The following is a 41,184-nucleotide window of genomic DNA, read 5'->3' on the forward strand; positions in this document are numbered from 1 at the left end:
TCGGGTGCAGCCGGTGACCCAACCAGGTCCCCGACAGCGCGTTCTTCACCGGATCGGACTCCGTCAGCTTGGTGGCGAGGTCGGCGACGGCGGCCGCAGCGGGCTCCAGCTGCTCCGACGTCGTGATCTGCTCGGTCAGCTCGTGGGGGAGTGGGTGCGCCATGCCGCGATCATCGCCCGTTCCGGCGTCGGGTCAACCGCTGGTCCGCGCAGCGACCGCCTGCTCCCGCCCCCTCGACCCGGTCGGGATCGCGAAGAGCCAGGCGAACACGGCCATCAGCGCGGCGTACACGAGGTAGGCGATCACGCTTCGCACCAGCCCCAGCTCGGCCGCTTGGGCGGCGGTCACCGCCACGAGCAGGCCGACCCCGCCGACCGCTCCGAGCGCCGACGCGATCCGCACCCACCGTGCCAGGTCCGACGGCCCCACGCGAGCCCGCCAAGCACCCAGACGGGGACTGTGATCGCGCCCGGTCCCGCCGCGATGAGCAGGAACGCGGCCGCGCCGACGATCCGCACGACGCCGCGCACGCCTCGCCGCCGGGCGCGTCGGCGGACGGCGTCGACGATCGACACCACCAGCGCGACCACGGTGACCAGGCCCACGATCGCGAGCGTCCCCGCCCAGGAGAACGACGGCTCGGTCGACACCAGGCGCATGAAGCCGCGGAAGGCCGCGCCCAGCGCGACCCCGCCGCTCAGCCCGCGGGCCACGATGCCGACCACGCCGGGACCGGAACCGCCGGAGGGGGAGAGGTGGGCGTCGCCGTCGACCGCCACGGGGGCGGTGGGACGAGCGGGGGGGCGGGAGCGGAAGCGGGGGTGGCGGGCAACGGGTCCTCCAGGGCGATGTCGGTGATGTGCCAGCGCTGTCGCGCACCGTCGTCGCCGCGGTTCCCGGAGCACGCGGAATGGACGTGTCGGCTACATTTCTCCGGTCCGGGGAACCGGGGAGCACCTCCCGTGCGACAGCGCGGGCATGCGGACAGGAACGCTCGTGCGGGACGACCAGGAGCTGGTCGCGAGGGTGGCGGAGGGGGCCCGCGGCGACGCGTTCGCCGACGCGATCACCGGCGGCGCCTACGCCGCGGAGGCCGGCGTGCCGATCCTGCTCACCCCCCGTCCGAGCTGAACGAGACGACCCGACGGTTCATCGTCGACCACGGCATCGGCGAGGTCATCGTCCTCGGCGGCACCGCCGCGGTCGACCCGCCGACCGTCGACGCGATCCCCACCCTCACCCGCCGGATCGCCGGTGGCGAGCGCACCGGCACCGCCGCAGCCGTCGCGACCGAGCTGTGGGCCGCCGAGGGCCTGGCCGGCGGCGGTGTCGTGCTGGTCGACGTCCGCGCCGACGACGGCTGGCAGACCGCCCTGTCCGCGGCGGTGGTGTCGGCTCTGGCCAACGCGCCGCAGCTCGGGGTCGAGCCCCCTCCCGCCGGCGCCTCGTCGGCGACGCTGCAGACCGCGGCGCAGCTGGGCGCGCCGGTCATGGGCTTCGGCTCGACCGCCCAGGTGAGCGACGACCAGATCGCGGAGGTGACGACCGCAGCGGGCTGACCCGGGGGGGGCCGGACCGACCACCCCCCGGGCACGGCTGCCTCCCGGGCCGCTGCTGCGCCGCCGTGCCATCCTCGGGCACCAGCCCCGACCCGAGGACCGTGCCCATGCCCCGCGCCCTGACCCGCTTCGCCGCCACCGCCACCACGACCGCGTTGGGGGTGGCGGCCTGGCGGGGGCTCGCGGACCGGCGTCGGCGGATCGCCGACGTCGTCCCCGAGCTGCGGGCCTGGTTCCTGCACCTCCCCCTCCACCTCACCAGCCGGACGGTCCTGCGCGCGGTCCGCGCCCTCCCCGAGACCCCCGCACCGGTCCTCGACGGCGTGGCGGTGACCACCCGCACGGTCGTCCGCGACGGCGAGCCCCCCGTGGAGGTCGTCTGCTACGAGCCGCCCACCCGCCCCTCCCCCAGCGGCGCCCTGCTGTGGATCCACGGCGGCGGGTTCGTCATGGGGACCGTCGGCCAGGGGCACGCCACGTGCAGCCGGGTGGCGGCCGAGCTCGGCGTCCTGGTCGTCAGCGTCGACTACCGCCTGGCGCCCGAGCACCCGTTCCCCGCCGGCCTGGGTGACTGCCACGACGCGCTGCGCTGGCTGCACGACCACGCCGACGAGCTGGACGTCGACCCGGCCCGGATCGCGGTCGGCGGGGACAGCGCGGGGGGAGGGATGGCGGCGACCCTCTGCCAGCGCGCACGTGACCTCGGCGGTCCGCCGATCGCCTTCCAGGCCCTCGTCTACCCGATGCTGGACGACCGCACGGCCCTGCGCGACGACGTCGACGGCGTCGGGGACTTCGTGTGGACACCGGCGTCGAACGCCTTCGCGTGGGAGGCCTACCTGGGTCATCCCGCAGGGGCCCCCGAGGACCGCCCCCATGCGGTCGCCGCTCGCGCCGACGACCTGGCCGGCCTGCCGCCCGCGTGGATCGGAGTGGGGACCCTCGACCTGTTCCTCGACGAGGACGTCGCCTACGCCCGCCGGCTGGAGGAGGCAGGTGTCGCCGTCGACCTGGACGTCGTCGAGGGGCTGTACCACGGCGGTGACGGCCTGCGCCCGGACGCGCCGATCTCGACCGCGTTCTCCCAGCGGATGCGCGACGCCCTGCGCGGGGCGATCACCTGATCACGACCCCTGATCAGGTGGGGGCGCCGACCAGCCGGCTGAGCAGCTCGGCCATGACCGCCAGCTCCGCCGGCTCGTAGGCGGCCAGCAGCGCGCGCTCGGCATCCGACACGAGGGGCAGCGCCCGCTCGAGCGCCGCCCACCCCGCCTCGGTGAGCGCGAGCACCGCCACGCGCGCGTCGGCGGCCGACCGCTGCTTGGTGACCAGCCCCGCGTCCGCCATCCGACCCGACAGCCACGACATGTTGGGAGGGGTGGTGACCAGCCGGTCGTTCAGCTCGTACAGCGCCAGGGCCCCGTCCGGCGTGACGGCGAGCTCCATCAGCACGTTGAACTGCGGCAGGGTGAGCCCCGCCTCGGCGAGCGCCCGGTCGAGCGCGCGGGAGACGGTCGCGTTGGCCCGCAGGACCGCCACCGCGGCGCGGCTCCGCTCCCGATCGCGACCGGCGCCGCGGGCCAGGGCGGTGAACCGGGCGGGTTCGGGGGACGGGCTCATCGACGGCTGCTCCAGAGAAAAAGATTCCAACTGGAAATATACACGCACCGGTCCGGGTTCACCTCCTCACACACCCCGACCCGTCCCACCAGGAGGACCCCCATGCAGATCGCCATCATCGGCGCCGGCGCCGTCGGCAGCGCCGTCACCCGCGCCGTCACGTCGGTCGGCCACGACGCCGTCGTCGCCGCCCGGACCGACGAGAAGCTCACGCCGCTGGCCGAGGAGCTCGGTGTCCGCACCACCACCTCGAACGCCGAGGCCGTCACCGGCGCGGACGCCGTCGTCCTGGCCGTCCCCTTCGACGACGCCGTCGAGGTCGTGTCCCAGCTGGGCGACGCGCTCCGCGACACGATCGTCGTCGACGCGACCAACCCGCTCGCCGCCGACCTGTCCGGGTTGTCGGTCACCGACACCTCCGGTGCCGAGGAGATCCAGCGCGCCAACCCCGGTGCCCGGGTCGTGAAGGCGTTCAACACCGTCTTCGCGTCCAACCAGGCCGACCCGCAGGTCGACGGCGCCCCCCTCGACGGGTTCGTCGCCGGCGACGACGCCGAGGCGAAGCAGACCGTCAGCGACCTGCTCGCGGCCGTCGGCTACCGGCCGATCGACGTCGGAGGACTGCCCGCCGCCCGCCACCTCGAGGGCATGGCCTTCCTGAACATCGCCCTCAACGCCACCGGTGGCTGGGCGTGGCAGAGCGGCTGGAAGCTCGTCGGCCCGACCGGCTGATCCCGTCCCGTCCCGCATCCGCACCCGACCCCGAACGCCCAACCCGACGAGGAGCCCGACATGCCCATCTCACCCGTCCGCCTGAACCACGCCGTGCTGTTCGTCAGCCAGCTCGACCGCGCCGAGCGCTTCTACACCGAGGTCTTCGGCATGGAGGTCGTGGCCCGCGAGCCCCGTGCGAACGCCGCCTTCCTGCGCCTGCCCCGATCGGGCAACCACCACGACCTCGGCCTCTTCGGCGTCGGCGGCCAGAAGCCCCCACGCGGCTCGGTCGGGCTGTACCACCTGGCCTGGCAGGTCGACACGATCGACGAGCTGGCCGAGGCCCGCAGGGCACTGCTCGAGGCCGGGGCGCTGGGCGGCGAGTCCAGCCACGGTGCGACGCTGAGCCTGTACGGCGCCGACCCCGACGGGAACGAGTTCGAGGTCATGTGGATGCTGCCCCGCGCCGAGTGGGGCGCCTACGAGAACGCCGCCCCCGTCGACCGTCTGGACCTCGCCGCCGAGGTGGCGCGCTGGTCCGGCGTGCAGACCGCTGCCGAGCTCACCCCGCGGCTGGGCACCACATCCTGAGGGGCCGACCGGCCGGCCCTCACCGGGGGACGCGGCGGACCAGCACCACGGCGGTGAGGGCGAGGAATGCCACGGCGATCCCACCGAGCACCGCCCACTGGGTCCAGCCGACCACGTCGAACTGCTCGGCGTACGTCGCGAGCAGCGTCGGGGCGGCCCGCTCGGACGACACCTCCCACACGCCGACCAGGTCGACGGTGCCGGCCGCCGCCTGGAAGGCGTAGCGCAGCGGCATCGCCACGCTGATCGCCTCGCCCACCCCGATCATCGACGCGATCGGGAACAGCCCGCCGGCGAACAGCACCTGCGGCATCACCCAGGCCAGGACCAGGTCGTTGGCGGCCTGCGGGTTCGGCGCGAACGACGAGGTGAACAGGGCGAGCGCGAGGCCGACCAGCACGCTCAGGACCATCGTGACCAGCACGGCGCCGAGCTGGCCGGCCGACAGGTCCGGCAGCCGGTCGGTCACCCGCAGCACCACCAGCATCAGCACCGACCCGACCGTCAGCGCGGGCGCGAGGAGGGTCAGCTTCGACAGGACGTAGGGGACGACGCGGAGGTCGACGAGCCGCTCGCGGCGGACGATCGCGAACTCGGTGACGATCTCCTGCACGCCGAGGATCAGCCCGAACAGGAACACGCTGAAGGGGAGGAGGAAGACCAGCAGGACGGTCGACCCGAGGTTCGCCGAGTCGGGCTCGATCAGGCCGGGCTCGAACAGCGCCACCATCAGCAGCGCGAAGGCGACCGGTTGGATGAACAGCGGCGCCAGCCGGTCGCGGTTGCGGACGAACACCGCGGCGTTGCGCCGTGACAGGGTCGCGAACTGCCGGACCGACCGGCGCACGCCGCCGCGCCGGGTGGCGGAGACCTCGGGGGAGGAGGGTGAGGGGCCGGGTCCCGGTCCGATCGGCGTCGCCGCGGGATCCGTCGGGGCGCGCACGGCCGCGAAGCGGCTCGCCCACCCCTCCGGCGTGCCCTCCTCCTCCAACCGGGTGTAGATCTCGTCGAACTCGGCGACCTCGAAGTGGGCGAGGGCGTCGTCGGGGGGACCGGCGAAGGCGAGGTGCCCGCCCCGCGCCAGCACGACCACCTCGTCGCACAGCCGCACGTTCTTCGTGGCGTGGGTCGTCAGCACGACCGTCGACCCGCGGCGACTGAGCTCCCGCAGCTGGCGCATCAGCGCCGTGTCGGTGGCCGGGTCGAGCCCCGACGTCGGCTCGTCGAGGAAGAAGACCCGCGGCTCGGTGAGCAGCTCGACCCCGATCGACGCCCGCTTGCGCTGCCCGCCGGACAGCGCCGAGACGACGGTGTCCGCGTGCGGGGTCAGGCTGAGCGCCTCCATCGCCTCGGACACCGCGGCGTCGCGGGCGGCGGCGTCGGTGTCGTCGGGGAGCCGCAGCCGCGCGGCGTAGCCGAGGGTCGCCCGGACCGTCAGGTCGGTGTGGATGATGTCGTCCTGCGGCACGTAGCCGAGCACCGCGCGGAACCGGTCGCGCTGGGCCCGGGCGTCCTGGCCGTTGAACAGCACCGTCCCCGACGTGGGCGGGCGGACCCCCGACAGGGCGTCCATCAACGTCGACTTGCCGGCGCCGGACCCGCCGACGATCGCGACCATCGTCCCGGCGCCGATCGACAGCGACACGTCCTGGATCAGGTTCACGCCGTCGGCGACGTCCTTGCGGAGCCCGACCGCGTCGATCCGGATCGCGTGCGGCTCGACGACGGTGGCCATCGCGTCGCCGGCCAGCACCAGGTGGGTGTCAGCCAGGAAGACGTGATCCCCCTCCTTCAGCAGCTGCCGGGTCACCGGCGCCCCGTTGACGTACGACGCCCCGTCGGTGGAGGTGTCCTCGAGCACCAGACCCTCGGCGGTCCGGGAGATCCGTGCGTGGTGGCGGCTGACCATCCGCGAGCCGAGCACCACGTCGTTGCCCGGGTCCCGGCCGATCCGGACCGACTGGCCGGGCTGCAGGCCCACGACCCCCCGGAGGGTCTCGGTGTCGACGCCGTAGTCGGCCTGCGCGCGGTGGCGGGCGCGCAGGGCGGCGGCGCGGGTCACCTGGTCGCGCAGCTGCGGGTGGGCGGCCCCGAGCCGGTGGAGCACCTCGACGTCCAGGGCCCACAACCGCGCCGGCGTCCGGGCGCGGACCGTGGCGGTGCGGTACCCGCCGCCGGTCAGCGCCCCCTCCCCGAACCACTCGCCGGCACCGAGCCGGGCCAGCACCTGGCCGCCGGGGAGCTCGACCTGCACCTCCCCGTCCTCCACCAGGTAGAGGGCGCCGGCGCGGTCGCCGGCGGCCACCACCACCTCCCCCGGGCTCGCCGCGACGGACTCGAGGGCCTGGGCGACGGCACGCAGGTCGAGCGGGCTGATCCCCTCGAACAGCGAGGTGCGCTCGACCGCCCGGAGACGCCGGGCCGCCTCGTCGGCGTCCGTCGGCGGTGCGGCCATCCGGCCTCCTCTGCTGGTCGGCTGCGGGCAGCCTGCCACCGCGACCGGGTCCGGGGAAGTGGTGTCCGCACGTCGTCACATCCGGCGCCGTCACATCTGCGGCTCCCGGTCGTTCTCACGGGTGTCGGCCCCACGCCCAAGGACATCCACCGTGCAGACAGCCCGCCTCGCCCGCCTCGCCACCGCACTCCTCTCCGCCGTCGCGCTGACCCTCGCGCTGCTCGCGAGCCCGCCGCCCGCCGCGGAGGCGCAGGGTCTGCTCGACGGGGGTCTGCTCGACGGGGGTCTGCTCGACGTCGACACGGTCGCCGAGCTCCCCGACGCGATCCTCGACCAGCTGCCGGTCGACGCCGCCGCCGCGGGTCTGGCGTACGCCCCGCGACTGGTGGAGGTGGAGGTGCCGACGCGCGCCGACCGGTCCGCTCTGGTCGCCTCGGGCCTGGACGTGACCGAGCACGCCGGCGACGACCACGTCGAGGTGGTCCTCACCGATCCGGCCCACGAGCAGGTCCTCGACGACCTCGGGCTCGCCTACGAGGTGACGACCCCCGACCTGATCGCCCAGGAGCGCGAGCGGATCCTCGCCGACGCCGCCTACTTCCGGCAGGTGCAGGAGAGCCCCCTCCCCAGCGGCCGCACGACCTACCGGGTGCTCGACGACTTCCTCACCGAGATGGACCAGCTGGCGGCGGACAACCCCGACCTGGTCAAGCGGATCTCGCTCGGGGAGTCCGTCGAGGGCCGCGACCTCGCCGGCGTCGAGATCGGCGTCGACGTCAACGCGCCGGAGGACGGCCGGCCGGTCATGCTGATGTTCGGCGCCCACCACGCCCGCGAGTGGCCGTCGGCCGAGGCGCCGATGGAGTTCGCCCACGACCTGGTGAGCACCTACAACGCCGGCGACGCCCGCACCGTCGACCTGCTGGAGCGGACCCGGGTCATCATCGTCCCGGTGTCGAACCCCGACGGGTTCGACGCCTCCCGCACCTCCGGCGACCTGATCGACCTCAACGAGATCGAGGGCGGCGGGACCGTCTCGATCCTGGCCACGCCCGGCAACGCCTACAAGCGGAAGAACTGCCGGATCGTCGACGGCCAGACCCAGCCGGCCGGCGCGTGCGTGGCGATCTCCTCGCCGGGTGGCTACGGCGTCGGCATCGACCTGAACCGCAACTACGGCGCGCTGTGGGGCGGTCCGGGTGCGGACTCCCAGACCCCCGGCGAGAACGGCGGGACCGGACCCCTCAGCCCGATCTACCGCGGCCCGGCGCCGTTCTCCGAGCCCGAGACCCAGGCGATCCGGACGCTGATCTCCACCCGGCAGGTCACGACCCTGATCTCGAACCACACCTTCTCCAACCTGCTGCTCCGCCCCGTCGGCGTCGAGCCGTCCACCATCGGTCCCGACGGGCTGCCGGTCGGCTTCGCACCCGACGAGTGCTTCGAGACCGCCGAGGGGGTGGACGACGGCATGCAGGCCCTGGGCCTGCGGATGGCCGCGCAGACCGGCTACTCCAACCAGTTCGGCTGGGAGCTGTACGACACCACCGGCACGACCGAGGACTACAGCTACAACGCCACCGGCGGGTACGGCTACACCTTCGAGATCGGCCCGGAGCAGTTCCACCCGCCGTTCGAGGAGTTCGTCGCCGAGTACGACGGCACCAGCGAGTCCGCGGAGGCCGTGACGCCGGAGAACGCCGAGTCGCTGACGACCAGCGCCGGTCGTGACTGCGGCGACGCGATCGAGCCGGAGTCCGTCGGCGGCGGCCTGCGCGAGGCCTACTTCCTGGCGCTCGAGAACGCGGCCAACACCGCCACCCACTCGACCCTGACGGGCACCGCGCCGGAGGGGGCGGAGATCGGCGTCACCCGCACCGGCACGTTCCCGTTGTGGGACGGCACGCCGGTGGAGGACACCGTCACCACCTCGATGGTCGCCGAGGGCGGGGCGTTCACCTACCACGTCAACCCCTCCACCCGGCCGTTCGTCGACTCGCGGCCCTACACCGAGGAGGGCGACCTGCCCGAACCCGAGGTGGAGGTGACGTCAGAGGAGCAGCAGACCGGCAACACCCAGCCGGTCGGGGCGACGGAGGACATCTCGATCGAGGTGCCCGAGGGCGTCGACTCCCTGGTCGTCGAGCTGTCCGCGATCCCGCCGAACGACTACGACCTCGAGCTGCTCAGCCCCGACCTGGTGGTCATCGACTCCTCGGCCAACGGCAACACCGATGAGCGGGTCTCCCACAGCCGCGCCGACGGGATCGCCGCCGGCGAGTACGTCGCGCGCGTCACGAACTTCGCCGCCGTCACCGGTTGGACGATGGACATCACGATGGGGACGCTGCCGGAGGGGGAGGGGGCGGACGAGCCGGAGCTGCTGTTCAGCCCGCGGACGCCGGAGGCCTGGACCGTCACCTGCACGATCGACGGCGAGGTCGTCACCTCCCGTGACGTCATGGTCGACCGCGGCGAGTCCCGCGATCTGGGCGAGGTGTGCGACCCCGCCGCCGTCGTCGGTGGCGTGACCCGGCTGGACGGTCCCGGCCGTGTCGAGACGGCCATCGCCGTGTCGGCCGACCGCTTCCCCGAACCCGACTCCGCCGGCGCGGTCGTCCTGGCCCGCGGGGACGACCCGAACGGGTTCGCCGACGCCCTGGCCGGCGGCCCGCTGGCCGTGGAGCGTGACGCCCCGCTGCTGATCACCGACCCCGACCGGCTGCGCGACGACGTGGCGGCCGAGATCGACCGGGTCCTGCCGGAGGGCGCGACGGTGATCCTGCTCGGCGGCGAGGCCGCGCTGGCCCCGGCCGTGGAGGAGGCCCTGGACGACGCCGGCTACGAGACGGTCCGCGTCGCCGGCGCCGACCGCGTGGAGACCGCCGTGGCGATCGCCGACGAGCTCGGCAACCCCGACACGGTGCTGGTCGCGACCGGGGCCACGTTCCCCGACGCGCTTGCGGCCAGCGCCGCCGCCGGCGCGAACGGCGGGGCGGTGCTGCTGACCGCATCCGACGACCCCCACCCCTCCACCACCGCGTACCTCGACGAGCACGGCCCCGAACGGGTCATCGCCGTCGGCGGGCCGGCGGTCCGGGCGTACCCGGAGGCGACCGCGGTGAGCGGCGCGGACCGGTACGAGACCGCGGTCCTGCTGGCCGAGGAGATGTTCGACGCGCCGGCCGTGGCCGGCATCGCCCGCGGGGACGCCTTCCCCGACGCGCTGTCCGGTGGCGCCCACGTCGGCGCGCTTGGCGGCCCGATGTTGCTGACGCCGACCGCGTCGCTCGATGACCGGGTCGGCGGGTACCTGTGCGACGCCGGCGTCGGCGACGTGGTCGTCTACGGCGGGACGGCCGCGGTCAGCGACGACGTTGTGGGTGCGCTCGAGGACCTGCTCGGGTCTGAGTCGTGCGGCGGGGGTGAGCCGCCCGCCGGGTGATCGGCGGCGCTCAGCCGCCCTCGGCGCGCAGCTCGTCGAGGCGCCGGTCGACGCCGTCGAAGCGCAGGTCCATGGCGTCGAGGCGCTGGTCGAGGCCGTCGAGGCGCTGGTCGATGGCGTCGAAGCGCTGGTCGACGTCCTGGAAGCGGTGGTCGACATCCACGAAGCGGCGGTCGACCTCCCCGAAGCGCCGGTCCATCTCGCGGACCAGGTCCCGGATGGCGTTGAGGATCGCCGTCTCGCTCGTCGCCAGCCGGGTCCGGATCTCGTCGGCCAGCTCGTCGATGCGCCGGTTGGTGGTCGAGAGCTCCTCGGACACGCTGCTGCGGAACTCGAGCACCATCGTGCGGAGATCATCGATCCGGTCGGTCATGGCCAGATCGTAGTCCTCCGCCTCCGGTGGTCCGATTGGCTGTCCACAGGGCGGCGGCTGCTGTCAGACCTCAACCTCCGCGTCGCGGCAGCCGATCACCCCGGGTGTGGCGAGCGGCGGCGGGTTCTGGCCGGCGGCGCCGGAGCGGCGCTGGTGGCACCACGTCGCGGCGGCGCCGCTCCTCGTCGTGCTGCTCTGGTGGCCCTTCGTGCTCGGTCGCCGGGTGCCGCTGCTCGGCTGGGTGGACCTGGCGGTGCACGAGTTCGGGCACGTCGCCACCGTCTGGCTGCCGGAGGTCGTGACGTTCGCCATGGGCGGCGGGGCGCAGGTCGCCCTGCCCCTGACGATCGCCGCCGGCCTGTGGTGGCGGTCGGACGACCGGCTGGGGGCGGGCATCGCCCTCGCGTGGGCGGGCAGCGCCGCGCAGGACGTGTCGGTCTACATCGCCGATGCGCCGTACCAACGGCTCCCGCTGATCGGCGGGCTGCACGACTGGGCGACGCTGCTCGGCCCCCGGCACCTCGATGCGCTGGGCGCGGCCGCTCTCCTGGCCCGCGGGGTGTGGCTGGCCGGCCTGCTGCTCGGCCTGGCCGGGGTGGCCGTCGTCGCGATGGACGGCTGGACGCGGTGGCGCGAGCGGGACGTGCCCGCGGTCGCCGGCACACCGGCCGGTTGGTCGCTGGACCCGTCAGCCCCGTCGGGAGGGGCAGCGGGCGGACGCGACCGACGCTGATGGGGTGGTGGGCATGGCCTACGCGGCCTTCGAGGCCCTCGCTGGCGTCGCCTGTGCGTCGGCGAGGACCCGCCAGTCCCGGGCCATGGCGTCCAGCAGCACGTCGAGGTCGGGGAACCTGGCCGCGTCGGCGGTCACTGCCAGCGCGACCTCGCCGGCGTAGGAGAAGGTGCACAGGACCAGGCCGATGTTGCCCTGCAGGTCCATGATCGGGAGCAGCTCCTCGACCCCCGCGCCGAGCAGGTGCAGGTGCACCGGCGGCCCCACCACGTTGGTCGCGATGACGTTCGTGCCGCGTTGCCGGGCGATGTACCAGCGCCCGAGCGGCGTCGCCGCCAGCCGGACGAGCGGGCCGACGACCGGCGGGCTGCTGGCTGGCCTTCGTGTCCCGGGTCGTGCGGATCGTGGCGTCGAGCCGGCGGCCCGGATCGGCCTCGGTCAGCGACAGCGGCATGACGATCGTGCCGACCTGGTTGTCGACGGTCTCGGCCCGGGTGGTCGAGGGGCGGAGGGACACCGCCAGCCCGCACCGCAGCGCCACCCCGTCGACCGGCTCGCCCCGTTGGGCGACCAGGGCCGGGAGGCCCCCGGTCCACAGGCTCAGCGCGACGTCGTTCACGGTGCCGCCGTGGGCGTGGGCCACCGCCTTGACGTCGGCCAGGTCCATCCGCACGGCGCCGATGCGGTGGCGCGGACCGGTGGGGGCGTTCAGGGACGTCTGCGGTCCAGCAGCGGCACGCACAGGTCCGCGGCGGTCGCCAGCAGCGCGGCATCGTCGCCGGGGTCGGGCACCGCCACCTCCCCGACGTGGTGGGCGATGTCGAAAGCGGGGTCGTCCACCCACAGCGGCCGGCCTCGACCCGGACCGGGCAGCTCGAGGCGCTGTCGCAGGGCGGGGGCGCGCACCAGGCGCCGCGCTAGCCGGGCTCGCACGTGCGACAGGCGGAGCCGGCCGGCGTCGTCGAGCAGCGGTGCGCCGTCGACGAGGGCCAGCCCGCCGTAGTGGCAGGGCCACTCGGGGGTCTCGAGGCGCAGGAACATCTGCTCGAACGCGCTGAGCCGCGGGATCGCCATCGCGTGCGTGCCTCCTGCGTGGTGCCACCGGTCGTCGGGGGTCCCGGTCTGGGGCGACCGTGCCTGGGCGGGCGGCGCGCTGCCAGGGCCGGACGTCACTCGCCGGAGAGCCGATCGTCCTCCCGGGCCAGCCGGCGCCTAGGCTCGGGGTGATGGGCGATCGCAACGTGTTGGGCGGTGACCTGGAGGGTTGCAGCGTCGACCCGGTCACAGGCTGGTTCCGCGACGGGACCTGCCGGACCGCGCCGGGCGATGTGGGCAGCCACACCGTCTGCGCGGTGATGACGGCGGAGTTCCTCGCCCACCAGCAGTCGATCGGAAACGACCTGTCGACCCCGCGCCCGCAGTACCGCTTCCCCGGGCTGGTCCCGGGCGACCGGTGGTGCGTCACCGCGCCGAACTGGCTGCGAGCCCACGCCGACGGGGTCGCCGCCCCGGTCGTGCTGGCCGCCACCAGCGAGCACGCCCTGGCCATCGTGCCGCTCGAGGTGCTGCGACAGCACGCCGTCGACATCCCCGACGACCTGCGCGACCTGGAGGCCTGAGGCCAGCACGTCTAGAGCGCCGCGAGCTGCTCGACCGGTCGGGGCGGGTCCGGTCGGGGTGGATCTGGTCGGGGTGGATCGCGGCTGATCTCGTGACCCACGTCGGTGACCCAGCGGCGCCGTCCGGGTGGCCCGTCGAGGTGATGGGTGCCGGCGGACTTGCGGGCGTGGTGGTCGCGGCACAGCCAGGCGAGCTCGTCGAGCACGGTCCGTCCGCTGAACGCCCAATCGCGGACGTGGTCGATCTCCAGGAGGTGGGTGGAGCGGCAGTGCGGCACCTCGCACTCATAGCCCCTGGCCAGCATCGCGGTGCGTTGGTGGGCGGTGGCTTGGCGGCCGAGATGGACGACGGACCGGATGTCGACGCCGTCGCGGATGACGTAGGCGAGGTGGGCGTCGGGGATGAGGGCCCTTGCCGCGGCCAGCGACACCTCGCCGACGCCCTCGATGCGGCAGGTCTCGTCGGGATCGACCGTGCCTCGGGTGAGCGCGCTGAGCGAGACGTTGACGACCACCTGGGTCTGACGTCCCGCTCGCCGGGGTGTCGTGGCTACCGGCCCACCGTCGGACGTCGCGGATCCGTGGGTCTCCCCGGTCCCTGTGCGGTCCACATCACCCGCGGGTCGGGTGGCGGCGCCACGTTCGAGCACGTCGATGAGCGCGTCGAAGTGGTAGGCGGCGTCTGGCTCGCGACGACCACCGGCGTGTGCGTCCTTGAAGATCCGGTCGTGGTCAGCCCGCAGCGCGGCATCGAAGCGAGCGCCCATGTCGGCCGGACCGGACAGGACGGCCCGCCACTCGCCATCGGTCTCGGTCCAGGTCCGACAGGACCGACGGGCGTGGTGGCGCCGGCGACGACTGTCCCGGTCCGGGTCTGCGGCCGCGTGACGGTCACGGCAGGTGCGGCGCAGGTCGTCCAACGACTCGACGCCGGCGCGTTCGATCAGATCGTCCTGGGCAGAGGGATCGACCGCGGCGACCTCCGCGATGGCGGCAGCCTGATCATCCGACAGTCGGCCGGTCCGGACCGCCGCGGTGGTCCCGGTCTGTGACGCGAGCTTGGTGGAGGTGGCGAGCTGCTTGCGGGCTGCCGACGTCGACGTGCCGGTCGTGCGGGCCAGGTAGGCGGCAGCGGCCTTGGTGCCCTTCGGTCCCTCGCCGGACACGTCGGCGGCCCGACGGGCCATGATCGTCACCGCCCCGTCGACCCGTCGCTTGATCGCCGCCAAGCTCTCGATGACCGCACGCACCTCACCATCGGGGATGGCATCGGGGTCCAACCGGTCCGTGACGCTGGCGACCGAGGCGGCCAGGTCGGCCACCTGCTCGAGTGTCACGTCTCCCGCGTTCACACGAACAAGTGTACGAATCGACGCTCCCTTGTCAAGGTGTTTTCGCAGGTCAGGGCGCGTTTGGAGGGTGTGGCGACTGGTGTGGTTCGTGTCGATCCGAAGGGGTGCCAGAGGTCGTGTCCCCGTCGAGGGCGATCCGCCTGGCAGGCTCAGCGGGCCATGGACGTGTTCCGCTCCCTCGCCCTGTTCGCCGTCGCCGCGGTCGCCGAGATCGGCGGCGCCTACCTGGTGTGGCAGGGTGTCCGCGACGACCGTGGGTGGCCCTGGGTGGTGCTGGGCGGCCTCGCCCTCACCGCCTACGGCCTGATCGCCACCTTCCAGCCGGAGGCGAGCTTCGGCCGGATCTTCGCCGCCTACGGCGGCATCTTCATCGTCGGCTCGTTGCTGTGGGGGATGGCGTTCGAGGGGTTCCGGCCCGACCGCTGGGACGTCGTCGGCGGGGCGATCTGCCTGGTCGGCATGGCCGTGATCATGTACGCCCCGCGGACCTGACGGATCACGATCGACGGCGCCTACGCGGCCGGCGTCCCCGCCAGCAGCGCATCCATCTGGCCCATGCTCTGCTGCATGCCCTCCTCCATGCCCATGGCGACGAGGTCCTGCATGGCCTCGGTGGAGGCGAAGGTGGACACGACGGTCATCACCGTGCCCCCGCCCTCGCGGTCGGCCAGGTCCAGGACCATCGTGGTCGTGGGCATGTCGGGGTTCGGTGTGCCGTCGGGGTCGGCGAAGGAGTCCTCGAGCTCGAGGTGTCGCGGCGCGTCGACGGCGATGACGTCCCAGATGCCCCCGTGGACGTCGCCCTCGGGCCCGGTCATCGTGTAGTGGACCCGGCCGCCCGGCGTCAGGTCGTGGGCGTGGACGGTCGCGGGGTAGGTGGGCGGCCCCCACCAGCGCTCGAGCTGGCGCGGGTCGGCGTAGAGCTGCCACACGCGGTCGACGGGTGCGTCGAACTCCGCGGTGACGGTCATGGTGGCGGCGTCGGTGTCCTTCTGGACGTCGGTGACGGGCATGGCGGCTGTCCTCTCGGATCAGGTGGGGTCGTCGTCGGCGAGGAGCGCGTCGACGGCGTCGATGCGCGCCCGCCACAGGGCTTCGAGGTGGTCGAGGACCCGGGTGGCCTCGCGGACGGCGTGGATGTCGGTGCGGACGCGCTGCTCACGGCCGTGCGGGTGCTTGGTCACCAGCCCGGCCCGCTCGAGCACGGCCACGTGCTTCTGGACGGCCGCGAAGCTCATCGCGTAGTGCCGCGCCAGCGCGGACACCGACAGCTCGCCGTCCATCGATCGCCGCAGGATGTCGCGACGGGTGGTGTCGGCCAGCGCGTGGAGCAACCGGTCGGCCCGTTCGTCGTCGATCAGATCTACAACCATCTGGTTGTAGGTTGTACCTCGATCTCGCCGATGGTGTCAACGACGCGTGGGCTCAGGGTGCGAGGCTGGCCGCGAACACCATCGCCGCCACGACGATGGTCAGGATCGACACCACCTGGATGAGGGTCTGCCGGCCGACGTAGGTCAGGAGGTCCTGGCGCCACTCCGCCCGCAGCGCCTCGCCCTGGACGAGCGCCGCGGTGACATCGCGTCGGAGGTCGACGACCTCTTTGGCGAGGGCCCGGACATCCGACCGCAGCTCGGAGAACTCCTCCTTGGTGGCGAACGCCTTCAGGTCGTCCTTGGTGGCGAACGCCTTGAGATCGTCCTTGGTGGCGAACGCCTTGAAGTCGTCCTTGGTGGCGAACGCCTTGAGCTGGTCCTCGGTGGCGAACCCGCGCAGCTCCTCCCGCAGATCGTCTCGCGTCACCGTCTGGTCGAGCCGGGCCACGAGTCGCGCTTCGAGCTCGCGGAGGTCGTCTTTGATCGCGACGCGGTCGCCACCGCCCTCGGGTAGGTGCGCCATCACCGTCCGCGTCGCCTCCTCTCCGAGGACCTGTCGCAGCTGGCCCTCCTAGTGTGCGCGATCGTCGGCGGTCACGTCCATGGGTTCACCTCCGTCAGGCTGCGCGCGACCGGGGGTCAGTCCGGTCCGGCCGGGCGCACCACAGGCGGACCCCGATGATGTCGGAGGGGTCGGGCAGGGCGTCGACGGCGACGTCCTCCTCGACGGTGAGCGCACCCGGTGCCATCCACCAGCCCGAGCCCGTCGGCAGCACCCGGGCGAGGACCAGCGCGCCGGTGGGATCGAACCCGCCCTCGGCACCGGGCCCCGGCCACGGCCAGGACGCCCGGACCTCCGTGCCGTCGTCCAGGGCCCGGAGGCACGCCCCGTCGGTGTCGGCGTCCAGCCGCCACCACCACCGGCGCCGGGTCGCCGCCCACCGCCGCAGGAGCGCCAGCTCGTCGTCGGCCAGTAGCGGTCCGACCTCACGGATCACCCGGGCCAACCCGGCGCGGTGGTGCAGGAGATCGTCGACCAGCATCTCCTCGGGCAGGTGACCGAGCTGCAACCCGCGCCGTTCGACGTCGTGGCGCTGGTGGGCGTCGAGGTCGCCGCAGCCAGCCATCACCAGGTAGGCGTTGGCCCGGGCGTGCAGGCACCTCGCCCGATCGAGGGCGGTGGCGCCCGCCGGGGCCAGCAGGGCATCGCAGATCCGGTGCAGCGGATGGCTGTCGGGCAGGTGGCCGAGCAGCGCAGCCGTCCTGCTCCGATCGCCCACGATCGTGTGCACCTGCGCGGCGACGGCCACCACCTCCGGGACGTCCGGAGCGGTCCGCAGGGCGGCGTCGATGTCGCTGAGGGCGTGGGCGAGCGACCCCGTCCGCAGGTGGTGGGCGGCGCGCAGGTGGTGCAGAGGGGCGCGGAGGGCGCGGGGCGCACCCGGCAGCAGGGTGTCGACCAGTGCGCGGGTTCCCACCTCCGCACCTGCCGTGACCGCCAGGTGGTCAACGGTGCGCCAGTCACGCAGCGGGGCGAGGACCCGTTCGCCGGTCCGCCCCTCCAACGGGTCGTCCACACCGAGGCCGAACCGGCCGATGAGGCGGCCCAGCTCGAGCAGCTCGGTGAGCTGCTCGTCCGGCAGCTCGCTGGGCAGGAGCTCGTTGGCCGTGTTCCCCCGTGCGTGTGGCGGTAGGGCCAGCGACGTCGTGCCGGGCCGGCCGACGTAGCCGAGGTCGTGGGGCAGCGACGCGGCCTCGAGCACCTCGGCCAGCGGCGCGACCGCGGTCTCGTGGAACAGCGTCGGGTCCGCGGCCATCTCGCCGAGGACCAGCGCCTCGAGCGGCAGGACGGCCGGCCCGCCGCGGTCGGCGACACGCTCGATCGCCGTCGCCGCCGTTGCCGACAGACGTGCGGCCACGTCGGTCGTACCGCCCTCGGTCCTGCACCCCCGGACCAGCAGGGTCGCGTCGAGGAGCTGCACCGCGATCAGATCGCCGGCGCGGAACTGCCGCAACCAGCCGGGAGGGCCGTGCAGCAGACGACGCCCGGACCGGGTCACCCGGCGGGCCGTCGGCGGGGTCAGGTGCGCACTGGTCCCCAGCCTGAGGACCTCGCCGGTCGTGGCGAGGATCCCCCGCTCGGCGGGGACGCCGTAGACGCCGAGGTCGGGGTCGAGCTCCAGGTGGTCCCCGGCGACCTCCGCCGCGGAGAGCCGGTGGCGGAGGATCGCGCCGTCGAGGAGGAGGGGCAGCAGGTACGGCTCGCCGTTGGGCGCGACGTCGACGATGCCCAGGGCGCGGAGGAGGCCGAGGTGGGTGCGTCGGAGCCGGTCCAGCTGGTCGGGATCGTCGAGCATCCGGCAGACGTCGGCCCAGCTCGGCAGCTGACCGGTGGCGCTGCGCAGGTCGGGAGCGGGCAGATCGGGCGGAAGGTCGGTTGGCGCCATCGGCTACTCCTGGTCCACGGGCAGGCTGACGCCAGCCCCGTCGCGCACCCCAGCCGGCGGCTCCGGCTGCGGTCTGGAGCAGACGGTACGGCGTGGCCTCCGGCCGCGCGAGCGCGGGGTGTGGACAACTCCCCGGCGCCCGGTCAGCCGGCTGCGCGGCGCTCCACCTCCACCGCGGTGGCCGGGGACAGGACATCGGGACCGCCGACGACCCACGCCCGTCGGACCCGGTCGATCTCGAGGAGGTTCCACACCGCCGCGTTGGCACGCGGCTCCATGCCGTCGGCCAGGAGCAGCAGCGCCCCCGTCTGCGCTGCAGCGGGTCCGGCGGCGAGGGTGTCGGGCCAGTTCCGCCCGGTGGCGAGCCAGACGCGCTGGGTGTCGACCCCGCGGGACCGGGCCAGGTCGGCCAGCGCGACGAGGTCTCGTACCGGTTCGCGCCGGCGACCCGCGACACGGTGAGACCGAGGCCGAGGAGCTCACCCTCGACCGCCTCGGACACCGCCTCCGCCGCGGCGAGCCCCGCCACCGCGACCGCGTCGGGCCACCCGCGTGCCGGATCGGCCGAGGCGCCCTGGACGACGTAGGCGCGGTCGCCCGGCAGCTGCTCGGCCACCCGCGCGGCGGTGTCGAACCGGGTCGCCCCGCCGATCCGCTCGACGGCGTCGAGGTCCCCTCCCTCCACCATCTGGGCCAGCCGCGCCTCCACCGCCGGACCGAGCGCGGTCGCGTCGCCCAGCAGCACGACGCGGCGGGCGCGGAGGCGGCGGATCTCCTCCTCCCCCGCGGTCGGGAGGGGGTCGGTCGGTGACAGCAGCAGCGGGCCGTCGAGGGCCCCGGCGAGGGGGGCGCCGGCCAGCGCGTCGGCGTAGCCGTCGGCGCGGGCCAGCACGACGGCGTCGGCCCGGTCGAACGCCTCGCGGGACACCGCGACCGCGGTCTCGATGCGGTCGGGGCCGGCGATGCGGACCCCCACGCCGGGGGACACCGCCAGGTCCAGGGGGCCGACCAGCCCGGTCGGAGGGGCGTCGTCGATGACCACGGGCACGCCGGTCGTGCCCTCGACCGCCACGAGGTCGGCGAGGTCGCAGTGGCAGCCGGAGTCCTGGGTGTAGGACTCCCACACCAGGCTGCCGGCGTCGGCGGTCCAGGCGAGGTCGCGGTGAAGCCCCTCGTGGCGGGGGAGGGGTGACTGCGCGCCGGTGGCGAGGTCGTGCAGCCACAGCTCGGTCCCCCCGCGGACGTAGGCGACGTGGCGACCGTCGGGGGACACGGCGGGGTCGCTCACGTCACCGGCGTCCCCATCGACGAGCAGGTCCACGCCCGAGCCGAGGTCGCGGGCAACCCGGAACAGCTCGTGCCGGCCGGTGCGCAGCGGCGGCCGGCCCGGCCCCACCGAGGACGAGCAGGACCGACAGCGCCACCGCCGCGACGCGCATGCGCCTTGGACGCCGGGGAGCGGACCGGCGATGCGCAGATGATCGTCGACGACCCGTTGCACGCGATGAGCGCCCTCTGACCGCAGCACTATGCCCGGACGCCGTCGCGCCCGTCGAGGTCCGAGATCAGCAGATCGACGACGGCCTCCTCCTCCACGGCGACGCCCCGGTAGCCCATCACCTCCGCCAACGCAGGGTCCCAAGGGGTTGAGCTCGTCGCAGGCCCGAGCGACAGCAGATCCCCGGCCCGCCGCTCGACCGCATCGGTGTAGTCGGTCGCACCCAGCCGCCATGGCGACCCGGACGCGCCGAGGCGGTCGAGCACCCTCCCCGCGATCTGCACGCCCGGCCAGTCGAAGTCGCCGTGGTAGGCGACGTGGACCCCGTCCGCGACCGCCAGGTCGAGCAGGCGCATGACCGCGACGACCGGGTTGCCCGCCACGCACACGAGCGGGGCACAGCGGCGGCCGAGCTCGTCGGCCGCCTCGGCCATGACCGAGAGGTTCTCACAGGCGAACCACCGGCCGGTCGCGAACCGGGGAGGGTCGGCGACCAGCATCCGCAGGGTCAGCCACACCGGTTGCCCGGGAGTCGCGCCCAGGAGCCGGTCGACCGGCCCGTCACCCACCGCCGGGAGGTTCAGGACGCACACCCGGCTGGTCAGGTCGTCGAGGAGCACGCCCATGGCGGCCCACGACTCCCGCACACCCTCCGCCCCCGGCAGCTGCGGCGCACCGACCGCGGTGCGGATCGCCTCGAGCACCAGCCCGGCCAGTGGCGTACCGGCATCCAGGGCGTGGGCGGCGCCCAGGGCCTCGTTCGCCAACCGCGCTCGTCGCGTCCCACCCCTGACGGGCAGGCGCACCAGCACCGCCTCGAGCTGCTCGAGCAGCGACCGGGCCACCGCCGGATCCGAGGCCGACGCGCGCCGCAACCTGCCGGACGTCGCCGTCGCCTCGGCCCACCCGTCCAGCCAGGCCACCCGGTCGTCCACCGCCCGGGCCGCATCGACCACCGCTCCCCAGGCGCTGTCGTGCGCAGCCCGCTGACCGGCCCGGTCGGGGATCGGGCCGTCGAGGACCTCGAGGGCCTCGGCGACGGAGTCGGCCAGACCGCCGCCCTGCAACCCCTCTGCGATCCGGTCGAGGGGGATCCGCAGGCGACGGGCCCGGGACGGCGTGGTGCCCAGCAGCGCCGCGACCGCCCGTCGCTCCTCGTCCGAGGGGTCACCGAGCGTCACCGTCCCGTCGGGCGCGCCCCCCGCCGACAGGTGGTCGCGCATCCGGGTGCGCAGGCGGTGCAGCGCCGGCCCTCCGAGGACCTGTCGCAGGCGGTCGGTACGCTCCTCGCGCATCGCCCCCATCGAACCACCTGCTCGCGAACCGGCAGGCGACGCCCGGCGATGCGAGGGGCACGACCGCAGGAACAGAGGGAGGGTCAGAGGCCAGGGTGGGACCGCAGAGCTCGGCGAGCAGCCGCCCGCACACCAGCCACCGCCACGCGGGACGCACGCACGCGCAGGACCCGGACCGGCGGCTGATCGAGGCGATCGCCGGCGGGGACCAGGCGGCCCTCGCGATCCTCATGGCCCGCCACGCCGCGGACCTCGGGCGTGCCGTCCGTGGGTGGGTCGGCGCCGACCACGCCGCCGACGACGTCATGGCCGAGGTGCGGCTGGCGGTCTGGACCCACGCCGCCCGCTACCAGCCCCTCGCGACCGTCCGGGCTTGGATGTTCGGCATCGCGCGGAACAAGGCGCGCCAGCTCCTGCGGAGCCGGTCGCGGCGTCTCGCCCACGAGCGTGCCGAGGACCTCCGGCAGGCCCCCGACCTCGTCGCACGTGAACCGACAGCCGGCCACGCCGACCCGGCCGCGGTGCTCCTCGGCTACCCGCGGTCCTCGGGGCTCGGCGCGGCGTTCGACGCGCTGCCGGCGCGGCTGCAGGACCCCCTCCGGCTGCTGTTCGACCAGCAGATGACCTACGCCGAGATCGCCGCGGTGCTGGACCTGCCCGTCGGGACGGTCAAGCGCCGGGTGTTCGAGGCCCGCGAGCGCCTCCGCGACGTCCTGTAGCGGCGTCGGCGGAGGAATCACCGAACCACCACCCCGTGGGCGGCGATGCAGGGGTGAGACCCATGGACGCCCACCCCACCGAGCTGCTCCCCCTCGCCGCCGCCGGCCTGCTGGCCGAGGACCGGGACCGCGACGTCACCGCGCACGTCCGCGCCTGCCCGCCCTGCGCGGACGAGCTGCGCGGCTGGACCGACATCGCCACCGCTGCCCGGACCGGGCAGACCGAGCACGCCCGGCAGCCCATGCCGTCGCACGACCAGCCGGCGGACGCGCGCCACGACGTGGCGCATCGCACCCGGGCCGCAGACCCGCGTCCCCTCCCCGACGGGGCCGACGATGACGTGGCCGACCCCCTGGCGACGACCGGTCGGTTCGCCCCGCTCGCCCACCTCGCCGCGGACAAGGTCGAGCGGTACCGGGCGGTGCTCGAGGTCTTCGCCGCCGAGCGCGACCGCTACCTGATCCACCTCCGAACCGACGACGTGGCCCGCCACCTCGCCGAGAGCCCCTCGCCGACCCTCGACGCCGAGCTCGGCCAGCTGGTCGCCTGGGGCAACCTCCGCGACCTGCCCGACACCGACCGGGTCACGACGGTCGAGGACTTCCACAGCCGTCGCCGGCTGTACGCCCTCACCCCCGCCGGCGAGGCCGCCGAGCGGGCCGTCGGGACCTACACCACGGCCCTGGGCCGCCGGGCCGAGCTGCAGACCGTCGCCCTCGAGGACATCGGACGGGGCCTCGACGCGCTGGGGGCGCTGGTGCTCGACCAGCAGGTCGGCGACCTCGACGTGGGTCGCGCCGCCGCCGTGCTGCGCGACCTGACCGGGGTGTTCGAAGCCCTCAGCGAGAACGCCGCGGCGTTCATGGCCTCGTTGACCCGGACCATCGACGCGGCCGGCGACCAGGCCACCTTCCTCGCCCACAAGGATCGGCTGCTCGCCTACCTCCAGCGGTTCCTCACCGACCTCGTCAGCCGCTCGGCCCGCATCGCCGCCCAGCTCGAGGCGGTCGGCGACCTGACCCCGCTCGCCACCGCCGTGGCCCGCCGAGAGGCGGTCGACGCCGCCCCCGGCGTGGACCCCACCGCCGCCGCCGGCATGGACCGCACCGTCGCCGACCACCCCAGCACGGCCGACGACGTGGAGGACCCGCTGGCCGCCGAGACCGCCCGCCGCACCGCGGCGTGGCTGCGCCGGTGGGAGGGGCTGGGCGTCTGGTTCCTCGGCGCCGACGACCGACCTGCCCAGTCAGACCTGCTGCGCCGCCGGGCCCTCACCGCGATCCGCGAGCTGCTCGCCGCCGCCGCCGCGCTGAACGAGCGCCGGACGGGACGGAGTGACCGGGCCGCGGACTACCGGGCCCTGGCCCACTGGTTCGCCGAGGCCGCCGACGACGACTCCTGCCACCGGCTGTGGCGCGCCGCGTTCGGGCTGTCGAGCGCCCGGCACCTCACCGTCGACGGCGACACGCTGGAACGCCGTCGAGAGGCGCCCACCCCTCCCTCGACGTCGTGGCGCGATGCCGAGCCGGTGCGGATCAGCCCGCGGCTGCGCGCCACCGGTCACCACGAGCGCCGCGGCCGGATGAAGGCCGTGGCCGACCATCGCGACGCCCAGGCGCAGCTCGCACGACTGGTGGCCCACGAGCGCGCCGACCTGCGGGCGCTGGACGCCCTGCCGCGCCACACGCCGCTGCGGCTGTCCGAGCTCGACCTCGACCGCGAGGCCTTCGACGTGCTGCTGGGCCTGCTCAGCGACGCCCTGGCCGCCACCACACCCGAGGGCGGCACGGTGCGGACCGAGAGCCTCGACGGGTCCCTCGCCCTCACCTTCGAGCCGGTCCCCGACGGCGGGTGGGCGACCATCCGCACCCCCGGCGGCACCCTCCGCGGCCCCGACCACGTCCTGACGCTGATCCCCCAGGGAGGGGTCTGACCCCATGCCCGCCGCCGACGTCGACGTCGACCAGGTCCGTGAGCGCCAGGCCGCCGTCCGGGCGCTGCTCCGCCAGCCCGTCCTGACCCCCGCCGACGCCCGGTTCCCGCTGGTCCGACGGCACCGCGACTGGCTGCGGGAGTGGTTCACCGCCGAGACGGGCTGGGTCCTGACCGTCGACGCCGAGGTGGCGCGCCTGCACAAGCACCCGCCCGCCACCGTCGACGCCAGCCGTCCCGCCACCGATCGGCACGGCACCCCGTTCATCCGCCGCCGGTACGTGCTGACCTGCCTCGCCCTGGCCGTCATCGAGCGGGCGGAGACCCAGCTCACCCTCGGCTGGCTGGCCGACCAGTTGCTGGCCGAGGCCGCCGACGGCGACCTCGGCGTGGACTTCGACCTGCGCCACCGCGACCAGCGCAGCGACCTGGTCGCCGTCGTCCGGCTGCTGCTCGACACCCACGTCATCGCCAAGGTCGCCGGGGACGAGCAGGCCTACATCGACGCCGCCGGCGACGCGCTGTACGACGTGAACCGGCGGGTGCTCGGTCGGCTGCTCGCCGCCCACCGCGGGCCCTCCACGATCACCGCGTCCGGCGACGCCGACCGCGTCGCCGCCCTGGTCGACCGTCCCGTCGTCGACGCGCCCGAGGCCCGTGCCCGTGCCGCGCGCACCGAGCTGGGACGACGGCTGCTCGACGACCCCGTCGTCTACCTCGACGACCTCGACGACCGCGAGGTCGACTACCTCCGCACCCAACGGGCGGCGACGGTCCGCCGCCTGGCCGAGGGCAGCGGGCTCGTGGCGGAGGTCCGCGCCGAGGGCATCGCGATGCTCGACCCGACCGGCGACGCCACCGACGTCGGCTTGCCCGAGGACGGCACCGACGGGCACGTCACCCTCCTCGTCGCCGAGCACCTGGCCGGCCGTGACAGCGACGACGCAGACGCCGCACCCGTCCCCGTCACCGACGTCGAGGACCACGTCCGCGGCCTGATCGCGACCCATGGCGACCGGTGGCGCAAGTCCGCCAGGGAAGAGGGGGCCGAGCGGGGGCTGACCGCCACCGCGCTCACCCGCCTGTCCGAGCTCGGGTTGGTCGCCCTCGAGACCGCCCCGGACGGCCCCTTGGTGCTCGTCCGACCCGCCGTCCACCGCTTCGCCGCCGACGACCCGACCGTCGCCGGCCGTCCCCGCCGCCCGGTCCAGGAGCCCCTCGCATGACGGACCTCCACGCCGCCCCTCCCCCTCCCTCCCCCTCCACCGCCGACCCCGCGCTGCCCCGACCCACCGCGCGGCGGTGGACGCCGCTGCGGCTCGGGCTCGTCGACCTGTTCCACTACGGCACCGAGGAGTTCGCCTTCCACGACGGCCGGCTGCTGCTGCGCGGCAACAACGGCACCGGCAAGTCCAAGGTGTTGGCCCTGACGCTGCCGTACCTGCTCGACGGCGACGCCAGCGCCCAACGCGTCGAGCCCGACCGCGACCCCGGCAAGCGGATGGAGTGGAACCTGCTCCTCGGCGGCCGCCACACCGACCGCCTCGGCTACGCCTGGATCGAGTTCGGGCGGGTCGACGAGGACGGCCAGGCGCACACCACGACCCTGTGCTGCGGCATGAAGGCCGTGCAGGGCCGCGGGATCGCGAAGAAGTGGTTCGCGATCACCTCCCTGCGGATGGGGGAGGGGCTGCACCTGGTGGACGCCACCGGCCTGGCCCTGTCCCAACCCCGCCTCCGGGACCTCCTCGGCGCCGACGGCCGCATCGTGGAGGGGGTCGAGCAGTGGCGCCGCACCGTCGACGAGGCCCTCTTCGGGCTGGGGTCCGCGCGGTACGACGCGATGATCTCGCTGCTCATCCAGCTGCGCCAACCCCAGCTGTCCCGCCGCCCCGACGAGGCGGCTCTGGACGCGGCGCTCACCGAGGCGCTGCCACCCCTCGACCAGGCGGTGATCGCGGCGGTCGCCGACGCGATGCGCAACCTCGAGGACGACCGCCAGGCGCTGACCGACCTGGCCGAGACCCGCCAGACCCTGGAGCGGTTCGCCGACGTCTACCGCCGGTACGCCCGCACCGCCCTCCACCGTCGCGAGGCAGCGGTCCGCAGCCAGCAGTCGACGTGGGAGCGGGCCAGCGTCGCCCTCCGCGACGCCCGCACGGCGCTCGAGGAGGCCGAGGCCACCCGGGCGCAGATCGCCGCGGACCGCCAGGACGCCGAGCGCCAGCGCCGCGAGCTCGAGGTGGCGCAGGCGACCATCGAGCGCAGCGCGGCGATGCAGGACGCCGTCCGCCTCGACGACGCCCGGACCGCCGCCGACCGGGCTGCAGCAGCCGTGGAGCTGGCCGCCCGGAACCTCGACGCCGCCGCGGACCGGCTGGCGACCAGGCGCCGCGCACGCGACGAGCAGGCCGCGACCCTGGCTGATGCGGCCGGGCGCGCGGTGACCGCTGGTGACCGCGCCGCGCTGCTGGCCGACCCGGTCGGCCTGGGAGAGCCGGTCGCGACGCACGTCGGTCCGGTCGTCGCGCGGCTGACCGCGCTGGCGGAGGGGGAGGGGGAGGGACGGCGCCTCGCGGACTCCTTTGACCGGTCGGGTCGGGGTTCGCATGGGTCCGATGGGTCGGTCGGGGTGATCGACGTCGACGGCGCGGCTGCCGAGGTGGACGCCGCGGTCCGACGGCGACGTGATGTGGTGGCCGAGGTCCGCCGCCTGGCCCAGGAGGTCGTCACCGCGAAGGAACACGCCGATCGGCGGGAGGAGGACCGCGACCGGGCCGGTCGGGAGCGCTCGGCGGCCGCCGAGGCGCTGAACGACGCCCGCGACGTGCTCGCCGAACGCGGTGAGGCTCTGGTCGCCGCGACCGAGGAGTGGGTGGCCGGGCTGACCGAGGTGGCCCTGGATGACCCGGTCGGGCTGCTCGACGCGCTGTCGGCCTGGGTCGAGGAGCCGACGGGCGCGGACCCCTTCGCGGGACCGGTCGACACGGCCGGGCGGTCCGCCGCCGCGACCCTCGCCGAGCGCGGCCTGGAGATCCGTCAGGCACGCGCCGACGTCGAGGCGCAGCGACAGGACGCCGTCGACGAGCAGACCCGCCTCCGCGCCGGTGTCGACCCGACCCCCGCGCCGTCACCGGCCCGGGACGTCGACGGCCGCGACGGACGGCCCGGCGCGCCGCTGTGGCGGTTGGTCAACTTCCAGGACTGGGTGCCCGCGGACCAGCGCGCCGGCGTCGAGGCGGCACTCGAGGGCGCGGGGCTGCTCGACGCCTGGGTCACCCCCGACGGCGGCCTGGCCGACCCAGCGTGGCGGGACGCGGGGCTCGTCCCCCTCGACGGCGAGCCGGACGGCGGATCGCTCGCCGACGTGCTCGACGGCGTGGCCGACCAGCCGGTCGGGGTCGACGCCGTCCGCCGGCTGCTGGCCGGGATCGGCTGGGGTGCCGCCACCGCCAACACCTGGGTCGCCGCCGATGGCCGCTACCACATCGGCGTCGTGGAAGGCGCGTGGACGAAGCCCGAGGCGGTCCACATCGGCGCCGCCGCCCGCCAGGCCGCCCGCGCGGCACGGATCGCCGAGCTCGACGCGGTCGTCGCCGACCTCGACGACCAGCTGGCGACCCTGGACGCCGCCGCCGAGCGGCTGGTCGCGCGGCAGACCCGGCTCGACGCCGAGCTCGCGAGTCGCCCCGAGGCCGACGGGGTCCGCCAGGCCGGCGATCGCCTGGGGGCCGCCGCGGTGGTGGTTGAGCGCGCCGAGGCGGCCTTCCGCGAGGCACAGGACCTGCTCGACGAGGCAGTCGGCGCCGTCCGCGACGCCGAGCTGGCCTGCGGCACGACCGCGGTCCCGCTCGGCCTGCCCGTCACCGTCGACCAGCTCGACCGGATCGCCCGCGGGATCGACGAGCTCGCCGTGCACCTCGGCAGCACCACCTGGCCGGCGTGTCGTGACGCGGTGGCCGCCGCCCGTCGACTGTCCGCCGAGGTCGTCGCGGTGGCAGACGCCGAGGACGACCTGGCCGGGCAGCAGGCCGAGCACGACCGCGCCGCCCGCGAGCACAGCGAGCTGGACGCCGAAGCCCGGCAACTCGCAGCACTGGTCGGTGCCACCGTCGAGCAGGCCCAGCAGGAGCTCGCCGATGCCAAGGCCCGGTTGCGGACGGTGCGGGCTCGGCTGGAGGAGCTGGGCGAAGCCGCGTCGACGGCGGCGGGGGAGGTCGGGCGTCTGGAGGGTCGCATCGAGGGGCTCGAGGCGGACCGCGACGGCCAGCGGGCCGAACGGGACGCGGCGGTCGAGTCCCTGCGCCGCGCCGTCGACCGCGGGGTGCTGGCCGCCGCCCTGCCCGATGTCGAGCCACCGCCGTCGTGGGCGGCCGACCCCGCGGTGCGGTGGGCCCGGCAGCTCCGCGACGACCTGGCGGACGTCGACGGATCCGACGACGCGTGGAACGGCGTGCAGGGCAGCATCGCCCGGGCCGTCACCCAGCTGCAGTCGGACCTGAGCGTCCACGGCGGCCGAGCCGAGCAGGACCTGGCCGACGACCTGCTCGTCGTCAGCGTCACCTACTGGCAGCGGACCGGCGCGGCCCACGAGCTGGCCGGCGTGCTGCAGGCCGAGATCGACGAGCGCGAGCTGCTGCTCAGCGCCCAGGAGCGCGAGCTGATCGAGAACCACCTGATCGACGAGGCAGGTGCTCAGCTCGGCGAGCGGATCCGCGACGCCGAAGCGCGGGTGCAGGCGATGAACGCCCAGTTGGAGGCGTGCGCGACGAGCACCGGCATGACCCTCCGCCTGCGCTGGGTGCCCGCGCCGGCGGCGCCGACGTCGCTGCGGTCCGCCCTGGACGTGCTGCGCCAGACCCACCAGCTGTGGGGTGCGGAGCAGCGGGCGGTGCTGGGCGAGCTGCTCGAATCGGAGATCCAGCGGGCCCGCGAGACCGACGAGCACGGCACGTGGACCGATCACCTCGCCCGGGCGCTCGACTACCGGCGGTGGTTCTCCTTCGTCGTCGAGCGCGGCGGCCCGGACGGGTGGCGCCGGGCGTCCGGGCCCGCGTCGGGGGGTGAGCGGGTCCTGGCGGCGACCCTGCCGCTGTTCGCCGCGGCGGCGTCGCACTACTCATCCGCCCGGCCTGAGGCGCCACGGCTCGTGCTGCTGGACGAGGCCTTCGCCGGCGTCGACGACCGGGCCCGCCGGTCCTGCATGGGCCTGCTGACCGCCTTCGACCTGGACTGCGTGCTGACCAGCGAGCGGGAGTGGGGTTGCTACCCCGAGGTGCCGGGCCTGTCGATCTGCCACCTCGTCCGCAGGGAGGGCATCGACGCGGTGCTCGTCAGCCGCTGGCGCTGGGACGGGACGGCCCGGGAGCGGGTGGAGGGGGTCGACACGGCCAGGCAGGTGGCTCCGCCGTCACCAGCCGACGAGGAGGCCGACGACGGCAGCCTCTTCGCGTGACGGGTGCACGATCCATCTCCTCGCGTGCCACCCGGCCCTACGTCGCGAACGCCGCGGCCAGCCCCCGGTCGTAGGTCCACAGCTCGTCCACCGCCCGTGACCGGCACATGGCGAGGTGCAGCAGATCGCGTGCATCGAGCCCGGCGTGCGTGTTGGCCAGTCGTCGCGCCCCCCGGACGTCGTCCTCCTCGACGGGCCAGACGGTCATCCGGTCACCGATCAGCCTGAACGCCGCGTCGAGGGCGATGTGCCGGGACACGGGGAGGTACGCGTGCATGAGCTCCTGCATGACCTCCGCAGAGGTGGCCAGGACCCCGAGGGGGAGCTCGATGAGACGTTCCCGGACCGCTGCCCGCAGAGGGTGGGACCGTCCGACGGCGTACATGACGACGTTCGTGTCGACGAAGATCATGTGTCCTGTGGCAGGCCGGCGGTGCGGGAAGCGGCGATCCGCGCCTTCGCCGTCGCCCAGTCCTCCTCGGGGTCTCCATCGACCTGCTGCGCATCGAGCCCGTCGAAGAACTCGCGCAACTGGTCCCCGGTGCGGAGCGTCGGCGGTCGGGTGCGGGACAGTCGTTCGCGACCCGCCTCGCGGAGCCACTCGCTCAGCGAGGCACGGTCGGGCCACAGCGTGTTGGCCTGGGTCCAGTGCAGCTCAGGGCCGTCGTCGTTCGCCCAGGGTCGGGACAGCCCGACGCAGACCAGCACCGGGTCGCGCATCCGCAGGAACGCCATCATCTGCTGCAGCACGCCGAAGTCGAGTTCGTGCCCTTCGGGGAACAGGCGCAGGTCGCCGACCGGGAGGGTGACCGCCGGCAGCCCCGCGTCCCGGTAGCCGAGGACGGCCCGCTCCCACTGCGGTTGGGGGATCAGCCGCCAGGCGTGCGCCCGGACGACCGCCAGCGACTGGAAGATCCGACCGGGCGGGGCGGCCCACCGGTTGTGCCCGTGCTGCTCGAGGCCGGCGAACGCCTTCGCCAGGCTGTCGACCGCCACGGCGTCTAGCCGCTCGTGGATCTCCGCGTCGTCCGCGGTCCGCACGGCGTAGCTGTCGTCCACATCGATCAGCCAGTCCTCGGGCATCCCGTTCTCGGGTGCGTGCCGCGGGTTCCCGAGCCGGACGACGTTGCCGAGCTGGAAGTCGATCGCGGCGTCCCCGCGGGTGAGGTGTCCGGTGCGGGCGACGGGGCGCACGTGCTCGCCGTCCTCGGTCAGACCCGCGACGCAGACCCGGTCGCCGTCCATCCGGGTCAGGTGGGTGATCAGGATCTCCACGGCACGTCCCTCACAGGTGGGCGATCTCCAGGTCGGACCAGCGCTCGGCCAGGTACTCGGCCACCAGCCGGCGGTGGCAGCGGTCGGCGGTGGGCTCGCTGCACAGCAGCACCGCCCCTCCCTCGAACCGGGTCCGGTCCGACTCCTCGATCCGGCGCTCGGCCATCAGGTCGAGGAACGCATCGGCGAAGGGCTCCCACCCGACGTCCCCTCCCCGGTAGCCCTTGAGCAGGTCCTGCGTCGGCGCCAGGTCCGGCCGGTGCTCGTAGTCGGCCCCGACCAGCTCGCGCAGGAAGAACTCGATGTCGCCGGCCTTCGAGAACCCCGCCAGCTGCGACCGGTTGTTCAGCCGGATGTCGAGGAGGCGGGTGACCCCGGCGTCGCGCAGCCGGCCGAAGAAGTCCTCGGCGGAGGACCGCGTGAACCCGATCGTGTACAGCGTCGTCACGGTGCGGCCCTCGCGCTCGTGGGCAGTGGGATCGGCGCGACGGATCGCCACCCGCCGAAGAGGGACAGCTGGTCGCCGATCGACTCGTCCCCCTCCACCACCCCGGTCCCGCGGATGTGGCGGACCGTCACCCCGCGCTCGGCCATCACGCGTCCCACCAGCAGCCGTCGGTGGCACCCGGCCGGGTCCTCCTCGGCGCAGAGCAGGACGGTGACCCCGTCGGCGGCCAGCGCGGTGACCCGGTCGATGCCGGCGAGGAACCGGTCGGTGGTGCTGAGCGCGTCGTAGCGGACGTGACCCGCGGCGTCGTAGAGCTCCGGCTCGGGCGGCCGGCCGCCGAGCTCGCGGCCGAGGAACACGTAGTCGATCCCGGCCTCTCGCAGCGCCGGCTCCATCGCCTTCCGCGAGTGCTGGGGGTGGATCCGCGAGTACGGCGCGGAGCGGACGTCGACCACCACCTCCGCATCGACCGTGCCCAGCAGCGCGCGCAGCCGCTCACCCGAGTGCGCGCTGTGCCCGATGGTCCAGATGGTCCCGCCCATCACCGGCGACCATACTCCGCGCCGCACCCGGGTGTGGCCGGTCGCCGGTCACGTCGTGCCGCCCCCCTCCAACTCTCAGTGCAGTCCCTCGACGTCGCGGGCCGTTCGAGGTGCACCGAGAGTTCCGGGAAGGCCAGGCTCGGGCGCGTTCCGTCGTCCCCGAGCGACCGGACTGACCACGGTCAGTGCACCGAGAGTTGAGGAGGGGCCGATCAGCTCAGCGGGCGCGGAGGAGTTCGCCGAGCGGGACGGTGATGCCGAGCACCTCCACGTCGTCCGCCGGTCCACGATCCTGCACGGTCGCGTACCCCTCGGGCCCCGGTCCGGTGTGCACGACCGCTCGACGCGCCGGCAGGTCGAGCACGACGTAGAGCTCGACGCCCGCCGCCGCGTACAGCGGGGCCTTGTGGACCAGGTCGAGGCGCTGGCTGGTCACCGCGACCTCGATGACGACGTGGGCCGTGCGGGGATGACCCGCGGGGGTCGAGGGGTCGGCGACCGCGACGTCGGGTTCGGCAGGGAGGTGTCGTCCACCGCGAGCGGCAGCTGGACCGCCAGCTCGTACCCGTCGGCGATGAGGGGCGCCAGGATGGCGGTCAAGCGGGCGAGGACCCATCGGTGGGCGCTGCCCTGGGGGCTCATCTCGACGAGCTCGCCGGACAGCAGCTCGATGGCCTCGCCCTCGAACAGGCCCTGGTCGACCATCGCCTCGAACTCCGACCTGCGCAGGCCCCCGCACGCGCACGCCGTCATCCGGGCGGATCAGGTCGGCCATGGTGTGCTCACCCTATGCCGCCTCCGCGACGTCCAAGCCGATCACCGCGTCGGAGGTGGCCAGGTGCATCGGCCGGAGATTCATCCCCTCGGCCCGCGCGGCGGCCCGCAGGACGTCGCGGTACCGCAGGTCGCTGGCGGTGACCGATGGCGGGTCGTGGCGGGAGAGCAGGAAGCCCACCGACCACCGGCCGTCAGCTCCGCCGAGCGCCTCGGCGAGGGCGTGCACGAACGTGCGCAGCACCGCCTCGGGCGGGGCCGCCGGCAGGTCCTCGAGCCTGGGCAGCGTGGGCACGACGAGGTCGAGCGGGTCGAGGATGGTGACCCAGAGGCAGCGGGTGGCGAACCCCAGCTCGCCCATGAGCCGACGCCAGTGCAGGTGCAGGTCGTCCGCCGTGCGGATCGGCGGGGTCTCGTACGGGGACAGCAGCGATGGGATGTGATCCATGGCCGAAGTCAACACCAGTTTGCAAGTGTCAAGACGAGTTATCAACAACCGACCGCGGGTGTTCGATGTCTCAGACGGGGTGGAGCACCAGTCCGGGCACCTGCGTGAAGTGACGCCGGTTGCGGGTGGCCAGCGCCACCCCTCGCTCCAGGCAGAGGCCCGCGATCAGCGTGTCAGCGACGCCGATCGGCGTTCCCGCGGCTCGCAGCGTCCTGGCCAGACGGCCGGCCTCCTGGGCGGTCTGACGCGAGAACGCCAGCGTCCGTGGTCGGCAGAAGCGCGCGACCGCCTCCTGCTCCGCATCCATCCGCGCACCCGACCACAGCTCGTAGGCGGTGATGGCCGACACCAGGCAACGGCCCTCGCGCACCAGGTCCTCCACGACGGCCATGCCATCTCCACGTCCGCGGAGGAAGTCGATGACGACATCGGTGTCGACGACTACGCCGTCGATCGCCATCCGCTGCGCACCCTGGTCATCTCCTCGAGCATCTGGGCTGCCGACGTCTCGCTGACCGACCCCCGCAGCGCCAACGTCGCATCGATCTCCTCCGCGTCGAGCGAGCTCAGGTACAGGTCCAGCGCCGTCTGGACGATGGTGGAGAGGCCGCGGTCACCGCGCCGGCGCGCCAGGGCGCTGATCGCGGCATGGGTGTCGTCGTCCAGCTCGACAGTCGTGCGCATGCATCTGCATCCTAACATGCAGGGGGGTCACGGAGATCCTGACGAGCGTGTCCATCCTCGAGCTCCGTCATGACCGGCATGATGGGTGACGGCCCGTCGTCCCCAGCTCCACCGCCCACCGATGCCCACCCGCCGATCAGCCGCCGTCGCCTACGAGCGACGGATCGAACAGCGCCTCGCCGCCATCTCCGATCGGATCCGGTCCGGTGACCCCACGGGGACGGTGACCGACACGACGCGGGTGCTGACCGACCTCAACACGGCGGTGCAGCGCTACGACTCCTCCAACGGCTTCCTCAACCGGCTCTTCGACTCGGCGAGGGCGGTGCACGGCCGGGCCGTCGCGGCAGACCCGCCTCGCCCCAAGCGGCTGGCCGAGGTCCTGTGGCGCCTCGCGCAGATGGATCCCCTCGACGGGTTCGTGCAGGCCTACCCCGACTACGCCGAGCACCTTGGGGAGGAGGGACGAGCCCACTACCGCGCCCTCGCCCGTGCGGCTTTCGATGCCCTGCCGCCACCGGCGGGCCGCTGGGACCACACTCCGGGCGCCTTCGCCCCGACCGCCGTGCTGCAGGCGATCGCCCAGCACGACCGCGACGTCGAGCTGCTCGAGCACGCCTCCTGCCGCGACCTGGTCCACCCCTACGGCTACGCGCGGCTCATCCAGCGCTGCCAGGCCATGGGCAGACCCGACCGTGCGGTGCGGTGGGTACGCCAGGGACTTGACGCCTTCGCCGTCGGGGCCGATCCTCGACTGTCGGTCGCCGCGGCCGAGGCGCTGCGTGAGGCCGGGGAGGTGGACGAGGCCCTCGACATCGCCCGCACCCACCTGCGGGCCGCCCCGACGCCGGCCGGCTGGCGGGCGTTCGCCGCCGCCGCAGAGGCGGCCGGACTGCCTGCCCCCCTGCGCGACGCCGTGCTCGACGAGCTGGTCGCCGACGCCCCGGTCGACCAGGTGGTGGCGATCCTGCTCGACATCGGCGAGGTCGAGCGTGCCTGGGACGTCGCCGAGCAGCGCGGCGCGGACAGGCGGTCCTGGAGCTGGCTGGCCGAGGCGATCGCGCCGTTCGATCCGGCTCGTGCCGCACAGGTCCACCACCGGGAGCTGGAGGAGACGCTGCGCATGACCAGCAAGGCGGCGTACAACCGGGTCGTCGGCCTGCTCCTCCACCTCCGCGACCTGCACGAGGCCGCCGACGACCTGGACGGCTACCACCGCCTGGTCGAGCGTGTCCGCACCGACCACCACCGCCGCATCGCCATGCTGCGCCGGATGGACGACGCGGGCCTGTAGGCGCCCAGGCGATCAGGTCGCGAACAGTGCCGGCACCTCCAGGCTGAGCTGGCGCACCGCGGTGGCCTGCAGCGTGCCGTCCCGCACCACCTCGACGCGCCCCCACCCGTTGGCAGACGGGGCGCGGTGGACGTGGATGCAGGAGGACGTGACGTCGACCACCCAGTACTCGGGGTACCCAGCGGCGGCGTAGCGGCGCGCCTTGACACCGAGATCGAACGCCAGGCTGCTGGCCGACACCTCGATCACCAGGGCCGCCTGTTCGGGGTAGCCCGACTGCCCGCGCGTGAGCACCGAGAAGTCCGGCTCGGGCAGGGAGATGTCATCGACCGCGAGGGGCGTCTGCACGCCCACGTCGTAGTCGTCCCCGAGCGCGGACACCAACAGCTTGGTGAGGCGGACGATCATCCACACGTGTGGTGGTCCCTGCGGGCTCATCTCGACCAGCACGCCTCCCACGAGCTCGACGTGCGTGCCGTCGAACATCCCACGTTCGACCATGGCCTGGAACTCCACCCGCTGGAGGGGGCGGAAGACCTCAGCGGGGAGGTCGCGCAGCACCGACGCGTCGCTCATCGTCGTCATCCTCCGATCGTGCCGGCTGGTGGCGGGCAGGCCTACGAGATCGATCGCTGCCTGTGGACAACGTACTCCGGCCGGGAGGCGCTCCCCTGGCAGCATCTGGGTGATCCGGCGATGATCGGCCGCGATGGCTCGGCTCGATCAACGCCACCCGGCCGGGGCGCCCGGTCCGTGGTTCGTCGACGAGCGGTGCATCGACTGCGACGCCGCCCGGCACGTCGCCCCGGGCCTGATCGTCCGCAACCCCGACGACGGCGTGTCGGTGTTCGCCCGCCAGCCGACCACCGAGGCGGAGGTCGCGATGGCGTGGCGAGCGGTGCTGGTCTGCCCGACCCGATCGGTGGGGCACGAGACGTCGCGTCAGCCACCTGCAGATGTGTTCCCCCACGATCTGGGCGACGGCGTGCACCGGCTGGGTCACAACGCGCTGGAGTCCTTCGGCGCGCACAGCTACCTGGTGGTCCGCGACGGTGCGAACCTCATGGTCGACGCGCCCCGCTGGACCCGTCAGCTGGTCGACCCGATCGCGGCGTTGGGGGGCGTCGACGTGGTGCTGCTGACCCACCGCGACGACGTGGCCGACGCCGACCGGTACGCCGCGCACTTCGGCGCCGAGGTCGTCATCCACGCCGCCGACCGGGGTGCGGCGCCGTACGCCGACCGGCTGCTGGAGGGCACCGATCCCGTCGAGGTGGCATCCGGGGTTACCGCGTTCCCGGTGCCCGGCCACACCCGCGGGAGCGTGCTGTACCACGTCGACGGGCACCTGCTGTTCTCTGGCGACTCGCTGGCGTGGGACCCGCGACGCGAGCGGCTGATGGCGTTCCGCGACGCCTGCTGGTTCTCCTGGGAGGCGCAGGCGGAGTCGCTGGACCGCTTCGCCGCCTCGGGCCTGACCTTCGACCGCCTGTTCTGCGGACACGGGTGGAGCCACGACGCCGATCCCGCGACGTTCACCGCCAGCCTGGACGAGCTGGTGGGGCGCATGCGGCGCTGAACCAGCCGACATCCCCGAGGACGCCGGCGAGGCCACTTCCCGACGCCGATGATCGGCACATGTCGCAACGAGGACGCCCCAAGGTGGGGCAGCGCATCGCCTTCCGGCTTCCGGACCCCCTGCTGGCCGCCCTCGATGCCCGGGCCGGCGCCGCAGGGATCAGCCGAGCCGAAGCGCTGCGCACGATCGTCGAGGACGCGCTGCGCGCCGGCGATGACGGGGTCGACCGGGCCCAGATCGACGCCCGCCTCGCCCTGTCCCCGGCCCGACGGGTCGAGACGATGGCGCGGGATGCCCGACGACTGGCGGCCATCCGCGGACGCGCCGCGTCGTGACCGCCCCCGCGTACGACCCCCTACGCGCACCGGGATGCCTGCACCGGTCGTCCTCCCCATCGACGGTGCCTTCCACGCCGCCCAGCCGCACATGCTCGACCTGACCACCGACGCGGGTGATCTCGACCTGACCTTCACCCCTGCCGGGTTCCCGGACGGGTTCGCCCAGCTCCGGGCGGGGGCCGTGGAGGTGTCCCTGGTGCCCGACGAGCTGACCGCTGTGGCGTCCCTGCGGGACATCATCGAATCCAAGCAGGCCGCCGACCGGGACAAGGACCGCGCCGCGTTGCCCTACCTGCGGGCACTCCTCGACCGGACGGGCGGCACCTGAGACCGGGAGCCTCTGTCAGACTGGCGGGATGGACAGCGAGGAACCGGAGCTGCACCTGCTGCAGGTCGGTGGCCTGCCCGGTGCAGCCGAACACCGGGCGCGTGTCCAGCGCCTACGACGGGAGGCGCGCCGTCGCCATTCGGAGCATCTGGGCTCGGTGCTCGATGCCAACGGCGTGACGGCCCCCGTGGAGCCTGTCGTGAGCGTCGTCCTCGACGCGCTGTTCGACTGGCGGGATGTCGAACGTGGCGAGCGGTGCGCATGCTCGTGCCACCCCCGGCTGCCCGATGACGACCTGCACGACTTCGGGTTCGCCTGCCCGTGCTCCAAGACGGCGGCCGACCGTGACGCCGACCACCAGCGACGGATGGCAGAGCTGGACGCCTTCTGGGCTTCCCCGCGGGGAGAGGAGCTCACCCGCAGACAGCAGGCGGAGGAGGAGCAGCTGGCCGCGTGGCTGGACCGCGACCCCGGCGTGACCGTGCACAGCCACGGCGGCATGGCACCGGAGCAGTGGACGGGCGAGGTCGACGGGCACTCCTTCTACTTCCGTGAACGGAGTGATCTGTGGCGCCTCGAGCTCGACCTGCGTCCCTCGGGGAGGTACGTGAAGACCTGGACGGGAGGTGACCTCGACGACCCCGCCAGCTTCCAACCGCGCGAGATCGAGCGAGGGGACGTCATCGCCGAGGGCACGACGACCGAGCGCGGCTATGGCACCACTGCGGTGGAGCGCGCGAGGTTCATCGTGGACACCATCCGCACCCACCTCCGACGTCGGGACTGTCAGGTCCACACCGTGCAGCTCAAAGAGCTGACCACGTTGCTCGGCGACCAGCTCGAATGGTGCCCGGCCTGCGGTGAGCGGTTGTCACCTCGACCCTGACCAGGCGTCGTCGTCAGCTTCGTCCCCCCAGCGGAAGCGCACCGCGTCGGGAGTGACGTCGGTGTCGACCCACCAGTCCTCGTCCAACCAGCGAGGTGCCGATGGCCAGACGACCTCGCGCCGTGTCGGCCCGATCGGCGACCACGTGCGGGACAGGCACTCCTCCTCCATCGCCTCGTGATCGAACCGTGGGAACCTGCCGTCGATCAGGTTCGCCGCACGGACGGGGTGGACGAAGCGGTAGGCCTGCGTCGGGCGGACGGCCAGCAGCACCTCGGCCCAGCAGGAGGCGCAGGGCATCTGGGTCCACTCGACCGCGACACCCTCGCGACTGGCGATGAGCGTCCAGCGGTCCCCATGGGCTTGTCCTTGGACCTCGACCCTGCCCGAGGGCGTGGTCGTAGGTGAAGCCCTTCAGGACGCGGCCGTGCAATCGCGGGCTGTCGGTGCCGAGGAGGTGGCTGGCCAGGTAGGCGGCCCACTCGGCCACCGGTTGCTTGGTGCCGAACTCCTCGTAGACGCGGAGGGTGGTGCCGTCGTCCGAGGGTTGCCACGGCGACGGACCGAACAGCGCCCCTCGCCGCCATCGCCGGCGACGGCCCGTCGGTGGTCTCTACAATCCGCTCAGTATCTACAATCAGGTATATGGATTTGCCAAGCAGTGCATGCGTCCTCTTGAGGAGCGTTCGACGTGCAGCGGGCTTGTCACAGCAGCAGCTGGCGGAGCTCGCCGGCACCAGCCAATCGGCGATCGCCGCGTATGAAGCGGGCCAGCGGGAGCCCACGGTGCCGGTGCTCGACCGGATGGTCAGAGCGACCGGGCACGAGCTGATCCTCGAGGCACAGCCCGATCCCCGCATGTTCCGCCTCACCGATGTGGCGCGGGAGGTCGCTGCCACCAGCGACGAGCACCGACGGTTCCGGCTGGTGCTGGAGTTCCTGCGGGGAGCCGCGGACGACGACCACGCCCTCCCCCTGCTGGTCATGGCCGAGCCTGCACGGACGGGAGACCAGCGGTACGACGCACTGCTCGCGGCGGTCGCGGAGGACCTCTGCCTGCGCGAGGGGCTGCGACCGCCAGCCTGGTCGCAGTCCGCGGATCGCGTGGTGGATGGCTTCTGGTGGGTCAGCGACCTGCCGTCGGCTCGCACCCGGGCGCTGGTCCACTCACCGGCGTCCTACCGCCGGCGGGGGATCATGATCGACCGGGCAGATCTGGAGGCGGCGTGACGGCTGACCCGCTCCTCGACCGAGAGCGCCTGCTGAACGCGTTCCGATCGCTGGCGCAGAAGCTGGCTCGTCGTGGGGTCGTCGGTGAGGTGCACGTCTTCGGCGGCGCAGCCATGGTGCTCGTCTTCGATGATCGGGCGGCCACGCGGGACGTCGACGCGGTCTTCGAACCTGACGGGCCAATGGTCGAGGCCGCCCTGGAGGTCGCTCAGGAACTCGGCCTGCCGCGGTCGTGGTTGGACGACCAGGCCAGCACGTACGTCTCCGGCCGGGCAGGGCGCGGAACGCCGGCATTCGATCATCCGAACCTGCGGGTCCTCAGCACGCCTGCCGAGCACCTGCTGGCGATGAAGGTCCGTGCGGCCCGGTCCGCTCGGGATGCCGAGGACATCCGTCTGCTGCTCGCCCACCTCGACGTCCACGCCGTCGATGACGTCATCGCGCTGGTCAGCCGCTTCTTCCCGGACGATCCGCTGAGCGACCGCTCTCGGATGCTCCTCGAGGACCTGCTGTCGTAGACCGTGAGGCGCCGGCCACCGGTCGCTCCCCGCTGGAACCCTCCGGACGACGTGCACCCGGTGCAGGACCGGGAGGAGGTGGCCTGAGCTCCGCAGCCGGCTTGGATGAGGAGGGGTAGCCACCCTTCTTGGCGAACGGGATCCTCGTCTTGCGCTCGGTCGACATGACCACCTCCGGCCCGGGGGTCGATGAACTCACAGGAACTCGACCCTGCCATCGTACGAGCAGGCCTGGATCAGTCGAGACCGGAGGACACGCCACCGTCCTCCCCGACCCACCACACCTCGATGGCGAGGTCGCCGAGTGAGCGGCGGCTCCGGGCGACCAGGCGCCGGTAGGTCTGCGCGTCGGGGAAGCACATCCCCACGCGCGCGTCCGGGTGCGCGTCGCGGAGGAGCACCGCCGACAGGAGCGCCCCCGCGTACCAGTGGCGGGCCTGCACGGCCGGGCGCGTCGGCTTCGGCTCACCCCGCTTGGGACCCCGGACGTAGGTGGAGGAGGGGAAGCCCTTCACCTCGATGAACAGGTCCTGGCCCGAACGGCGGGCGTGGACGTCGACACCCTGCTGCCCGCTCTCGGTGTCGGCCGCCGAGATGACTGTCCAACCGTCACCTCGGAGGTGCTGGACGAGGACCGCCTGGACGTTCCCCTCCCAGTCCCACGCCCGGCCGCGGTCCGCGGTGTCCGCCGGCGCGACGGTGGGCGGCGGATCGTTCCTCGGGGGCGCGGCTCCGAGGGTGGGATCGTTCAGCCGGTACTGCCCGCGATCCACGCGCACCAGATCGGGCCACCGCCCACCCTGCTCGGTGTCGGTGTTCGCGCACATGTACGAGACGACGTGGGTGCGGAGCGTCACGTCTGCTGACACCGCGCCCTGGTCGCGTGCCATCTGCACGACCTCGCCGATGGAGAACACCGCCCGACCCCGGCCGTGGAGGGCACGAGCCGCGCGGAGAACCTCCTCCCTGGCCGTCACGTCCCACCTCCTCGCCCCGCACGTCGCAGTGTCGCACCACCCGCCGTCGCCGTCACCAGCGAGAGCCCCACGGGCATCGGACGAGGTGTCAGACTGCGCACGTGGACCTGGGCTGGGAGGCGCGCGCGAGGGCGGCGGTGTTCGAGTGGCTGCGCCAGGCCCAGCTCGCTCACCCCGATTCCCTGCCGGCATCGCTCCTCCAGCGAGGCACCGAGGTCGACGGCCAGAAGCTGGCGGTGATGTCCCACGGCCTCGGCATCTGGAAGCCGCGGTCGCTCGAGGCGGCCCTGTCGGTCATGACCACCGCGCCGAAGCCCGGGGAGCCGCCGCCATACGAGGACGACTGGATCGACGCGACACGGCTGTCCTACGCCTACCAGGGCGATGACCCGGAGCTGTGGACCAACCGGGCGCTCCGCCGCGCGTGGGAGCACCAGCTCCCGCTCGTCTACCTGTACGGCATCGAGCGCGGTCGCTACCTCGCCGAGTTCCCCGTCTACGTCGCCAGAGATCGCCCGGTCGACCGTCGCGTCGACCTGGTCTTCGGAACCCTGTCGGCGGACATGAGAACCTCCCCACTGGCGGACATCAGATGTCCCCACCGGTGGCCACGAGAAGGTCCCCACGGGCGGCCACCAGTTCTCCCCATCCCCTGATCGATGCCCGCCGCCGGGTCAT

46 protein-coding genes and 3 pseudogenes (1 of these 49 cut by a window edge) are annotated in these 41,184 nt (G+C 73.8%); 21 read left to right on the top strand and 28 right to left on the bottom strand.

Going from position 1 to position 41,184, the window contains the following annotated elements:
• The 3 genes in view from ACEQ2X_RS19500 to ACEQ2X_RS19510 are tightly spaced (at most 30 nt apart) and all read right to left on the bottom strand, a layout consistent with a single transcriptional unit that may run on beyond the window.
• Positions 1-163, bottom strand: partial view of a Rieske 2Fe-2S domain-containing protein gene (locus tag ACEQ2X_RS19500; protein ID WP_370327529.1) — the 5' end (the start) only. It extends 701 nt beyond the left edge of the window; the window shows 163 of its 864 coding nt (coding positions 1-163); it begins with the start codon at positions 161-163; its stop codon lies off the left edge, out of view.
• A 30-nt stretch (positions 164-193) separates the two neighbouring features.
• Positions 194-349 (bottom strand): hypothetical protein, encoded by a 156-nt coding sequence (locus tag ACEQ2X_RS19505; protein WP_370327530.1) that lies wholly within the window; start codon positions 347-349, stop codon positions 194-196.
• Entirely contained in the window at positions 346-780 is a 435-nt protein-coding gene (locus tag ACEQ2X_RS19510) for a hypothetical protein (RefSeq protein ID WP_370327531.1), read from the bottom strand. The genes ACEQ2X_RS19505 and ACEQ2X_RS19510 overlap by 4 nt, the downstream gene beginning before the upstream one ends.
• 217 nt (positions 781-997) lie before the next feature.
• Between ACEQ2X_RS19510 and ACEQ2X_RS19515 the strand changes: the two genes are divergently transcribed.
• The 3 genes from ACEQ2X_RS19515 (at position 998) to ACEQ2X_RS19525 (ending at position 2,684) form a co-directional block, all read left to right on the top strand.
• The gene (locus ACEQ2X_RS19515) at positions 998-1,132 is read left to right on the top strand and encodes a cell wall-binding repeat-containing protein (RefSeq protein WP_370327573.1); all 135 of its coding nucleotides are present in this window, start codon (positions 998-1,000) and stop codon (positions 1,130-1,132) included.
• A 116-nt stretch (positions 1,133-1,248) separates the two neighbouring features.
• Positions 1,249-1,560 carry a cell wall-binding repeat-containing protein gene (locus tag ACEQ2X_RS19520; protein ID WP_370327574.1) on the top strand — a complete coding sequence of 104 codons (312 nt, stop codon included), beginning with the start codon at positions 1,249-1,251 and terminating at the stop codon, positions 1,558-1,560.
• A 107-nt stretch (positions 1,561-1,667) separates the two neighbouring features.
• Positions 1,668-2,684 (top strand): alpha/beta hydrolase, encoded by a 1,017-nt coding sequence (locus tag ACEQ2X_RS19525; RefSeq protein ID WP_370327532.1) that lies wholly within the window; start codon positions 1,668-1,670, stop codon positions 2,682-2,684.
• Positions 2,685-2,697: 13 nt separating this feature from the next.
• On the opposite strand, the gene ACEQ2X_RS19530 is transcribed toward ACEQ2X_RS19525, so the two are convergent.
• The gene (locus ACEQ2X_RS19530; RefSeq protein ID WP_370327533.1) at positions 2,698-3,180 is read right to left on the bottom strand and encodes a MarR family winged helix-turn-helix transcriptional regulator; all 483 of its coding nucleotides are present in this window, start codon (positions 3,178-3,180) and stop codon (positions 2,698-2,700) included.
• Positions 3,181-3,216: 36 nt separating this feature from the next.
• Here ACEQ2X_RS19530 and ACEQ2X_RS19535 point away from each other — a divergent pair, with 36 nt between their 5' ends.
• The gene (locus ACEQ2X_RS19535; RefSeq protein ID WP_370327576.1) at positions 3,217-3,912 is read left to right on the top strand and encodes an NADPH-dependent F420 reductase; all 696 of its coding nucleotides are present in this window, start codon (positions 3,217-3,219) and stop codon (positions 3,910-3,912) included.
• Positions 3,913-3,972: 60 nt separating this feature from the next.
• Positions 3,973-4,485, top strand: coding sequence for a VOC family protein (locus tag ACEQ2X_RS19540; RefSeq protein WP_370327534.1), 513 nt, complete (start codon positions 3,973-3,975; stop codon positions 4,483-4,485).
• 19 nt (positions 4,486-4,504) lie between these two features.
• On the opposite strand, the gene ACEQ2X_RS19545 is transcribed toward ACEQ2X_RS19540, so the two are convergent.
• The gene (locus ACEQ2X_RS19545) at positions 4,505-6,940 is read right to left on the bottom strand and encodes an ATP-binding cassette domain-containing protein (protein ID WP_370327535.1); all 2,436 of its coding nucleotides are present in this window, start codon (positions 6,938-6,940) and stop codon (positions 4,505-4,507) included.
• Between the two features lie 151 nt (positions 6,941-7,091).
• On the opposite strand from ACEQ2X_RS19545, the gene ACEQ2X_RS19550 reads away from it, so the two are divergent.
• The gene (locus ACEQ2X_RS19550; RefSeq protein WP_370327536.1) at positions 7,092-10,385 is read left to right on the top strand and encodes a M14 family zinc carboxypeptidase; all 3,294 of its coding nucleotides are present in this window, start codon (positions 7,092-7,094) and stop codon (positions 10,383-10,385) included.
• A gap of 10 nt (positions 10,386-10,395) precedes the next feature.
• Here ACEQ2X_RS19550 and ACEQ2X_RS19555 read toward each other — a convergent pair whose 3' ends face one another.
• On the bottom strand, positions 10,396-10,758 hold the full coding sequence (locus ACEQ2X_RS19555; RefSeq protein WP_370327537.1) for a hypothetical protein: 363 nt from the start codon (positions 10,756-10,758) through the stop codon (positions 10,396-10,398).
• 106 nt (positions 10,759-10,864) lie between these two features.
• On the opposite strand from ACEQ2X_RS19555, the gene ACEQ2X_RS19560 reads away from it, so the two are divergent.
• Positions 10,865-11,491: a hypothetical protein gene (locus tag ACEQ2X_RS19560; protein WP_370327538.1), complete on the top strand. Its 627-nt coding sequence runs from the start codon at positions 10,865-10,867 to the stop codon at positions 11,489-11,491.
• An 18-nt stretch (positions 11,492-11,509) separates the two neighbouring features.
• Here the strand turns inward: ACEQ2X_RS19560 and ACEQ2X_RS19565 are convergent, their stop codons facing one another.
• From ACEQ2X_RS19565 to ACEQ2X_RS19575, 3 genes and pseudogenes are all read right to left on the bottom strand, one after another.
• On the bottom strand, positions 11,510-11,920 hold the full coding sequence (locus ACEQ2X_RS19565; protein ID WP_370327577.1) for a WS/DGAT domain-containing protein: 411 nt from the start codon (positions 11,918-11,920) through the stop codon (positions 11,510-11,512).
• Positions 11,921-12,107: 187 nt separating this feature from the next.
• A pseudogene (locus tag ACEQ2X_RS19570) lies at positions 12,108-12,233 on the bottom strand (wax ester/triacylglycerol synthase domain-containing protein); the annotation flags it as partial.
• Positions 12,200-12,565, bottom strand: a complete 366-nt coding sequence (locus ACEQ2X_RS19575; protein WP_370327539.1) for a wax ester/triacylglycerol synthase domain-containing protein — start codon at positions 12,563-12,565, stop codon at positions 12,200-12,202. The pseudogene ACEQ2X_RS19570 and the gene ACEQ2X_RS19575, both read right to left, overlap by 34 nt.
• 152 nt (positions 12,566-12,717) lie before the next feature.
• Between ACEQ2X_RS19575 and ACEQ2X_RS19580 the strand changes: the two genes are divergently transcribed.
• Positions 12,718-13,110, top strand: a complete 393-nt coding sequence (locus tag ACEQ2X_RS19580) for a DUF2237 family protein (protein WP_370327540.1) — start codon at positions 12,718-12,720, stop codon at positions 13,108-13,110.
• A gap of 11 nt (positions 13,111-13,121) precedes the next feature.
• Here the strand turns inward: ACEQ2X_RS19580 and ACEQ2X_RS19585 are convergent, their stop codons facing one another.
• Positions 13,122-14,462 (bottom strand): HNH endonuclease signature motif containing protein, encoded by a 1,341-nt coding sequence (locus ACEQ2X_RS19585; RefSeq protein ID WP_370327541.1) that lies wholly within the window; start codon positions 14,460-14,462, stop codon positions 13,122-13,124.
• A gap of 159 nt (positions 14,463-14,621) precedes the next feature.
• On the opposite strand from ACEQ2X_RS19585, the gene ACEQ2X_RS19590 reads away from it, so the two are divergent.
• Entirely contained in the window at positions 14,622-14,954 is a 333-nt protein-coding gene (locus tag ACEQ2X_RS19590) for a YnfA family protein (protein WP_370327542.1), read from the top strand.
• A gap of 20 nt (positions 14,955-14,974) precedes the next feature.
• Here the strand turns inward: ACEQ2X_RS19590 and ACEQ2X_RS19595 are convergent, their stop codons facing one another.
• The 7 genes and pseudogenes from ACEQ2X_RS19595 to ACEQ2X_RS19625 all read right to left on the bottom strand — a co-directional run bounded on the left by ACEQ2X_RS19595 (position 14,975) and on the right by ACEQ2X_RS19625 (position 21,078).
• The gene (locus ACEQ2X_RS19595; RefSeq protein ID WP_370327543.1) at positions 14,975-15,475 is read right to left on the bottom strand and encodes an SRPBCC domain-containing protein; all 501 of its coding nucleotides are present in this window, start codon (positions 15,473-15,475) and stop codon (positions 14,975-14,977) included.
• A gap of 18 nt (positions 15,476-15,493) precedes the next feature.
• Positions 15,494-15,835 carry an ArsR/SmtB family transcription factor gene (locus ACEQ2X_RS19600; protein WP_370327544.1) on the bottom strand — a complete coding sequence of 114 codons (342 nt, stop codon included), beginning with the start codon at positions 15,833-15,835 and terminating at the stop codon, positions 15,494-15,496.
• Between the two features lie 52 nt (positions 15,836-15,887).
• On the bottom strand, positions 15,888-16,361 hold the full coding sequence (locus tag ACEQ2X_RS19605; protein WP_370327545.1) for a hypothetical protein: 474 nt from the start codon (positions 16,359-16,361) through the stop codon (positions 15,888-15,890).
• Between the two features lie 94 nt (positions 16,362-16,455).
• Entirely contained in the window at positions 16,456-18,285 is a 1,830-nt protein-coding gene (locus tag ACEQ2X_RS19610) for a hypothetical protein (protein WP_370327546.1), read from the bottom strand.
• A gap of 143 nt (positions 18,286-18,428) precedes the next feature.
• Positions 18,429-18,698 (bottom strand): cell wall-binding repeat-containing protein, encoded by a 270-nt coding sequence (locus ACEQ2X_RS19615; protein ID WP_370327578.1) that lies wholly within the window; start codon positions 18,696-18,698, stop codon positions 18,429-18,431.
• 107 nt (positions 18,699-18,805) lie between these two features.
• A pseudogene (locus ACEQ2X_RS19620) lies at positions 18,806-19,813 on the bottom strand (cell wall-binding repeat-containing protein); the annotation flags it as partial.
• Entirely contained in the window at positions 19,813-21,078 is a 1,266-nt protein-coding gene (locus ACEQ2X_RS19625) for a TIGR02679 family protein (protein WP_370327547.1), read from the bottom strand. The pseudogene ACEQ2X_RS19620 and the gene ACEQ2X_RS19625, both read right to left, overlap by 1 nt.
• 95 nt (positions 21,079-21,173) lie before the next feature.
• Here ACEQ2X_RS19625 and ACEQ2X_RS19630 point away from each other — a divergent pair, with 95 nt between their 5' ends.
• The 4 genes from ACEQ2X_RS19630 to ACEQ2X_RS19645 all read left to right on the top strand — a co-directional run bounded on the left by ACEQ2X_RS19630 (position 21,174) and on the right by ACEQ2X_RS19645 (position 29,185).
• On the top strand, positions 21,174-21,797 hold the full coding sequence (locus ACEQ2X_RS19630) for an RNA polymerase sigma factor (RefSeq protein ID WP_370327548.1): 624 nt from the start codon (positions 21,174-21,176) through the stop codon (positions 21,795-21,797).
• 62 nt (positions 21,798-21,859) lie between these two features.
• Positions 21,860-23,731 (top strand): TIGR02677 family protein, encoded by a 1,872-nt coding sequence (locus tag ACEQ2X_RS19635; protein ID WP_370327549.1) that lies wholly within the window; start codon positions 21,860-21,862, stop codon positions 23,729-23,731.
• A gap of 4 nt (positions 23,732-23,735) precedes the next feature.
• On the top strand, positions 23,736-24,956 hold the full coding sequence (locus tag ACEQ2X_RS19640) for a TIGR02678 family protein (protein WP_370327550.1): 1,221 nt from the start codon (positions 23,736-23,738) through the stop codon (positions 24,954-24,956).
• A complete protein-coding gene (locus ACEQ2X_RS19645) occupies positions 24,953-29,185 on the top strand; it encodes a TIGR02680 family protein (protein ID WP_370327551.1) in 4,233 nt (1,410 codons plus the stop codon). Before ACEQ2X_RS19640 ends, ACEQ2X_RS19645 begins: the two co-directional genes overlap by 4 nt.
• A 37-nt stretch (positions 29,186-29,222) precedes the next feature.
• On the opposite strand, the gene ACEQ2X_RS19650 is transcribed toward ACEQ2X_RS19645, so the two are convergent.
• The 8 genes and pseudogenes from ACEQ2X_RS19650 to ACEQ2X_RS19685 form a co-directional block, all read right to left on the bottom strand.
• The gene (locus ACEQ2X_RS19650; RefSeq protein WP_370327552.1) at positions 29,223-29,597 is read right to left on the bottom strand and encodes a type II toxin-antitoxin system VapC family toxin; all 375 of its coding nucleotides are present in this window, start codon (positions 29,595-29,597) and stop codon (positions 29,223-29,225) included.
• Positions 29,594-30,460, bottom strand: a complete 867-nt coding sequence (locus ACEQ2X_RS19655) for a hypothetical protein (protein WP_370327553.1) — start codon at positions 30,458-30,460, stop codon at positions 29,594-29,596. The genes ACEQ2X_RS19650 and ACEQ2X_RS19655 overlap by 4 nt, the downstream gene beginning before the upstream one ends.
• 10 nt (positions 30,461-30,470) lie before the next feature.
• Positions 30,471-30,908, bottom strand: coding sequence for a DUF488 family protein (locus tag ACEQ2X_RS19660; RefSeq protein ID WP_370327554.1), 438 nt, complete (start codon positions 30,906-30,908; stop codon positions 30,471-30,473).
• Entirely contained in the window at positions 30,905-31,450 is a 546-nt protein-coding gene (locus ACEQ2X_RS19665; RefSeq protein ID WP_370327555.1) for a DUF488 family protein, read from the bottom strand. Before ACEQ2X_RS19665 ends, ACEQ2X_RS19660 begins: the two co-directional genes overlap by 4 nt.
• 217 nt (positions 31,451-31,667) lie before the next feature.
• Positions 31,668-32,203 (bottom strand): annotated as a pseudogene (locus tag ACEQ2X_RS19670) (Uma2 family endonuclease).
• A 34-nt stretch (positions 32,204-32,237) separates the two neighbouring features.
• Complete coding sequence (locus ACEQ2X_RS19675) at positions 32,238-32,672, bottom strand: hypothetical protein (protein WP_370327557.1); 435 nt, start codon at positions 32,670-32,672, stop codon at positions 32,238-32,240.
• A gap of 70 nt (positions 32,673-32,742) precedes the next feature.
• The gene (locus tag ACEQ2X_RS19680; protein WP_370327558.1) at positions 32,743-33,132 is read right to left on the bottom strand and encodes a type II toxin-antitoxin system VapC family toxin; all 390 of its coding nucleotides are present in this window, start codon (positions 33,130-33,132) and stop codon (positions 32,743-32,745) included.
• Positions 33,114-33,356, bottom strand: a complete 243-nt coding sequence (locus ACEQ2X_RS19685; RefSeq protein WP_370327560.1) for a ribbon-helix-helix protein, CopG family — start codon at positions 33,354-33,356, stop codon at positions 33,114-33,116. The genes ACEQ2X_RS19680 and ACEQ2X_RS19685 overlap by 19 nt, the downstream gene beginning before the upstream one ends.
• 121 nt (positions 33,357-33,477) lie before the next feature.
• Here ACEQ2X_RS19685 and ACEQ2X_RS19690 point away from each other — a divergent pair, with 121 nt between their 5' ends.
• Complete coding sequence (locus tag ACEQ2X_RS19690; protein ID WP_370327561.1) at positions 33,478-34,650, top strand: hypothetical protein; 1,173 nt, start codon at positions 33,478-33,480, stop codon at positions 34,648-34,650.
• 12 nt (positions 34,651-34,662) lie between these two features.
• Here ACEQ2X_RS19690 and ACEQ2X_RS19695 read toward each other — a convergent pair whose 3' ends face one another.
• The gene (locus ACEQ2X_RS19695; protein ID WP_370327562.1) at positions 34,663-35,226 is read right to left on the bottom strand and encodes a Uma2 family endonuclease; all 564 of its coding nucleotides are present in this window, start codon (positions 35,224-35,226) and stop codon (positions 34,663-34,665) included.
• Positions 35,227-35,359: 133 nt separating this feature from the next.
• On the opposite strand from ACEQ2X_RS19695, the gene ACEQ2X_RS19700 reads away from it, so the two are divergent.
• The 4 genes from ACEQ2X_RS19700 to ACEQ2X_RS19715 all read left to right on the top strand — a co-directional run bounded on the left by ACEQ2X_RS19700 (position 35,360) and on the right by ACEQ2X_RS19715 (position 37,781).
• A complete protein-coding gene (locus tag ACEQ2X_RS19700; RefSeq protein ID WP_370327563.1) occupies positions 35,360-36,229 on the top strand; it encodes an MBL fold metallo-hydrolase in 870 nt (289 codons plus the stop codon).
• 59 nt (positions 36,230-36,288) lie between these two features.
• Entirely contained in the window at positions 36,289-36,564 is a 276-nt protein-coding gene (locus ACEQ2X_RS19705) for a ribbon-helix-helix protein, CopG family (RefSeq protein WP_370327564.1), read from the top strand.
• A 34-nt stretch (positions 36,565-36,598) separates the two neighbouring features.
• Entirely contained in the window at positions 36,599-36,895 is a 297-nt protein-coding gene (locus ACEQ2X_RS19710; protein ID WP_370327565.1) for a hypothetical protein, read from the top strand.
• 199 nt (positions 36,896-37,094) lie between these two features.
• Entirely contained in the window at positions 37,095-37,781 is a 687-nt protein-coding gene (locus ACEQ2X_RS19715) for a hypothetical protein (RefSeq protein WP_370327566.1), read from the top strand.
• Here the strand turns inward: ACEQ2X_RS19715 and ACEQ2X_RS19720 are convergent.
• Positions 37,767-38,081, bottom strand: coding sequence for a hypothetical protein (locus tag ACEQ2X_RS19720; protein WP_370327567.1), 315 nt, complete (start codon positions 38,079-38,081; stop codon positions 37,767-37,769). The two genes, ACEQ2X_RS19715 and ACEQ2X_RS19720, sit on opposite strands and share 15 nt — an antisense overlap.
• A 345-nt stretch (positions 38,082-38,426) precedes the next feature.
• Here ACEQ2X_RS19720 and ACEQ2X_RS19725 point away from each other — a divergent pair, with 345 nt between their 5' ends.
• Positions 38,427-39,011 carry a helix-turn-helix domain-containing protein gene (locus ACEQ2X_RS19725; protein ID WP_370327568.1) on the top strand — a complete coding sequence of 195 codons (585 nt, stop codon included), beginning with the start codon at positions 38,427-38,429 and terminating at the stop codon, positions 39,009-39,011.
• On the top strand, positions 39,008-39,529 hold the full coding sequence (locus ACEQ2X_RS19730) for a hypothetical protein (RefSeq protein WP_370327569.1): 522 nt from the start codon (positions 39,008-39,010) through the stop codon (positions 39,527-39,529). The genes ACEQ2X_RS19725 and ACEQ2X_RS19730 overlap by 4 nt, the downstream gene beginning before the upstream one ends.
• A gap of 236 nt (positions 39,530-39,765) precedes the next feature.
• On the opposite strand, the gene ACEQ2X_RS19735 is transcribed toward ACEQ2X_RS19730, so the two are convergent.
• Positions 39,766-40,506, bottom strand: a complete 741-nt coding sequence (locus tag ACEQ2X_RS19735) for a hypothetical protein (protein ID WP_370327570.1) — start codon at positions 40,504-40,506, stop codon at positions 39,766-39,768.
• Positions 40,507-40,607: 101 nt separating this feature from the next.
• On the opposite strand from ACEQ2X_RS19735, the gene ACEQ2X_RS19740 reads away from it, so the two are divergent.
• Positions 40,608-41,162, top strand: coding sequence for a hypothetical protein (locus ACEQ2X_RS19740; protein ID WP_370327571.1), 555 nt, complete (start codon positions 40,608-40,610; stop codon positions 41,160-41,162).
• The last annotated feature ends 22 nt before the right edge of the window (positions 41,163-41,184 follow it).

Source organism: Euzebya sp., from assembly GCF_964222135.1.
Taxonomy (GTDB): Bacteria; Actinomycetota; Nitriliruptoria; order Euzebyales; family Euzebyaceae; genus Euzebya.

What these genes read in the sequence shown, in the direction of transcription:
- ACEQ2X_RS19525 (WP_370327532.1), top strand. Translation starts at nt 1,668, where the DNA reads ATGCCCCGCGCCCTGACCCGCTTCGCCGCCACCGCCACCACGACCGCG.
- ACEQ2X_RS19720 (WP_370327567.1), bottom strand. Translation starts at nt 38,081, where the DNA reads ATGCCCTGCGCCTCCTGCTGGGCCGAGGTGCTGCTGGCCGTCCGCCCG.
- ACEQ2X_RS19580 (WP_370327540.1), top strand. Translation starts at nt 12,718, where the DNA reads ATGGGCGATCGCAACGTGTTGGGCGGTGACCTGGAGGGTTGCAGCGTC.
- ACEQ2X_RS19530 (WP_370327533.1), bottom strand. Translation starts at nt 3,180, where the DNA reads ATGAGCCCGTCCCCCGAACCCGCCCGGTTCACCGCCCTGGCCCGCGGC.
- ACEQ2X_RS19610 (WP_370327546.1), bottom strand. Translation starts at nt 18,285, where the DNA reads ATGGCGCCAACCGACCTTCCGCCCGATCTGCCCGCTCCCGACCTGCGC.
- ACEQ2X_RS19700 (WP_370327563.1), top strand. Translation starts at nt 35,360, where the DNA reads ATGGCTCGGCTCGATCAACGCCACCCGGCCGGGGCGCCCGGTCCGTGG.
- ACEQ2X_RS19675 (WP_370327557.1), bottom strand. Translation starts at nt 32,672, where the DNA reads ATGGATCACATCCCATCGCTGCTGTCCCCGTACGAGACCCCGCCGATC.
- ACEQ2X_RS19725 (WP_370327568.1), top strand. Translation starts at nt 38,427, where the DNA reads ATGGATTTGCCAAGCAGTGCATGCGTCCTCTTGAGGAGCGTTCGACGT.
- ACEQ2X_RS19590 (WP_370327542.1), top strand. Translation starts at nt 14,622, where the DNA reads ATGGACGTGTTCCGCTCCCTCGCCCTGTTCGCCGTCGCCGCGGTCGCC.
- ACEQ2X_RS19625 (WP_370327547.1), bottom strand. Translation starts at nt 21,078, where the DNA reads ATGCGCGAGGAGCGTACCGACCGCCTGCGACAGGTCCTCGGAGGGCCG.
- ACEQ2X_RS19680 (WP_370327558.1), bottom strand. Translation starts at nt 33,132, where the DNA reads ATGGCGATCGACGGCGTAGTCGTCGACACCGATGTCGTCATCGACTTC.
- ACEQ2X_RS19710 (WP_370327565.1), top strand. Translation starts at nt 36,599, where the DNA reads ATGCCTGCACCGGTCGTCCTCCCCATCGACGGTGCCTTCCACGCCGCC.
- ACEQ2X_RS19640 (WP_370327550.1), top strand. Translation starts at nt 23,736, where the DNA reads ATGCCCGCCGCCGACGTCGACGTCGACCAGGTCCGTGAGCGCCAGGCC.
- ACEQ2X_RS19595 (WP_370327543.1), bottom strand. Translation starts at nt 15,475, where the DNA reads ATGCCCGTCACCGACGTCCAGAAGGACACCGACGCCGCCACCATGACC.
- ACEQ2X_RS19645 (WP_370327551.1), top strand. Translation starts at nt 24,953, where the DNA reads ATGACGGACCTCCACGCCGCCCCTCCCCCTCCCTCCCCCTCCACCGCC.
- ACEQ2X_RS19685 (WP_370327560.1), bottom strand. Translation starts at nt 33,356, where the DNA reads ATGCGCACGACTGTCGAGCTGGACGACGACACCCATGCCGCGATCAGC.
- ACEQ2X_RS19665 (WP_370327555.1), bottom strand. Translation starts at nt 31,450, where the DNA reads ATGGGCGGGACCATCTGGACCATCGGGCACAGCGCGCACTCGGGTGAG.
- ACEQ2X_RS19690 (WP_370327561.1), top strand. Translation starts at nt 33,478, where the DNA reads ATGCCCACCCGCCGATCAGCCGCCGTCGCCTACGAGCGACGGATCGAA.
- ACEQ2X_RS19695 (WP_370327562.1), bottom strand. Translation starts at nt 35,226, where the DNA reads ATGAGCGACGCGTCGGTGCTGCGCGACCTCCCCGCTGAGGTCTTCCGC.
- ACEQ2X_RS19705 (WP_370327564.1), top strand. Translation starts at nt 36,289, where the DNA reads ATGTCGCAACGAGGACGCCCCAAGGTGGGGCAGCGCATCGCCTTCCGG.
- ACEQ2X_RS19600 (WP_370327544.1), bottom strand. Translation starts at nt 15,835, where the DNA reads ATGGTTGTAGATCTGATCGACGACGAACGGGCCGACCGGTTGCTCCAC.
- ACEQ2X_RS19635 (WP_370327549.1), top strand. Translation starts at nt 21,860, where the DNA reads ATGGACGCCCACCCCACCGAGCTGCTCCCCCTCGCCGCCGCCGGCCTG.
- ACEQ2X_RS19605 (WP_370327545.1), bottom strand. Translation starts at nt 16,361, where the DNA reads ATGGCGCACCTACCCGAGGGCGGTGGCGACCGCGTCGCGATCAAAGAC.
- ACEQ2X_RS19545 (WP_370327535.1), bottom strand. Translation starts at nt 6,940, where the DNA reads ATGGCCGCACCGCCGACGGACGCCGACGAGGCGGCCCGGCGTCTCCGG.
- ACEQ2X_RS19575 (WP_370327539.1), bottom strand. Translation starts at nt 12,565, where the DNA reads ATGGCGATCCCGCGGCTCAGCGCGTTCGAGCAGATGTTCCTGCGCCTC.
- ACEQ2X_RS19650 (WP_370327552.1), bottom strand. Translation starts at nt 29,597, where the DNA reads ATGATCTTCGTCGACACGAACGTCGTCATGTACGCCGTCGGACGGTCC.
- ACEQ2X_RS19555 (WP_370327537.1), bottom strand. Translation starts at nt 10,758, where the DNA reads ATGACCGACCGGATCGATGATCTCCGCACGATGGTGCTCGAGTTCCGC.
- ACEQ2X_RS19540 (WP_370327534.1), top strand. Translation starts at nt 3,973, where the DNA reads ATGCCCATCTCACCCGTCCGCCTGAACCACGCCGTGCTGTTCGTCAGC.